This is a genomic window from Maribellus luteus (genome assembly GCF_003576475.1).
GTDB classification, from domain to species: domain Bacteria; phylum Bacteroidota; class Bacteroidia; order Bacteroidales; family Prolixibacteraceae; genus Draconibacterium; species Draconibacterium luteum.
Genome location: NZ_QWGR01000002.1, coordinates 403,701 through 461,371, shown reverse-complemented (window position 1 = coordinate 461,371; position 57,671 = coordinate 403,701). Strand labels below are relative to the sequence as shown.

Annotated in this window: 39 protein-coding genes (2 of these 39 cut by a window edge); 26 read left to right on the top strand and 13 right to left on the bottom strand. The window is 42.7% G+C overall.

The window, feature by feature from the left end:
• A protein-coding gene (sufB, locus tag D1614_RS04575) for a Fe-S cluster assembly protein SufB (RefSeq protein WP_119436714.1) crosses the window boundary here: on the bottom strand, positions 1–14 show its start. Its footprint begins 1,432 nt before the window's first position; the window shows 14 of its 1,446 coding nt (coding positions 1–14); its start codon is at positions 12–14; its stop codon lies off the left edge, out of view.
• Between the two features lie 128 nt (positions 15–142).
• Between sufB and thiL the strand changes: the two genes are divergently transcribed.
• Positions 143–1,180 (top strand): thiamine-phosphate kinase, encoded by a 1,038-nt coding sequence (gene thiL, locus D1614_RS04570; RefSeq protein ID WP_119436713.1) that lies wholly within the window; start codon positions 143–145, stop codon positions 1,178–1,180.
• A gap of 221 nt (positions 1,181–1,401) precedes the next feature.
• Here the strand turns inward: thiL and lpxA are convergent, their stop codons facing one another.
• Genes lpxA through D1614_RS04550 form a run of 4 tightly spaced genes read right to left on the bottom strand, consistent with a single transcriptional unit; the run spans position 1,402 to position 5,935 of the window.
• The gene (gene lpxA, locus D1614_RS04565) at positions 1,402–2,184 is read right to left on the bottom strand and encodes an acyl-ACP--UDP-N-acetylglucosamine O-acyltransferase (protein ID WP_119436712.1); all 783 of its coding nucleotides are present in this window, start codon (positions 2,182–2,184) and stop codon (positions 1,402–1,404) included.
• 17 nt (positions 2,185–2,201) lie between these two features.
• Positions 2,202–3,587 (bottom strand): bifunctional UDP-3-O-[3-hydroxymyristoyl] N-acetylglucosamine deacetylase/3-hydroxyacyl-ACP dehydratase, encoded by a 1,386-nt coding sequence (locus D1614_RS04560; RefSeq protein ID WP_119436711.1) that lies wholly within the window; start codon positions 3,585–3,587, stop codon positions 2,202–2,204.
• 17 nt (positions 3,588–3,604) lie between these two features.
• Entirely contained in the window at positions 3,605–4,642 is a 1,038-nt protein-coding gene (gene lpxD / locus D1614_RS04555; RefSeq protein ID WP_119436710.1) for a UDP-3-O-(3-hydroxymyristoyl)glucosamine N-acyltransferase, read from the bottom strand.
• Positions 4,643–4,678: 36 nt separating this feature from the next.
• On the bottom strand, positions 4,679–5,935 hold the full coding sequence (locus D1614_RS04550) for an HD domain-containing protein (RefSeq protein WP_119436709.1): 1,257 nt from the start codon (positions 5,933–5,935) through the stop codon (positions 4,679–4,681).
• A gap of 268 nt (positions 5,936–6,203) precedes the next feature.
• Here D1614_RS04550 and rimP point away from each other — a divergent pair, with 268 nt between their 5' ends.
• The 6 genes from rimP to D1614_RS04520 all read left to right on the top strand — a co-directional run bounded on the left by rimP (position 6,204) and on the right by D1614_RS04520 (position 16,337).
• Positions 6,204–6,668, top strand: a complete 465-nt coding sequence (rimP, locus tag D1614_RS04545) for a ribosome assembly cofactor RimP (protein ID WP_119436708.1) — start codon at positions 6,204–6,206, stop codon at positions 6,666–6,668.
• Between the two features lie 8 nt (positions 6,669–6,676).
• A complete protein-coding gene (gene nusA, locus D1614_RS04540) occupies positions 6,677–7,912 on the top strand; it encodes a transcription termination factor NusA (RefSeq protein ID WP_119436707.1) in 1,236 nt (411 codons plus the stop codon).
• A 57-nt stretch (positions 7,913–7,969) separates the two neighbouring features.
• Positions 7,970–10,921 (top strand): translation initiation factor IF-2, encoded by a 2,952-nt coding sequence (infB, locus tag D1614_RS04535; RefSeq protein ID WP_119436706.1) that lies wholly within the window; start codon positions 7,970–7,972, stop codon positions 10,919–10,921.
• Positions 10,922–11,176: 255 nt separating this feature from the next.
• Positions 11,177–13,960: a PQQ-binding-like beta-propeller repeat protein gene (locus D1614_RS04530; protein ID WP_119436705.1), complete on the top strand. Its 2,784-nt coding sequence runs from the start codon at positions 11,177–11,179 to the stop codon at positions 13,958–13,960.
• A gap of 531 nt (positions 13,961–14,491) precedes the next feature.
• Positions 14,492–14,920, top strand: coding sequence for a DUF1801 domain-containing protein (locus tag D1614_RS04525; protein ID WP_119436704.1), 429 nt, complete (start codon positions 14,492–14,494; stop codon positions 14,918–14,920).
• 412 nt (positions 14,921–15,332) lie between these two features.
• The gene (locus D1614_RS04520) at positions 15,333–16,337 is read left to right on the top strand and encodes a fibrobacter succinogenes major paralogous domain-containing protein (protein ID WP_162304415.1); all 1,005 of its coding nucleotides are present in this window, start codon (positions 15,333–15,335) and stop codon (positions 16,335–16,337) included.
• Positions 16,338–16,521: 184 nt separating this feature from the next.
• On the opposite strand, the gene D1614_RS04515 is transcribed toward D1614_RS04520, so the two are convergent.
• The 5 genes from D1614_RS04515 to D1614_RS04495 all read right to left on the bottom strand — a co-directional run bounded on the left by D1614_RS04515 (position 16,522) and on the right by D1614_RS04495 (position 22,967).
• Positions 16,522–17,205 (bottom strand): DUF4494 domain-containing protein, encoded by a 684-nt coding sequence (locus D1614_RS04515; protein ID WP_119436702.1) that lies wholly within the window; start codon positions 17,203–17,205, stop codon positions 16,522–16,524.
• Positions 17,206–18,031: 826 nt separating this feature from the next.
• Positions 18,032–19,264 (bottom strand): ammonium transporter, encoded by a 1,233-nt coding sequence (locus D1614_RS04510; RefSeq protein WP_241558078.1) that lies wholly within the window; start codon positions 19,262–19,264, stop codon positions 18,032–18,034.
• 23 nt (positions 19,265–19,287) lie between these two features.
• The gene (locus D1614_RS04505) at positions 19,288–19,644 is read right to left on the bottom strand and encodes a P-II family nitrogen regulator (protein ID WP_119436700.1); all 357 of its coding nucleotides are present in this window, start codon (positions 19,642–19,644) and stop codon (positions 19,288–19,290) included.
• 55 nt (positions 19,645–19,699) lie between these two features.
• Entirely contained in the window at positions 19,700–20,389 is a 690-nt protein-coding gene (locus D1614_RS04500; RefSeq protein ID WP_119436699.1) for a TorF family putative porin, read from the bottom strand.
• Between the two features lie 940 nt (positions 20,390–21,329).
• Positions 21,330–22,967: an ArnT family glycosyltransferase gene (locus tag D1614_RS04495; protein ID WP_162304414.1), complete on the bottom strand. Its 1,638-nt coding sequence runs from the start codon at positions 22,965–22,967 to the stop codon at positions 21,330–21,332.
• 193 nt (positions 22,968–23,160) lie between these two features.
• Between D1614_RS04495 and D1614_RS04490 the strand changes: the two genes are divergently transcribed.
• Positions 23,161–23,850, top strand: coding sequence for a hypothetical protein (locus D1614_RS04490; protein ID WP_119436697.1), 690 nt, complete (start codon positions 23,161–23,163; stop codon positions 23,848–23,850).
• 202 nt (positions 23,851–24,052) lie between these two features.
• On the opposite strand, the gene D1614_RS04485 is transcribed toward D1614_RS04490, so the two are convergent.
• Both D1614_RS04485 and D1614_RS04480 read right to left on the bottom strand, forming a co-directional pair.
• Positions 24,053–25,693 carry a hypothetical protein gene (locus D1614_RS04485; protein WP_119436696.1) on the bottom strand — a complete coding sequence of 547 codons (1,641 nt, stop codon included), beginning with the start codon at positions 25,691–25,693 and terminating at the stop codon, positions 24,053–24,055.
• Positions 25,694–25,882: 189 nt separating this feature from the next.
• On the bottom strand, positions 25,883–26,539 hold the full coding sequence (locus D1614_RS04480) for a hypothetical protein (RefSeq protein ID WP_119436695.1): 657 nt from the start codon (positions 26,537–26,539) through the stop codon (positions 25,883–25,885).
• 522 nt (positions 26,540–27,061) lie between these two features.
• On the opposite strand from D1614_RS04480, the gene argH reads away from it, so the two are divergent.
• The 3 genes from argH to D1614_RS04465 all read left to right on the top strand — a co-directional run bounded on the left by argH (position 27,062) and on the right by D1614_RS04465 (position 34,656).
• Positions 27,062–28,396, top strand: coding sequence for an argininosuccinate lyase (argH, locus tag D1614_RS04475; RefSeq protein WP_119436694.1), 1,335 nt, complete (start codon positions 27,062–27,064; stop codon positions 28,394–28,396).
• A gap of 270 nt (positions 28,397–28,666) precedes the next feature.
• Complete coding sequence (gene gltB, locus D1614_RS04470; protein WP_241558077.1) at positions 28,667–33,190, top strand: glutamate synthase large subunit; 4,524 nt, start codon at positions 28,667–28,669, stop codon at positions 33,188–33,190.
• Between the two features lie 44 nt (positions 33,191–33,234).
• On the top strand, positions 33,235–34,656 hold the full coding sequence (locus D1614_RS04465; RefSeq protein ID WP_119436693.1) for a glutamate synthase subunit beta: 1,422 nt from the start codon (positions 33,235–33,237) through the stop codon (positions 34,654–34,656).
• Between the two features lie 260 nt (positions 34,657–34,916).
• Here D1614_RS04465 and D1614_RS04460 read toward each other — a convergent pair whose 3' ends face one another.
• Complete coding sequence (locus D1614_RS04460; protein WP_119436692.1) at positions 34,917–35,852, bottom strand: lysophospholipid acyltransferase family protein; 936 nt, start codon at positions 35,850–35,852, stop codon at positions 34,917–34,919.
• Positions 35,853–35,978: 126 nt separating this feature from the next.
• Between D1614_RS04460 and D1614_RS04455 the strand changes: the two genes are divergently transcribed.
• The 15 genes from D1614_RS04455 to D1614_RS04380 all read left to right on the top strand — a co-directional run.
• On the top strand, positions 35,979–36,758 hold the full coding sequence (locus D1614_RS04455; RefSeq protein ID WP_119436691.1) for a glycerophosphodiester phosphodiesterase: 780 nt from the start codon (positions 35,979–35,981) through the stop codon (positions 36,756–36,758).
• Between the two features lie 506 nt (positions 36,759–37,264).
• The gene (locus D1614_RS04450) at positions 37,265–37,813 is read left to right on the top strand and encodes an RNA polymerase sigma-70 factor (protein WP_162304413.1); all 549 of its coding nucleotides are present in this window, start codon (positions 37,265–37,267) and stop codon (positions 37,811–37,813) included.
• 650 nt (positions 37,814–38,463) lie between these two features.
• Positions 38,464–39,564 carry a FecR family protein gene (locus D1614_RS04445; RefSeq protein WP_119436689.1) on the top strand — a complete coding sequence of 367 codons (1,101 nt, stop codon included), beginning with the start codon at positions 38,464–38,466 and terminating at the stop codon, positions 39,562–39,564.
• 217 nt (positions 39,565–39,781) lie between these two features.
• Positions 39,782–43,021, top strand: coding sequence for a TonB-dependent receptor (locus D1614_RS04440; protein WP_206609923.1), 3,240 nt, complete (start codon positions 39,782–39,784; stop codon positions 43,019–43,021).
• A 36-nt stretch (positions 43,022–43,057) separates the two neighbouring features.
• Complete coding sequence (locus D1614_RS04435; protein ID WP_119436687.1) at positions 43,058–44,620, top strand: RagB/SusD family nutrient uptake outer membrane protein; 1,563 nt, start codon at positions 43,058–43,060, stop codon at positions 44,618–44,620.
• Positions 44,621–44,837: 217 nt separating this feature from the next.
• The gene (locus tag D1614_RS04430) at positions 44,838–46,505 is read left to right on the top strand and encodes a right-handed parallel beta-helix repeat-containing protein (RefSeq protein ID WP_119436686.1); all 1,668 of its coding nucleotides are present in this window, start codon (positions 44,838–44,840) and stop codon (positions 46,503–46,505) included.
• A 161-nt stretch (positions 46,506–46,666) separates the two neighbouring features.
• Complete coding sequence (locus D1614_RS04425; protein ID WP_119436685.1) at positions 46,667–47,695, top strand: carbon-nitrogen hydrolase family protein; 1,029 nt, start codon at positions 46,667–46,669, stop codon at positions 47,693–47,695.
• A gap of 78 nt (positions 47,696–47,773) precedes the next feature.
• Complete coding sequence (locus D1614_RS04420) at positions 47,774–49,450, top strand: FAD-dependent oxidoreductase (protein WP_119436684.1); 1,677 nt, start codon at positions 47,774–47,776, stop codon at positions 49,448–49,450.
• A 76-nt stretch (positions 49,451–49,526) separates the two neighbouring features.
• Positions 49,527–50,591 (top strand): amidohydrolase family protein, encoded by a 1,065-nt coding sequence (locus tag D1614_RS04415; RefSeq protein ID WP_119436683.1) that lies wholly within the window; start codon positions 49,527–49,529, stop codon positions 50,589–50,591.
• 19 nt (positions 50,592–50,610) lie between these two features.
• Entirely contained in the window at positions 50,611–51,882 is a 1,272-nt protein-coding gene (locus D1614_RS04410) for a M14 family zinc carboxypeptidase (protein WP_119436682.1), read from the top strand.
• Between the two features lie 68 nt (positions 51,883–51,950).
• The gene (locus D1614_RS04405; protein ID WP_119436681.1) at positions 51,951–52,898 is read left to right on the top strand and encodes a sugar phosphate isomerase/epimerase family protein; all 948 of its coding nucleotides are present in this window, start codon (positions 51,951–51,953) and stop codon (positions 52,896–52,898) included.
• Positions 52,899–52,910: 12 nt separating this feature from the next.
• A complete protein-coding gene (locus D1614_RS04400; protein ID WP_119436680.1) occupies positions 52,911–54,446 on the top strand; it encodes a Gfo/Idh/MocA family protein in 1,536 nt (511 codons plus the stop codon).
• An 11-nt stretch (positions 54,447–54,457) separates the two neighbouring features.
• Positions 54,458–54,943: a DoxX family membrane protein gene (locus tag D1614_RS04395; protein WP_119436679.1), complete on the top strand. Its 486-nt coding sequence runs from the start codon at positions 54,458–54,460 to the stop codon at positions 54,941–54,943.
• Positions 54,944–55,137: 194 nt separating this feature from the next.
• Positions 55,138–56,220 (top strand): CehA/McbA family metallohydrolase, encoded by a 1,083-nt coding sequence (locus tag D1614_RS04390; protein ID WP_162304412.1) that lies wholly within the window; start codon positions 55,138–55,140, stop codon positions 56,218–56,220.
• Positions 56,221–56,494: 274 nt separating this feature from the next.
• On the top strand, positions 56,495–57,671 hold the 5' portion of the coding sequence (locus D1614_RS04380) for a DUF4832 domain-containing protein (protein WP_119436676.1). 260 nt of this gene lie beyond the right edge of the window; the window shows 1,177 of its 1,437 coding nt (coding positions 1–1,177); the start codon lies at positions 56,495–56,497; its stop codon lies off the right edge, out of view.

The window sequence follows — 57,671 nt, the reverse complement described above, 5'->3', positions numbered from 1 at the left end:
TCCTGATCTTCCATTCTTCTAGTTTTCTACCCTTATAACAATGTTGAAATAAGAGTGTTTAAATAAATTGCAAAGATATAAAACTATGGGTATTTTTGCTCCCTGAATAGTACAATTAATACTTCTTTGTCTGTATTTAATAATGAGTAAAGAAACAAAACATACCAGCATTTCGACTCTGGGCGAATTTGGCCTGATTGATCGGTTGACAAAAAATATTCAGTTAAAAAACGACAGCTCTGTTTTGGGTGTTGGCGACGACGCTGCCATTCTTGACTACCGCAACAAACAGATTGTGGTTACCAGCGATTTGCTGACTGAAGGCATCCATTTCAACCTGATGTATGTACCATTGAAACACCTTGGATACAAGTCGGTAGCAGTGAATCTTTCGGACATTTATGCCATGAATGCCACGCCGAAACAGATCACCATCAGCATTGCCATTTCCAGCAAATTTTCGGTGGAGGCTATGGATGAGCTGTACGAAGGCATTTACCTCGCCTGCGAAAGATACGGGGTTGACCTGGTGGGAGGCGATACTACCAGTTCTTTGACTGGATTGACCATCAGCATTACAGCCATTGGGGAAGTGGAAAAAGACGACATTGTAAAACGAAGTGGCGCCCGGGCCAACGACCTGCTTTGTGTTTCAGGCGATTTGGGCGGAGCCTACATGGGACTGCAACTACTCGAACGTGAGAACGAAGTTTTCAAGGTGAACGAGAACATGAAGCCTCAGCTAAGCGGATACGACTATATACTGGAACGCCAGCTTAAGCCCGAGCCGCGCGCCGATATTATTGCAGCCTTCAAAAAAATGGGTATTAAACCCTCGTCAATGATTGATATTTCCGACGGACTTTCTTCCGAAATTATGCATTTGTGCAAAAACTCGGGAGTTGGATGCAGCTTGTTTGAAGACAAAGTGCCCATGGATCTCCAAACCAAACAAATGGCAGAAGAACTCAACATCAACCCGCTGGTGGCAGCACTTAACGGAGGGGAAGACTACGAGCTGCTGTTTACGCTTCCGCTGGATGATTACGAGAAGATCAAGAATGATCCTGACTTTACGATCATTGGTCACATGACGGAAGCTTCTGAAGGCATTAACCTGGTTACAACCGTAGGTTCTGCTATTCCTTTACAGGCACAGGGATGGAATCACGGGAAATAAACCACGACACATAGATTTAGGTTGAAGACAGAAGGGTGAAAACACCAGCTTGCCAGTAGCAGGGAAGAAAAAGGATATACACAACTTCTGTCTTCAAGCAAAAAATACAACCCCAAAAGACAAAAGTCGCAACAATAGATTTTCAGGGGCTTAACCATTCGCCTAAAACAAAAAATGCCATCCCGTTTCCGGAATGGCATTTAGTTCGTTATTATCACAACTTAATCGGGGAAGTACCCACGAATTACTCCACGTTTCGAGTCTTTTACAAACAAAAGGACTTCATCGCGTTCGGGTGTTGCGGGCATTTCTGCCTCAATAATTTCTACCGCCTGCGCTACATTCAAACCTTTCTGGTAAATGTAACGGTAAATGTCCTGCACTTCGCGGATTTTATCATTATTGAAATTTCGTCTGCGTAAACCAATCGAGTTAATACCTACATACGACAACGGCTCGCGACCGGCTTTAATAAACGGAGGAACGTCTTTACGAACCAAAGAACCTCCGGAGATCATTACATGCGAACCGATTCTGCAGAATTGATGAATGGCAGTCATCCCTCCGATGATCGCCCAGTCGTCAATACAAACTTCACCAGCCAATTGTGTACTGTTCACCAAAATGACATTATTACCCACCACACAGTCGTGTGCAATGTGTACATAAGCCATAATCAGGTTATTGTTTCCCACCACGGTTTTCCCTTTGGCAGTAGTTCCCCGGTTAATAGTTACAAATTCGCGGATGGTATTGTTATCTCCGATTTCAACAGTTGAGTACTCACCCTTGAATTTCAGATCCTGCGGAACAGCGCCAATTACAGCACCCGGAAAAATTTTGCAGTTTTTACCAATCCTGGTTCCAGGTAAAATGGTAACGCTTGAACCGATCCTTGTTCCTTCTCCAATTACAACATCGTGATCGATAGAAACGAAAGGCTCAATAACAACGTTATCAGCTATTTTCGCATCCGGATGAACGTAAGCTAGTGGTTGTTTCATTCTATAATATTAATTATTTAATCTGTTTTGAGAACTATTTGTGCCATAAACTCACCTTCGGCTACAATTTTGTCTCCTACATAAGTGAGCCCCTTCATGTTGGCTATTCCTCTTCTGATCGGCGAAGTTAATTTTAATTTAAAAATCAACGTATCGCCGGGCACAACTTTCTGTCTGAATTTAACATTATCTACCCGAATAAAATAGGTAGAATACTTCTCCTTTTTCTGACTAAGCACCAGCAAACCACCGCATTGAGCCATTGCTTCAATTAGCATTACTCCGGGCATTACCGGCTCCTCAGGAAAGTGTCCCTGGAAGAACGGCTCGTTTACGGTTACGTTCTTTACACCAACAATCTCGTCCTCGTTTATGCACACAATTTTATCCACCATCAAAAAAGGATAACGATGTGGCAACAGATCCCTGATTTTATTGATGTCCATCAAAGGTTTGTCATTCGGATTGCATTTGGGCGCACTTTCTTTTTCTTTTAGCCACTGACGTTTCAGCTCTTTGGCAAAAATCGTATTGGGGCCGTGTCCCGGTTTTGATGCAATTACCCGTCCTTTGATTCGCTTCCCGCACAGGGCAAGGTCACCAATCACATCCAGCAGTTTGTGCCGGGCACATTCGTTGTCGAAATGCAGGTCGAGGTTGTTCAGGATTCCCTGAGGTTTTACCTCCACTCTCGGATGATTGGTTAAATCGGCCAGCCGATCAAGCGCTTCCTGAGAAATTTCCTGATCGATGATCACAATGGCATTGTTCAGATCGCCACCCTTGATCAGGTTATGATTGAGTAAGAATTCTATCTCTCTTACAAATACAAAAGTTCGGCACTCAGCCACTTCCGTTCTGAAATCCTGGATTGAATCGAGCGTGGCGTACTGATTACTCAATACGGCCGACGGGAAAGAGATCATCACGTTCAGGCGATAATCGTCGTCGGGCAGGGCCACAATGTGCGATCCCGACTTTTCGTCATATATTTCAACCTTTTCCGTAATCTCAAAATACTCACGATCGGCTTCCTGCTCCACTACTCCGGCCTTTTCGATGGCTCCCACGAAATATTTTGAGCTACCATCCATGATGGGGGCTTCTTCGTTGTTCACCTCAATCAGCACATTGTCGAGGTCCATCCCGATAAGTGCAGCCAGTGCATGTTCAATCGTGCCAATCCGGGCACCCTCTTTTTCCAGTAAAGTTCCTCTCGAGGTATCGACTACCAAATCCACATCAGCATCAATAATTGGCTGATGCTCCAAATCTACTCTTTTGAATTTAAATCCGTGATTTACCGGCGCCGGCAAAAAGTTCATGGTTACCATTACACCAGTGTGCAATCCTTTGCCCTCGATCTTAAATGGGTTCGCCAGCGTTTTTTGTTTTTCAAGCATGTAATATGAAATTCGTTCTATTTGTTTTTAAGGGCGGCCATCTCCTTTTTCAGCCGGGCCAGATCAGTGCGCATCTCCGGCAGATACCGAAGTGCCACATAGGCTTTCATGGCTTGTTTTATCTCAATGGCCGGAGAACCGAACAATACCTGGTTGCTTTTCACACTCTGACCAACACCAGACTGTGCCCCCAAGGTAACATGGTCTCCAACAGTAATATGCCCTCCCAGTCCTACCTGACCGGCAAATTTGTTATAATTTCCAACTTTGGTTGATCCGGAAATTCCTACCTGGCCGGCAAAAACATTGTGTTCGCCAATGTCGCAATTGTGTGCGATCTGCACCAGGTTATCAATTTTGGTACCTTTACGAATAATGGTATGCCCCATTGTTCCGCAATCGATGGCGGTATTGGCTCCAATTTCCACATCGCTTTCCAAAATAACATTTCCAATCTGTGGTATCTTTTTATAGGTACCATCTTCTTGCGGGGCAAATCCAAACCCGTCGGAGCCAATTACGGCTCCCGAATGAACGATGCAACGGTCTCCGATCACCGTATCCGCATAAATTTTGGCGCCGGCATAAATAATACTGCCATCGCCAACACTCACATTTTCACCAATGTGCACCTGCGGGTGAATCTGAACATTGTTGCCAATTTTTGATCCCTGCCCAACATAGGCAAAAGCTCCCACATAAATATCTTCTCCCAGCGCAACACCTTCAGCGATGAAACTAGGCTGTTCGATGCCTGTTTTTAGCTTTGCAGTAGCCTGCACGTAAAGATCCAGCAACGAAGCAAATGCTTTGTATGCATCGTCTACTTTAATAAGTGTAGTATTGATTTCTTTCCGGGGAACAAATGATTTATTCACCAAAACAATGGATGCCTTGGTTTCATATATATAATGTTCATATTTTGGATTTGCAAGGAAAGCCAGAGTTCCTTCTTTCCCTTCTTCGATTTTCGAAACATTCGAAACCTTTACATCGCTATCCCCAACGATCTCTCCATTGAGAAATGACGCAATGTCCGTAGCTTTAAACTCCATTATCCGTTTTTTTTGCGATGCAAATATAACTTTTAACTAATAAATGTCCAATTCTTTAGGATAACACACAAAATACTTGCGTACAGCCTTCGATAACACTGACAAATTTATGTCGGAAGCTTCGTTCAATTCTTTTATGGTGTGATCTTTATAAAGGACAAATATATTTTCGTCATGTTTATTGTAGGCGCTGTTAGTTATAACATCGGCCATCAAAAAATATTTTGCATCCTCCGGATTTGCAATAATCTTCTCCCTGATTAAGGCAAGCAGGCTTTCTTCTTTTTTCTTTGAAAGTGGTTTGTCCAGCATCCGGATCCGGAATAATTTGCGATTGGTAAGACACTGGGCCAGCTTCGATAAAACCGGGTCGGAATGGTGCTGCCATTCTTTCATCGAAATAAAAATATCGTTGTCGTCCAGAAGTGTGTACCAGTTCAGAACCGACCGCCCCTCTATTTCTATGTTCCGGCAAAAATCTTCCGATAAAAATGCGTTCTCCAGAAAAATTTTAAGCGTAGGCGTAGCATATAGTTTTTCTCCGGCATGAATAAGCTGGCGCGCACGTTTTAACACATTCAGCAACATAAACTCGGCAGCTACAACGGTTTTATGCAGGTACACCTGCCAGTACATCAAGCGCCTCGAAATCAGGAATTTTTCGATGGAATAAATCCCCTTTACATCCACAACCAGCTGATCGTCGTAAACATTCAGCATCTTAATAATACGATCAATACCGATTGTGCCTTCCGCCACGCCGGTAAAAAAGCTGTCGCGGCTTAGGTAATCGAGCCGGTCCATATCCAGCTGGCTGGCCACCAGCTGATGCAAAAACTGCTTTTTGTATTCGTTCCGGAAGATTTTGATCGCCAGGTCGAGTTGCCCGCCAAACTCGCGGTTTAACTCCTGCATGAGCAAAAGTGAAATCTCTTCGTGCGAACAATTAACCAGTGTATTTTCCAACACGTGCGAGAAAGGCGCGTGGCCAATGTCGTGCAACAAAATGGCAATGGTAACAGCTTCGGCTTCTTCCTCGGTAATCTTGTGCCCTTTTAAACGTAGGGTTGAAATGGCCTGCCGCATCAGATGCGTAGCTCCCAGCGCATGTTCAAAGCGGCTGTGGTTGGCTCCCGGAAATACCATAAACGAAAGGCCCAGCTGTTTGATTCTTCGCAGCCGCTGAAAAAACGGATGTTCCAGCAGATCGAAAACAGTTTCGGACTGAAGATTGATAAACCCAAAGACGGGATCGTTTATGATCTTTTTTTTATTTACCTGCTTTCGCTTCACTTGTTTGCCTAATTCAAAACGCCTAAAAGTACAAAACTTTCACGAATCGCAATACCCATCTGATTCTGTGAGTCATATCCGCTTGCCGCCGGAAAAATACGGTTGCAAAACCGCCGCCCTGCAAAAGATTTTTATCGTTTAAAATCAATTATTTAAGCTTTCCGTTCATATTTGTCAATGTTCAGGATTTTTTCTATTTTTGCGGAGAATTTTCTAAAAAGTATTTTTAGGGGACCTCGGGTTCCCTATTTTGTTGGAAGTAACAGCGATGATTGCTAAGGAAATAATAGAAAAACTGGTCAGGGAAAAACTGGACGAACGCATGTTTATCGTCGAAATAAACGTTAGCAGCACTAACGTAATCCATGTTTTTGTGGACAGTTACGATGGAATGACGATCGAACAGTGTATTGCGATCAGTAGAAACGTTGAACACAATCTCGACCGCGAAGAAGAAGATTTTGCACTGGAAGTTTCTTCACCCGGGCTTACCGAAAGCTTTAGGGTAAAGGAACAGTACATTAAATATACCGGCAAGGCAATCAAAGTAGTAACTGCTGATGACCAGAAATTGGAAGGCCTCTTAAAATCGACTTCCGACGAGGGAATTGTTTTGGAAACCTCCGGAAAAGAGAAAGTGGAAGGTCAGAAGAAGAAACAATTGGTGGTAAAAGAGTATAACTTAAAATACGACGATATTAAAAGTGCGAAAGCGGTAATTTCATTTAAATAAAGTTGACAATGGAAAATATAAACCTGATAGATACTTTTGCTGAATTCAAAGAGCTGAAGAACATTGATAGGGTAACAATGATGAGTGTACTGGAAGAAGTGTTCCGCAGTGTGCTTATCCGTCAGTACGGCACCGATGAGAATTTCGATGTGATTATTAACATCGACAAGGGCGACTTTGAAATCTGGAGAAGACGTGAGGTGGTAGCCGACGAAGATCTGGAAGACCCGTATCTTCAGATTTCGCTTACCGATGCACATAAAATCGACGAAGACTTTGAAGAAGGCGAAGAAGTAACCGACGAGGTAAAACTTGCCGACTTTGGAAGAAGGGCCATTCTGAATTTGCGTCAGAACCTGGCCAGCAAAATTTTGGAACTGGAAAAAGACCATATTTACGGTAAATACAAAAATAAAATCGGTGATATAATTACCGGAGAAGTATACCAGGTTTGGAAAAAGGAAATCCTGATTCTGGACGACGAAGGCAACGAACTGATTCTTCCGAAATCAGAGCAAATTCCTTCTGACTATTTCCGCAAGGGAGACAACGTTCGCGCCATTGTTTACAAAGTAGAATTGCGCAACAACAACCCGCTGATCATTTTATCGAGAACGGCTCCGGTCTTCCTCGAAAGACTGTTCGAGCTGGAAATCCCTGAAATTTTTGACGGGCTGATCACCATTAAAAAGATTGTTCGCGTACCCGGAGAAAGGGCAAAAGTTGCCGTTGAATCGTACGATGAACGAATCGACCCGGTGGGAGCTTGTGTTGGGATGAAAGGATCGCGTATTCACGGCATTGTTCGGGAATTGAAAAACGAAAACATTGACGTGATCAACTACTCGGCCAATTTGCAACTCTATATTAAGAGAGCATTAAATCCGGCAAAGATTAACTCGATCAAAATTATTGAAGCCCAGAAAAAAGCGGAAGTTTACCTAAGACCCGAAGAAGTTTCACTCGCCATCGGTAAAGGAGGGCTGAACATCCGTTTGGCCAGCCAGCTAACAGGCTACGAGATCGATGTTTACCGTGAAATGGAAGAAGACGAAGAAGACGTTAATTTGGATGAATTCGCAGATGAAATTGAAGGATGGGTAATCGATGCATTGAAAGCCATCGGTTGCGATACGGCTAAAAACGTATTGAACATCCCACGCGAAGACCTGATTAAACGTACCGACCTTGAAGACGAGACCATTGACGACGTTCTCAAGGTATTGAAATCAGAGTTTGAATAAAATGCCGGTTGTATCCTCTTGGAAACGGGCATTATAATGAATAGAAAATAAAAATTTATGGCAGGTACAGTTAGGCTCAGTAAACTTGCAAGAGAATGTAATGTGGGGATTCACACGATTGTGGAATACCTGCATAAAAAGGGATATGATATTGATTCGAATCCAAACACAAAAGTGGATACGGAAGCCGTGAAACTGCTTGAGCAGGAATACAAGGTGGATATTTCACTGAAAAAGGAATCGGAAAAGATCAGTCTGAAAAGTCAGCGCCCTAAAAAAGAGGTGCTTACCATCGATGGCGAGGAAGAAGTTGCCGAACCTGTAACCAAGGCAGAAGCACCTGCACCAGCGCCAACTCCGGCGCCTGCACCAAAGCCAGCTCCGGCTCCGGAAAAGCCGAAGCCAGAGGAGATCAAAATTGAAAGGCCTGCCGCCGAAGCTCCCAAGATCCTGGGCAAGATCGATCTTGACGAGCATAACAAACCCAAGAAAAAAGCAGAAGAGCCGGTAAAAGAAGAGCCTAAAGCAGCCGAGGTAAAACCCGAAGTTGTAAAAGAAACTCCTGCTCCGGAGGCCCCAGTAGCTTCTAAAAAAGAGGAAATTAAAGAAGAACCAAAAATGCAACCGGTAGTGGAGAAAGCAGAACCAGAGATGGTTGAAACCGAGATCCCCAAAGTAGAGGAAGTAAAAGTTGTCGGGAGGATCAACCTTGACGACATCAATCAAAAAACCCGTCCCGACAAAAAGACAAGGGAAGAAAAAGAGCGGGAACGTCAGGAAAGAAACCGTCAGCGTGCAGCAGAGCATTCAGCCGCCAATCAGCAAAAAGAAGCCAAACCCGACGACGACAATATGATCCGTACCAGGGTTCAAAAGTTGAATGGCCCAACCGTTCTTGGCAAAATTGAATTACCGCAGAAAAAAGAATCTTCTGACTCGGATCAGAATTCACGGAATAAAAAACGCCGGAAGAGAATACCCAAAGACGCTGTTGGTGGTCGTGTGAACGTTGATCGTCCGCAATCGCCCAACCAGCCAAAAGGTAAGTTCCAGGTGAATAAAACCGGTGCCGCCGGTGGTAAGAAAAAACGTTTACTCAAAAAAGAAGTAAACGAGGAAGATGTACAAAAGCAGATTAAAGATACACTGGCCCGTTTAACTACCAAGGGAAAATCCAAGGGGTCGAAACACCGCCGCGACAAGCGTGCTGCCGCTACCGAAAGGATGCACGCCGACATGGAAAAACAAATGCTGGAGCAGAACATTCTGAAGGTAACCGAATTTGTTACAGTAGCAGAATTGGCGACCATGATGAATGTGGGCGTTAACCAGATCATTTCATCGTGTATGTCGCTGGGGCTCTTTGTTTCAATCAACCAGCGCCTCGATGCAGAAACACTTTCGGTAGTTGCCGAAGAATTTGACTACAAGGTAGAATTTGTAAGTGTGGAAATCCAGGAAGCGATCGAAGAAGAAGCAGATGCAGAAGAAGATCTGAAATCGCGCCCACCGATTGTTACCGTAATGGGACACGTTGACCACGGTAAAACATCACTGCTCGACTACGTGCGTAACGCCAACGTAATTGCGGGTGAGGCCGGAGGTATTACTCAGCACATCGGGGCCTACAACGTAAAACTCGAAGATGGCCGTGTGATCACTTTCCTTGATACACCGGGTCACGAAGCATTTACTGCGATGCGTGCACGTGGAGCACAGGTAACCGACATTGCCATTATTATTGTGGCGGCCGACGACAATGTGATGCCACAAACCGTGGAAGCGATCAACCATGCCGCTGCCGCGGGTGTACCGATCGTTTTCGCCATCAACAAAATTGATAAACCGGGTGCAAATCCTGAAAAGATAAAAGAAGAGCTGGCCAACATGAACTACCTGGTTGAAGAATGGGGTGGTAAATACCAGAGCCACGATATTTCAGCCAAAAACGGTATCGGTATCGAAGAACTTTTGGAGAAAGTATTGCTTGAAGCCGAAATGCTGGAACTAAGAGCCAACCCCGATAAAAAAGCTCATGGTACGATTATCGAATCGGAGCTCGACAAAGGGCGTGGTTATGTTTCAACCGTGCTGGTTCAAAACGGAACACTCCGTGTGGGTGACATCCTGATTGCCGGACAATATTTTGGACACGTAAAAGCAATGTTTAACGAGCGTAACCAGCGCATTACCGAGGTGGGACCCGCACAACCGGCCATTATTCTCGGGTTGAACGGAGCACCGCAGGCCGGCGATAAATTCAACGTAATGGACAGCGAGCGCGATGCCCGTAACATTACCAACAAACGTGAGCAGCTGGCTCGTGAGCAAGGGCTCAGAACTCAAAAACATATTACGCTGGATGAAATCGGCCGCCGAATTGCGATCGGAAACTTCCAGGAGCTGAACCTGATTGTAAAAGGTGACGTGGACGGATCGATCGAGGCATTGTCTGACTCGCTGATCAAACTGTCGACCGAAGAAATCCAGGTGAACATCAAACACAAAGCCGTTGGACAGATTACCGAATCCGATATTCTTTTGGCCGCTGCATCAGAAGCCATTGTAATAGGATTCCAGGTTCGTCCGTCGCTGAATGCACGTAAACTGGCCGAGAAAGAACAGATCGACATTCGTCTGTACTCGATCATCTACGATGCCATCAACGAGATCAAAGCGGCAATGGAAGGTATGTTGGCTCCGGAAATCAAGGAAGAGATTCTGGGTACCGTGGAAGTGATGGAAACATTCAAAATTACCAAAGTGGGTACTGTGGCAGGTTGTCTCGTTCGCGATGGTAAAATCATCCGTAACGCCAAAGCCCGCGTAATTCGTGACGGTATTGTTATCTACTCCGGCACGCTCGGATCGCTGAAACGTTTCAAGGAAGATGTAAAAGAAGTGAAAAATGGCTACGAATGTGGTTTGAACATTGATAACTTCAACGACATTAAAGTGGGCGACCACATTGAAGCATTCCACGAAATAGAAGTTGCAAAACAATTGTAAAACACGAATAAAGTATTGAGAAAGGCCGGGATTCAGTTCCGGCCTTTTTCATGCCCGTCAACTTGCTATTGTCTGTTCTAAAAAGGGATCGGCGAATTGCATTCGCCGAAAAATTGCAGACACGATTGAAAACTGCATCCCCTTTCTGAAAACCAAAAATCATAATTATCAACACCCTTCTTTTCATACTATAAACGAAAAAGCTGTTAGTTAGCGTTTTCTAATTTGTACTTTTGATTGAATAATTCTGTCCAGATGAAAAAGTATCTTATTATTATATCTGTTGTTATAATTGGCGGGCTTGCAGCTTACTTTTTTTGGAATAAAAACGAGGCCGTATTTGCCCGGGAAACCTCCTTTTACAAAGCAGTACCTGTTTCCTCCCCTTTCTTCCTCGAACTCAGTTCGCTGCACACACTTCCGGTGGAGAATGAAATACTGGAAGGACTCTCGGCCATTGAAGGCATTCACTGGCTCACAAGCACCAGTCAGCAAATCGACACACTGATCAGAAACAACCGCGACATACAAAACTCGCTGAGCAAACGTCCGTTTGTGGTAGCTTTCGATTTTGTGGGAGAAAACAAACTGCAACCGCTTATCATTTCGCAAATGAAAAGCTCGCACGAACTGAATTCGCTCGAGGTGCTGATTTCCGGCCTTCTCCATACACCCGCTTCTTCGTTTACCTCCAAAAAATACAACGGCCACAAAATAACGCAGGTCGCCAACAGCCGCCGACCGGGAAGCATCAGTTTTGCAGCGCTCGACGGACTCGTCTTGATCAGTCCCGAGGTGATTTTAGTGGAGAAAGGAATCCGGCAATTGAGCGCCGGCAACCTGCTCGACAACCACGATTTTGTAAAAGTCAACAAATCGGTTACCTCGCAAACCAAAATTGCCTGGTACATCAACCACAGCCGTTTCCCCGAGCTAAGCACCCGTCTTTTAAATGGAAAAAGAACCACCGTCAGCAACGAGTTTGGCGAGTCGTATACCGTAAGTCCGCAGCGGGCTGTGCGCGACATGGCAAACTTTGCAGGGTGGAGCGAACTCGATGTTTCGCTTGATAAAAAAAGTATAAAAGCCAACGGCATAACCACTGCCTCCGACTCGCTCAACAACTTCCTGTCGGTATTTGCGGGGCAGGAGCCCGTTGCCGGGGAAGCCAAAAGAGTGCTGCCCGAAAACACGGCCTGGTACATCAGTTTTTCGTTTTCGGACCGGAAAAAATTCTTTGAGCGGCTCGAACAATACTTCAGACGAACCAACGATTTTTACCAGCGTGAGGAAAAAATCAAGAAGATGGAGCGGGCACTGTCGGTTGATTTTAAAACCACTTTTGAAGGGATGATCCACAACCAGGCAATCGGCGCGGTTACTTCTTTTAGTGAAGGGAAACCTGCCGGCAGCCTGTTTATCTTTAACCTGAATTCGCGGAAAGATGCGCAAGCAGCCATGGAGAATATGATACGCAGCTATGCCGGAAGAAACAAACTGGAGCCCGGAAAACTTATTTCTGACTACAGCAATGCCAATGGCGACAAACACCAAATCTACCAGTTTCCCTTCCCTTCCCTTCCGTCCGTTTGGCTAAGCGATGCCTTTGTGTCGGCACAGGCATCTTATGCGGCCTTTTACGGCGGTTACCTGGTGTTTGCCAGCTCTGAAAAAACACTTCAGAACTGCCTCGACAACCTGGGCTCGGGAAACACGCTGGGAGACGCGCCGCTTTACAACTCCTACTCGCAAAACATGGAAAGCCGCTCGAACGTGGAGCTTTACACCGATATCAACCGAAGTTACGAGTGGAACCAGGCGTTGCTGAGCGAATCGATGAAGGGCGCTTTTAAAACCCACGAAGAATCGCTACGGAAGTTCGACGCTTTCAGCTGGCAGATCATTTGCGAAAAAGACCTGTTTTTTAATGCCGCCTGCCTGAGTTTCGACAGCCGCCCCAAAACTTCGGGCCGTGCTGCCTGGCAAATCAACCTGGGCGGAGCCATCGAAATGAAACCCCAGATAGTAGCCAACTACAACAACAAAGCCACACAGGACGTGCTGGTTCAGGACAAAGACAACCAATTGCACTTGGTCTCTGAAAGCGGCACCAAAATCTGGAGCATCCCGATCAGCGGGAAGATATTGGGCGAAGTTTTCCAGATCGACTTTTTCCGCAACGGCAAACTTCAGTTCCTGTTTAATACCCGCGAGAAGTTATACCTCATCGATCGCAACGGCAACAATGTAAGCGGATTCCCGGTGGCATTTTCATCGCCGGCAACCAACGGGGTAAGTGTTTTCGACTACGACAACAACCGCAAGTACCGCTATTTTGTGGCTTGCGAAAACCGAAAAGTGATCGCCTACGACCACAATGGCAAGATTGTTTCAGGATGGAATTTTGATAAAACTACGGGCGAAGTAAACACGCCGGTGCAACATTTCAGGGTGGCCGGCAAAGACTACATCGTTTTTAAAGACAACGCCCGGGTTTACATACAGGACCGCCGTGGCGCCACCCGTGTTAAAACCGCCGCATCGTTCGAGAACTCAGCCAACCCGCTGATACTAAACCTCGACGGAACACCCAAAATGGTAGCAACCGACAAAGACGGCGTAGTGTATTACCTGTATTTCGACGGACGCTATGTTCAGAAAAACGCCGGGAAATACAGCAGCAAACACCTGTTTAACATGAGCGACCTGAACGGCAACGGCATTCCTGACTTTATTTTTGTGGACGGAAACAAACTGGAAGTGATCGACGAAAACGGCAAAAAACAGTATTCCGAAAAGTTTGACAACACCATCACCGAATATCCCAATGTGTACACTTTTTCGGCCAACCAGAAAATGGTGGGCGTGTCGGATGCACGAGCCGAAAAGATCTACCTGTTTAAACCCGACGGAAAGCAGTACGATGGCTTCCCGATGCGCGGCAGCAGTGCCTTTAGCATTGGCCCGCTCACACAAGGGCAACTGAGCGTGGTGGTTGGCAGCAGCAATGGCAAACTGTACAGTTACGGAGTGAAATGAGCTGAGGGCTTCGAGCTGCGGGCAAAATACGGCAACACGGCACATCCCCTTCTGATTGCTTCTCCGTCCGTCGGCTGACGGACGAATCGCAATGACGTCCGTTTTTTGTTTTCGTTTGGCAGCGGACATAGGGTGTGGTAACTGGAAATTGTCCGCTGCTGTCCGCTGCCCAAACACCTTCACGTTGGTGTCATGGCGAGGGATCCGTCCGTCCACGGACGGACAAGCGGAGACCGAAGCCAACCTTTCAAGAATCATTGTTAAATTGTAAAGAGCATGGAGTAAAGAGCATGGAACTTCGAGCAACGAGCTCGACTCTGAACTCTAAATACTGCGACAGCAGCACCCCCTCCGTCATTCCGTCGTCACAGCCTCTGGAATTCCTCGTCCCCCTGAAAAATGGGGATAAATTAAAAGCTGCGGGCACGAGCTTCGAGCATCGGAAATCCATTATCCAGTTGCAATGCCTGCTTAAAGTGAAACAATGTGACCTTTCCTGCAATAGCTTACAAATATTTATATATTTAACGAATGGGTAAATTGAAATTGAAAACAAATCCTCAGGTAGAAGCAGTTTTTGCGAATTATCCCGACTTTGTCCGGGATAAAATGCAATTTCTGCGGAAATTGGTAATTGAAACAGCGGAAGAGACAGAAGGAGTAACAGATTTGGAAGAAACGCTGAAATGGGGAGAACCAAGTTTTGTAACCAAAAACGGCAGCACCTTGCGAATGGATTGGAAAGAAAAAACACCTGAACAATATGCAATGTATTTCCAATGTACGAGTAGGCTGGTAGATACTTTCAGATTAGTTTTTGACCATAAATTTAAATACGAAGGGAAAAGAGCAATCGTTTTTCAATTGAACCAGAAAGTTCCTGAATTGGAATTAAAAGAATGCATAAAAGCATCTTTAAGATACCATAATGTGAAAGACCAAATAACCCTGGGAATATGAGAACCGAATCTCGTCCCAACCTCCGTTTCCGCCGGACAATCCCGAGTACTCGGGACCGCCACTTCCTCATACCAACCGTTAATCTTGCAATTATTATAAATCCAGCAACAGAACACAGCCCACTACCCTCGTTTACAGACCTGATGCAGACATAGAAACCTCCCCCAAACGCGTTTAATCCATTTACGCAATTCTAAAACATGTTCTTTATCAGAAGCACCTGTACTTTTTATGTTTACTTTTATGAAAACTAAAAGCCATTGAATACGCACCCATACATAAAATTTCAAAAATCCGGTTTACTTCTTTACCCGTAGGATCACCCGTATTTTAGTACCGGAAAACACCCTTAAAACCAAGAGCATCCGACAGTGAATTACCCAACAACAGATATAAGTTAAAACCAATGATCATGAAAACAATTAAATCCCTTTTGAATGTATGTATCCTCGGCTTCCTTGTTTTGAGTTGCGAAAAAGAAGACAAGACAGAAACGTATATAAATACGATTGAAGTGCAGAATATTACCAGCTATTCGGCTGAATGTACAAGCGAAATATCGGGAGACGAAAGCTTTCCAATAGTTGCGCGCGGTGTATGTTGGGGAAAAAACGAACAACCAACACTGGGCAATTCATTCTCGGTTGATGACGGCGGCTTTGGTGCCTCGTCCAGCAAAATTACCGGTCTGAATGCCAACTCGCTCTATTACCTCCGGGCTTATTACCGAAGCGAAACAGACACTGTTTACGGAAATCAGATCGAATTCAGCACACCCGACTATATTCTGTTTAATCCGGAACTAACTTATGGCACGGTAACCGACATCGATGGGAATGAATACAAAACCATTCAGATTGGCGACCAAACCTGGATCGCAGAAAATTTAAAAACAACGCGGTACCAGAATGGAGATGCAATTACTCACGAAACCGATTTATACAAATGGGGACATTTTCAGATTCAGACAGGAGCCTACATTTTCTACGACAACAATGAGTCAAATAAGGACGTTCACGGCGCCCTTTACAATTGGTATGCTGCCTCCGACAGCCGCAACATTGCACCGGAGGGCTGGCGTGTTCCTACCGTGGAAGACTGGAAAAAACTGAGCGATTATATCTCCCCGTTTCAAAACGGATATTACGGATATAAACTTCGTGAAACAACTTCTGCCCACTGGAGCTTTTATGATCCAATGAGATTGGCTTCGACCAACAGTACCGGATTTACAGCCATACCGTCGGGGAAAGCAGTTTCGGGCAAATTTATGGACCTGGGTGCCCAATATGCCTACTACTGGACCGGCACCGGCACACAAGATGGCTCAAGCTGCATATACCTGGGTGAAGACATTGCAATAGATTTTATGCAGCCCAATGCCAGAGGATTCAGCATCCGGTGTATCAAAAACTAAAATTTCCCTGCTGTAACAGAGGTTTTCTTTCAAATACAAAAGAAGCAGAACAGGAACAGCGAGGGAGTCCAAAAGTCTGTTAGCAGAATTAAACTCTTTCATATTGAAAGGTTCCAGTTCTTCCTCGTTTAGCCATCGGGGGAAGGAAACCCTGCTGTCAGTCGCCGGAGAGGCAGAAAGAAGCCTATTCCTCCTCTTCCTCTTCGGTTTCCGGTTCGTTTGTTTCCGGCTCTTCAAGCTCCGGGTCATCTGTATCCGGCACCTCGGCAGCTCCCCTAAAATCGTCGCCTGCGAAAGTATCTTCCGCCACCGGCTCTTCCACTGTTTCTTCCTCCTCTGTATCGTCTTCAAACGGATTTACACCGTTGGTAAAGATCGGGTTGGACGCCGGTTTTTTCTCTACGGGCACATAGCCTTGGGGCACCGCTGATTCGGATGGTTCGTAAGGGAAAACATCCACAATGGTACTAACGGCCATCGAAGAAACAACGTAAGGAATTACGAGGTAATTCAGGCTTTCATCCAAACGATCGAGCGACTCACGAATGTCGTCGGCCATGATCAGGTAGTAAGTGCGCAACTTTTTCTCTTTCCCGGCTTCCTCGTCAACAGTCACCAGGTTAATGGTTGCCTTAAACCACCACTCACCGGTTTCGAAAGGAAACACTTCTGCAATCCTGGATTTCTTGATATCAACAATCGTAAACTCGCCACCGCGCACCATTTCCTGCATTTTACGGATAATACGTGTTTCGGCATCGGTATACGAAACTGCATCCAGCAGGAAGTTTTCGGTTACCATCTGTTCGGTTCCGCTTTCAGAAACCTTCATGTATTTTACTTTGCTTTCGAACCAGGTCTGCATCATGATCTTTCAGATTTTTTGAGTCAGCAAAAATAACGATCGGGCAGCTTTACCCACCAGAAACTTATTTTATTTATCAACAAATCGAGGGAATTAAATCGCTTCTAACCTGAAGTAGTGATGCGACCTGGAAAGAAAGCCTTGAGCATTGAGCCATCAGCTTCGAACTATTGCCAAACTGTAAAACGGTTAAATTGCAGAATGAGCTTTGAGCTACGAGCAAAATACAGCAACACGGCATAACCTCTTCAGATTGCCTCTCCGTCCGTCGTTTGACAGACAAGCGGAGACCGAAGCCAACCTTTCATGAATCATTCATAAGCTATCAAAAAGCATGGAACTTTGAGCTAACTCTGAACACTGAACATTGAACTCTGAACTATCTCACCCCCTCCGTCATTCCGTCGTCAGAGCCTCCGGAATTCCTCGTCCCCCTGAATGGGGACAAAGAAGAAGCGCTACGAGCAAAATACAGCAACACGGCATAACAGCAACACCGAACCACAAGCTATTACTAAACTACAAAATTGAAATCTGCCATCTAAAATCGTTAATCATCATTCGACATTTCCTTACCCGTAACTTCCGCTTGTGACTCAAAGATCCAGCAGACATACAATGCATTCAGCAAAAAAACCGGCTGCCTTGCGACAACCGGTTCATCCTCCTTTTAATCTAACTAAACTAACTCCCCTTGACCTTAATTGAATATGAAAAAATATAATAATTGTTAGGTTATGTTTATTCTCTTTTGTGATAGCTTGGGGAAAGGCCCCACCCGCTGGCGGGGCCATAAACAGACAGCTACAGACTTAAAAGCTGAAGAAGATTAGTTGTAGGCACTCTCACCATGCTCGTATACATCGAGGCCCTCTTCTTCAATGCGCTTAGAAACGCGCAAGATATTTGCTTTCTTCAGGACGAAGAACAGAATCAATCCCATACCAAATGCCCACACAAAAAAGGTAAGCACTCCTATTGCCTGAACACCCAGCAATTTTGCTCCGTGCCCGTAGAACAAACCTTCGGAAGTGGAAAACAATCCAACAGCCAGGGTACCAAAAGCACCGCAAACGCCGTGTACCGAAACGGCCCCCACAGGATCGTCGACCCTTATTATTTTATCGAAGAATTCTACGACAAAAGGTAAACTAAAACCGGCAATAACACCGATCATTACAGCTCCCTCCGGGTTAACGGCATCGCAACCGGCGGTAATTGCCACCAGGCCTGCCAAAGCGCCGTTCAGTGAAAGCGACAAGGTAGGACGCTTGTAACGAAACCAGGCCACAATCATGGCGGTAACCGCCCCGGCAGCAGCTGCCAGGTTGGTAGTAACAGCAATATGGCCAATGGCTACGGCATTCTCGGTACCGGCGGCAGCCAGTTGCGAACCCGGGTTAAACCCGAACCAGCCAAACCAAAGAATAAATACCCCGAGCGCCCCCAAAGTGAGGTTGTGCCCCGGAATGGCGTTTACTTTTCCATCTTTTCCGTACTTCCCAATACGCGGGCCGATCATGGCCGCTCCGGCCAATCCAATCCAGCCCCCTACCGAGTGCACAATCGAAGACCCCGCAAAATCGTGAAAACCAAGCTGACTCAACCAGCCGCCACCCCAGGTCCAGTGTCCCGAAACGGGGTAAATAAGTACCGAAACCACGATGGTAAAAATCAGGTACGATTTAAATTCGGTGCGTTCGGCCATAGCTCCCGACACGATGGTTGCGGCCGTGGCACAAAATACGGTCTGGAAAAACAGATCGGAATAATCGGCGTAATTGTCGCCAAAACCATCGCTCATAAAAAACAGGTCGGGCATGCCCACAAAACCACCGATTGAATCGCCATACATCAATGTAAAACCGATAATCCAGTACAACAGGGACCCAATTGAAAAGTCCATTAAGTTTTTCATCAGAATGTTTGCGGTGTTTTTCGAGCGGGTAAAACCAGCCTCCACCATTGCAAAACCGGGTTGCATAAACATCACCAGAAATCCGGCAATCAATAACCACATATTGTCGAGACCTATCTGCAGGCCTTGTAAAGTTTCTTCCATGATCATCTAATTTTTTTCAGTTATTACTCCTCTTTTCCTTTGATGTAAAGCGACTCGTCGCCCTCTTCACCGGTTCTGATCCGGTACGATTCTTCGATGGGCAGAATAAAAATCTTCCCGTCGCCAATTTCACCGGTCCTGGCGGCACTCAGAATGGCGGAAATGGTTTTATCCACATTCTTGTCGCGCACGATAATCTCCAGCTTGGTGCGTTCTATTGTACTGGTGTCGTACACAACACCGCGGTAAACCCGGCCTTCGCGGGCCTGGCCAATACCTCTTACATCCCAGAAAGAGAAGAACCCGATACCCGCCTCATACAGCGCATCTTTTACTTCTTCGAATTTTGTTTTGCGTATAATCGCTTCAATTTTTTTCATCGTTTTTTATTTTAGTTTGAACCGCAAGTCACAATCATTTCAGAGTCGCTGATCCTTACAGAGAGATACCAACAACAATGTGAAAGGACTCATACGAAGGATTTAAAATGACGGCTCCCGAAAGCGGAAGAGAGAAACTGTCGGTGATTTTAATTTCTTTCGAGGTTGAAACACTGATGTTACAGATATCAAAACCCGCATCATCTTTCATCGAGTATTGTCCGGTTCCGCCGCCCAGTGCGAGATCAACAGGACCGGCAGTTACGCCTGCCTCGAGGTAAAGATCGCCCGAAGCATCTCCGTTTTTCCCGGCATCGTCGTAAAACATGTAGGCAGCAGTTAAGCTTACAGGGCCCAAACCAAGGCCAACCATGGGTTCAAAATAATGATTGTCGCCATCTGTCCACGAAGTTGGATCACTGGTTGTCCCCGGAAAATAGTAGTCGGTAATGGTTAAACTCAGCGAAGCGTTTTCTCCCAGATCAAATCCGTAGCTTGCATACAAATCGGCTTCGGCAGCTTCATTATCCGAAACACAATAAGAACCCCAGGCCCCCAGGGCAAAACCGGCTACACTGAATTCAACATAGGGCTGAAAAGCTGCGCCTTCGCCAAATTTAATCCCCCTCCAAACGTAGCTGCTGTAAATATCCAAACCGGCATCAACCTCCTGGGCTTTTAGAGCCGGCGCCGTAAAGGCAAAAAGCAATAACATACTTACAGCAATGAGTAGTGTCTTTTTCATAGTGGTAAAAATTAAAAGTTAAACTTATTGTCAATATTTTTATCAAAAAACAGAAATACCCCTACTTTCAAAAAGGAATCTATTCTATTTTTTATCTTTTATTAGCATCGACCCCCTCTATTTTTAGTCTACACTTCAAAAGAATACATTTTTCCAAGCACACACCCCTATTCGAAATAAAACAAGCGCATCACTTAACAAATTATTAACGATAAGACCGATTTGATTTCTTTTTGATACGCAAATGAAATATGAAATAACTTTTTGACACCAATGCACACTTCTACCGACATTAAGTACAATAAAGCCGACCTGTAAAACAGCAGAAACAAAAAGAAAGCCAGCCAGAAAAGCCTGCCTGCCACAAAAAATCGACGAGAGAAATATGCGTAAATCCTGATTAAAGGGTTATCGAAAAAAGCCAGCTACCTGGGGCATAAATTGCAACAGCTGTGCAAAAAGTTATTTTGCGCCTGCTAAAAACTCCGCTCTGCAAGTCAGATGGAATTTTTTAGTTCATCATTCCCAAACAAAACTTCAGGAGCCAGGATAAAAAGAGGAAAGCCATCTTCCATCAGAGAATGATTCTACCTCGCCCGAAAGCGACTATCTGATAAAAGATGAGAGCGATCTTACAAAAGATTATGTCTCCACCCTGCCCGACGGCCTTTCTCTTGTATAAGAGGAAGACCATCTTCCATCAGAGAATCGTTCTACCCTACCCGATGGCGGCTATCTGATAAAAGAGGAGGTCTCTCTTACAAAAGATATCGGTTCTACCCCGTCAGCGAGACGTTCTCTGGCATAAGATAAGGACCATCTTATAGCAGATGATGATTTTACCCTTCACGTAAAATAGCAGGGTTAGAAAAAAAAGTGGATTGAAACGACTCGCCACAACGACCGGGGACGAGCCAATAAAAGCATATATTTCAAGAAACTACCTCAAAATAACCAGGTACATTTTTTGAAACCTGGAGGCCCGCTTGTTGGGATTTAGAAAATTAATCGACTGGCTGGTTACTTTTCGATGCTCAGTGAATTCGTGAGCCACTTCCATGTCCAACCCCATTTCCTGTAGCTCCTTGTAGCCCGACTCAGAAGTATAGAGCCACGCTCCCGGATGTGGCAAAAAGTCATCCAGCATTTGCCTGGTCTGCAAAAATCCGCCATACGAGTCAGAATACAGCAACAACTCCCACAAACGCGCTTCCTGACCATAGATATTCAGCGTTGCCCCGGGTTCTGCCATTTTATTAAAAATCTCAGCGGCTTCCATCGAAGTATCGTACTTACACATATTCGGGAGCATGTTGTAGTTAATGGTAAACAAAAGAGCCGAAGAGGCCAAAAGCAATACCTGCAGCTGCTTTTTCAGGTCTGCCCTGCGAAATACAAGATAAACAACCAACGCAAAAAGAGTGACCACTATTACCCAGTAAATGATCCTTGTTTCCGGGAAGAAGAATGCGGACATAAACGGAATCAACGTAAAAAACAGAAGCGCTATTACTTTATTAATAACCGAAATTACTTTTGCTTTTTTGGAAAACTGCTCTTCCCCGAAAATACGTACGGTCCACTTCGCCGTTATGATAAAAAGGAACGGAATCGCACTCAACATGTAATGCGGATTTTTTTGCCGGGCCACACTCAGTATCCCCAAAAAGAAAACCACTGCTGCAATGTTTGCCACCTCAACCGCATTTATATCGGCCTTTTTCAGCCGCACCAGACTTTTAATTTCATTAAACATGGCTACAATCATAAACACAGTCCACGGCAACAACATGTACATGGAAGTATGAATGTAAAAAGAGTAGTCGGTGTTCGTGCCCTGGTAAGAACCGGTTACGCGCCCCATGTTATTGGTCCAGAAATAAAACTTGATTCCCTCGAGCCCAAACTGACGAAACAAACCCAGCAGTGCAGGAATAATAATAATTGCAACAATTACCGCCGCAACAACCCACCTAAGGTTAAAAACATCGCGCCATTGCCTGTGCACCACCAAACTGGCCCCCACGGCAAAAGCAGGAATGAGCATACCAACGGGCCCTTTGGTTAGCATCGATAAACCAACACCCACGGCCCCCAATACAAACTGGTGCCATTTTCGCTCTTTGAAGTAGGCCATAAACTGCCATACCGAGAAAACCACAAACGACACCAACATCGTATCGGTATGAACATCGTTGTGAAAATGAAGATAGCCAAGCGATGTCATCCAGAAAAGCGCCGCCAGAAAACCGGTTTCTTTGCCGTAAAACAAGCGCCCCAGGCGAAAAGTAGAATAAACACCAATCAGCGAAACCAACAGAACCGAAATTTTGTAGGCCGAAACCGACAAACCGAAAATACTGAAAGTAGTGGCTGCCACCCAAAACAACATCGGTGGTTTCTGATCGTAAGGCGCCCCGCCAATCGTCAGGTTGATCCAGTCTCCGTTTACCAGAATCTCGCGCCCCACTTGTGCATACTTAGCAGCATTCACCAGCAAGGGCACCGGCAGCGAAGAGACAATAACCAAAAGAACCAAAACTGCGATGGTAAGGATAAAATAACGATCTTTTGTCATATTGGTAATTTCAAATAGCTTCCGAATAATAAAAATCTTAATTTTGGCGCAATTTACAATTAAACGCTGAAATGAAACGGGCATGCTATTTTTTTTGATACATACAAATGCCAACAAATCATGCAGGTTTCCATTCTGCCTTCGGAAAGCGGCACAACGGACAGCGCACACTTAATTACAAAAATTCAACAAAATGAAGAAAAAGATATCTGGTTTTTTAATCACCGACATTATTGTTTTGGGAATCATCGTTTGGTTTATCGCTTATGCCAAAATAAAAGCAATGGAAGGCGGCTTTGAGGCCTTTCTCTATGTAGTTCGCGAAGACGGCTGGGTGGAATACCTGACAGCTCTTTTCCTGATACTTTGCGCCATTCTGCTTGGCATAAATGCAGTAAAAGCCTTAAAACGAGCCGACAAAAAGCAGGTTCTCTTTTACACACTGGCTTGCCTGGTGTTTATTTTCGGTTGCGGCGAAGAGATTTCGTGGGGACAACGGATTTTTGGCATCCAATCGGGCGAATATTTTATGGCCAACAACTACCAGGGCGAAACCAACCTGCACAACCTTAAAATCGACGGTGTAGATCTGAACATCCTTATTTTTTCAAAGCTGATGTTTGTGGCGCTGGTTTCTTACTTTGTTCTCCTCCCGCTACTTGCCTGGAAAACAAAATCCATCCGAAAACTTGTGGTTGACTTTGGAGTTCCAATTCCGAGACTTCACCACATTATGATGTTTTTTGTGACCAACATAGCCGTCCTTACATTGATTCAGATGAAAAAAGAAAGTGAGCTGCACGAATTGGCACTTACCGGTGTTTTATTCCTGATATTCCTGAATCCGGCCAAAAGAATCAAAGAGGTTGTAGTCAGGAAATAAATGACTAAGGTTTAAAATTGAAATAGAATTCAAACGACGGATCAGATGTGAGTAATGAGTAACGAGATAAAACAGTAGAATTAAAATTTCAGATACTCAATACTCATATCTCTCTCCTCAAATCTGTTTTGGAATTTTCGGCCACCAAAGTAGCCACAACAAGTCTTCCCTTATTTTCTGTCAACCCGAAAATCAAAGGAAATCAACTCAAAGCAGCCGCCTGCTTTCTTCTGATCTTCATCAGCTTTCTCTTTTTAAAGGCTTTTCGGTTTCGAATAACCACATCCGGAAGATGATTAAAGAAATGTTCCGTAAGCGTATCCTTTCCGCCCCAAATTGGAATCTTGGCGCCAATACGCGTACTGATATCGTACATTAAAAATTCGGACAATTCCAGGCTCTTTGAACTGGCGGCATACACCATCTGCGTTGGGTAAGCAAGGTTTCCGAACGTCGGGATCATCCCAACAAAAAGCGCAATCCAGCGCGGATGACGCTTATCAGCCGGCAACACCAAGCGTTCGTAGATCATTCGGCCCAATGTATAAAGCGTTCGGTATATGATTCCTCCCAAAGCAACGCCCAACACCAACACAGCTTCGTTGATCAGGCCGGCGGCAAACAATGCAGGCAACACAAACAACTCCACCACGTTCATCAGCGGCTTTAAGCCAATCAATATAATAAAGTCAGATAAATACGGACTTGCCAGTTCCCGGTCGGCCTGTTCCCGCAAAAAGTCGGCACTTTTCCGGCTCAGTTGCCCCCGCTTTTCCCAATCCGTAATGCGTTGCTTCAGCAAGGCATCTACACTTTGTTTCCGGTAATCGCCGTTAAAAAGAAAACGTACAGAATCTTTTATCAATTTCAGGTACCGAACAGAACGCAGCCACCCGTAAAGTTTGGCGGGCAACTTAACAAACAACTTTACGAAAGCACGTTTGCCCAACCGCAGCAATTCTTTCTTTATCCATTGAAATTTATGCTCCGAGTAGAACTCGGCCTCTTCCCGCGTAATCTTTTCTTTAATCAGCTGATAATTGATACTTTTCTGAACACGCCCCAAGGCTTTCCATGCTTTCTGGTGTTTATCCAGCTTTTTGATACGCTCCAGCAGCAAAATAAAGCCATCTTCCGACAACAGCCCGACAAGATCTTCCCGTCGCTCTACCACATACGACCTGAGCTTTGGAACATCAACATCATCAAAAAGAGCCCGTTTGTAACGAAAAGACTTGGGCAGATAATACCCCAGCAACGACAGCGGATTCAATGGGAACAACGCCGGAACCCCCGATTCGGCATCAATCCAAATCCAGGTTTTATCTTCTCCCAAAAGGAAATTATTCAACGCGATGGGATTTCCTTTTCCGGCCTGCCAAACCAAGCCATCAAAACCCGAATCAGCCAGCCTTTGCTGCAAGGGTTTCATTACATTCCGGGTGAGATCTCCCAACTCCCAGTCGCACTTTCCGGAAAAGGGATGATGCAATTTTGCGGGCCTCCCTGTTACAAACTCGGTGGATATCTTAAAGGATTTCTCCGGTTCGTGCCAGGCATCGCCAAACGACTTTGCAATTCTGACTTTTGAACCAAACCAGTAGAACAGAAGCTGTTCCAGTATTTGGCGTCTTAAATGCGCACATTTTACCGCGTCTTCGCTCCAGCCGTAAGCATTGGGCGCACCGGTAAGAACATAGTTTACCAAATCAGTAAGGCCGTCTACACCCGAGAAAACCTTTACCGCCAGGTCATTGCCGTCTTCATGAATCCGGTAAACCTTACCCGACCGGCCCTGACCAATCAGTACACCTTCATTCTCTTGTTTCAAATTTGTCTTCATTGCTTAAGAGCGCAAAAATACTAACTTAACTCTAACAAACCTAAATACATAGCTCAGGTTATCTATACATTAACAACCCGGCAGGCATTTTGTCAGACAAAATCTTGAAAATCCGATCGAAATAACTGATTACCAATAAAGATTAGCTAAAAACGGATCTCACAGAACCGCTTCGCGCACCAAAGAATGCTACTTTTTTAAAAGCCCCTCTTTTTCGTTCCAGGGATCAATAAAAACCAGCAATAGAATTGTTACAAAAATGGCTTCCCACAACTCCCATATTCTTCTGTCGGGAACAAGTAAAATGGGCAAAGTACATGCAAGCAGCATCACTGAATATTTAAAGCGCGGCAACTGAACACCAAACAGATCGACCAGTTTTTTAAACCCATTCCATTTCCGGTAAAGGATAAGGGAAAGGACAAAGTAGGTACCAAAAACAATCACCAGGCCTTGCGAAAAGATAAGCTTGTTGATATTCACGCCGCCAATTTCCAGGTTATGAAGATTGGTTTCTCCCTGCAGGTTGTTTTGCATAAAATAGTCGCCGGCCTGAATGCCAAAAATCCGCTGCCCCCACGAAATTTCTTCGCCAAAACCAAAGAACGCTCCCAAAACGATCAGCACATTCAGAAACATCCAGAACTTGTTTCTCTCTCCACGCTGCCTGACCAGACGCAGCAACGACAAAATAGAAATCGTTAGTAAACCAAGCGCGGTAATATTTTCAAAAAGCCCGTCTTCGGCTACCATTTTGTGGTAAAAAGGTTCTGCAAAATAAAACGAAGAAATCGCCAGCAACGAACCTGCAATAACGATGTACAATAAAATCTTCAATGTTTTCATCAGCTTACTATTGTTTATTTTGGAGCAAGAGATCAAATCTGCCTACACACCAAAAATCATCCGGAACAAATCACAACCACAGCCCGGCCTGCTTGCCTCTTCAATGAGGGATACGGCCAGCTCTGTTTTCTTAATTTTATTATCCGCACAAATGTAGCAATATTCCCCAAACAGCACTTGTTGAAAAACACTCCTAAATGCACAGAATAAGACTATCTTCTCTTACCTAAAACACCCGGAAATCGCATTCCCTGGAAATCAGTCCCTCGTAACCCCCCCATCAAATTGACCAGAAAAACAACCATACGGTAACATTTGGCTCTTTTACCCCCAAGAAACAAACACGAAATTTTATCTTTGCAACGCAAGTCATTCCGTAATTAACTGAAATATTAAGCTGCTGTTTTACACACAAAACTGGCACAAATCCACCCGATTGGCGGATTACACAAAAGAGAATGACTGCAACGCAAGTTCCATCCGTCGGCTGACGGACCGTTGAAACTAAATAATTTTAATCACATGAAACTTTGGGATAAAGGAACACCGGTAAACAAAGCCATCGAAGAATTTACTGTAGGAAAAGACCGCGAACTCGATCTTTATCTTTCTACGCACGACATACTCGGGTCCATGGCGCATGTAACCATGCTTGAATCAGTTGGCCTGATTGAAAAAGATGAACTACCCACCTTGCTCAGCGAACTCAAAAAACTATACAAGGAAGCAGCTGCAGGTAATTTCACCATCGAAGAAGGTGTAGAGGATGTCCATTCGCAAGTGGAATTTCTGCTTACTCAAAAACTGGGCGATCTGGGGAAAAAGATACACAGCGGACGCTCCAGAAACGACCAGGTTTTACTCGACCTGAAACTCTTTACGCGCGAGGCAATCAAGGAAATTGTTGAAAGCACCAGTGCACTGATTGATGTTCTGCTGAAGAAAGCAGACACAACAAAAGACATTCTGATGCCGGGCTACACCCACCTCCAGGTGGCCATGCCTTCGTCTTTTGGTTTGTGGTTCAGCGCCTACGCCGAAAGCCTTACCGACGACCTGGAATTGTTGGCCTCAGCTTTCAGAATCACCAATCAAAACCCGCTGGGCTCGGCAGCCGGTTATGGCTCTTCATTCCCCTTAAACCGACAGATGACGACCGATTTACTCGGATTCAGCAACATGAACTACAACGTAGTTTACGCCCAAATGGGACGCGGAAAAGTTGAAAAGATCGTTTCGTTTGCCTTGGGCAACCTGGCTTCAACGCTCTCAAAACTTGCCTACGATGTTTGCCTGTTTATGAGCCAAAATTTCAATTTTGTAAGCCTTCCTGCCGAGTTCACCACCGGGTCGAGCATTATGCCGCACAAAAAAAATCCGGATGTATTTGAACTTACCAGGGCACGCTGCAACAAACTCCAGGGAGTTCCGGGGCAGATCAGCATGATTGTCAACAACCTGCCAAGTGGCTATTTCCGCGATCTTCAGATGGTAAAAGAAGTTTTCCTGCCTTCATTCAAGGAAATGAACGACTGCCTGAACATCGTAACTCTTGCAGTAGAAAACATGAGCGTCAACAAGGAGATTCTGAACGATTCGAAATACGATTATCTGTTTAGCGTGGAAGAAGTCAACAAGCTTGTCTTAAACGGAGTTCCATTCCGCGAAGCCTACAAACAAGTGGGGGCACAAATTGAAGAAGGCCGGTTTCATCCTGAAAGATCGGTAGAACACACCCACGAAGGCAGTATTGGCAACCTTTGCCTGAACGAAATTGGTGAAAAAATGACAACGGTGCTACAAGGCTTTCATTTCGAAAGAATTGGAGAAGCGAAAAACAAACTACTGAACGGGTAGCCTCCAAGGCCCGAAAAACCTTAGAAATAGTACAACCCCCAAACATTCGCACCCCACCTATACTCAATTCAATCAGAAAAAGCAAAGTTAATTGTATGTTATTAAACAATCTATTTGGGCTTCATGATTGTAATTCTTCTTGCCTTTCATTATTTTTGGTTTCACTCCGTAAGTAAAACTTAATTTTATCTTACAATTTGGCAGTGCTTGATTTTTCAGACAGCGGTTAAGCACTGCACTATAAGGGAACTTTAAAAACAGAAAGGAATAATGATGCAGAAGAGACTACCTGTAGCACAGGGACTATATAGCCCTGCGAATGAGCATGATAACTGTGGAATTGGATTTGTGGCACACATCAAGGGAAAACCTTCACACGATATAATTAACCGCGGACTGGAAGTTCTGCGCAACATGGATCACCGCGGTGCTACCAGCGCCGATAATTCGACCGGAGATGGCGCAGGTTTGCTGATGCAGATCCCGCACGAATTTATCACCGAAGAGCTGAAACTGGATGTAGGAGCACAGGGGAAATACGGAACCGGACTGGTTTTTCTTCCAAAAGAAGAATTCGAAGCCAATATTTGTATTGAGATTCTCACAAAACACATCGAAGCCGAAGGGCTTACTTTGGTTGGCTACCGCGATGTACCGGTTGACCATTCGGCTCCGGGAGAGATTGCTAAAACTACCGAGCCGGCAGTTAAGCAGGTATTTGTTAAGGCCGATCTTGAAAGAGACGCGCTGGAGCGTAAATTGTACATTGTCCGCAAACTGGCTGAAAAGGAAATCAGGGATTCCAACCTGAAAAACAAAACCAGCTTTTACCAGCCAAGTTTGTCATCAAAAATAATGGTGTACAAGGGAATGTTTACTCCCGACCAGCTAAAAGCCTACTACCTCGATTTCAAAAACGAAAAATTCAAAAGTGCCATTGCACTGGTGCATTCGCGCTTTAGTACCAATACTTTCCCGACCTGGGATTTGGCGCAGCCTTTCAGAATTGTGGCGCACAACGGCGAGATCAACACAGTAAAAGGAAACCGCCTTTGGATGCAGGCCCGCGAAGCACTGATGAAATCCGAAGTATTTGGCGAAGACTTGCAAAAACTGCTTCCGGTTATCGAACCCGGAAAATCAGACTCGGCTTCGTTTGACAACGTACTTGAATTTTTGCACATGACAGGGCGCTCACTGCCTCATTCATTGTGTATGATGATACCGGAGTCTTTCAACCAGAAAAACCCGATCCCTGACAGTTTAAAAGCATTTTACGAATACCACTCCACCATCATGGAGCCATGGGATGGTCCGGCTTCAATGGTTTTCTCCGACGGACGCTACATTGGCGGAACACTCGACAGAAACGGTTTGCGCCCATCGCGCTATGTGATCACCAAAAACAACCTGATTGTAATGGGTTCTGAGGTAGGTGTTCAAACTTTTGCTCCGGAAGAAATCAAGGAAAAAGGACGTTTACGCCCCGGAAAAATTCTGTTGGTAGATACTCAACTCGGAATTATTATTCCCGACGAAGAAGTAAAAGATCAGCTAAGCAAAAGAAATCCTTATCAAATGTGGTTGAAAGAAAACCGCATGCAGATGAAAGATATTTCGGTAAAACAACGCGTGTCTTCTTCTATCGATAACTTTGAAACTTATTCCAAAGTGTTTGGTTACACCAAAGAAGACATGTACGAGATTATCAAGCCCATGAGTACCGGTGCGGCCGAGCCAACCAGTTCCATGGGGAATGATGCTCCTCCGGCTGTTTTTTCCGACAAGCCCAAACGTTTGTTTGATTATTTCAAGCAGATGTTTGCCCAGGTAACCAACCCGCCCATCGACCCGATCCGCGAAGGACTGGTAATGTCGTTAACCAATTACATTGGGGCGCTGCATTCCAATATTCTGGATGAAAGCCCGGAACACTGTAAGCTGGTTAAATTTGATGAGCCGCTGCTTACCAATACCGACCTTGGTAAAATCAAGGACCTGAAGGATGAGATGTTTACCCACAAAACCATCCCGATGCTGTTCCCGGTAAAAGACGGGGAAAAAGGCTTCCAAAAAGCCGTAAGCGACATGCTGGTTGCGGCCGAAAAAGCCGTAGACGACCACAAAAACTACATCATCCTTACCGACAGGGGCATCTCTGAAGAGATGGCACCGATTCCTTCATTGCTGGCAGTGTCGGCCGTTCACCATCACCTTATCCGCAGCAAAAAGAGGATGCAGATAGGTATTATCGTGGAAACCGCCGAGGCCCGCGAAGTAAACCATTTCGCCTTATTGCTCGGTTACGGAGCAAGTGTGATTAACCCCTACCTCGCATTTGCCGCCATCGACCACATGGTGAAAGAAGGCAAAATTGAAATGGATTATGTGGAAGCCCGCAAAAACTATATCAAAGCAGTTGGGAAAGGCCTTCTGAAGGTATTCTCCAAAATGGGGATTTCTACCCTGAGAAGTTACCACGGCGCACAAATTTTTGAAGCGATCGGGGTGAGTAACGAAGTGATCAACAATTACTTTACCGGAACCACCTCTAAAATTGGCGGTGTGGGCATGAAAGAAATCTGCACCGAAGCCAGCATGTTTCATGAGCAAGCTTACAAAGCTGACAATGCTCCGGAACCTTTCCGTTTTGAAAATTCGGGAAATTATGCCTGGCGGAAATACGGAGAGCACCATGCCTGGAACCCGGAAACAATCGGATTGCTGCAATGGGCAACCCGCACCAACGATTACAGCAAATACAAGGAATACAGTGCACTGGTTGATAAGCAAAACCGGAAACCGGCCTTTATTCGTGGCTGCATGAAATTCAAGAGTAACCCGATCCCGCTAGAAGAAGTAGAGCCAGCCGAAGAAATCATGAAACGCTTTGTTACCGGCGCCATGTCATACGGGTCGATCAGTAAAGAAGCACACGAAGCACTCGCCGTTACCATGAATACGATTGGCGGAAGAAGCAACACCGGAGAAGGTGGTGAAGACCCGGCCCGCTTTGGCACACTGAAAAACAGCAAAATCAAGCAGGTTGCTTCCGGACGTTTTGGGGTTACCAACAATTACCTGATAAACGCCGAAGAGCTGCAAATTAAAATAGCCCAGGGAGCAAAACCCGGCGAAGGCGGACAGTTACCTGGATTTAAGGTGAACAAGATCATTGCCAAAACCCGTAATTCAACTCCCGGCATTACGCTGATCTCGCCACCACCTCACCACGATATTTATTCGATCGAGGATTTGGCGCAATTGATTTACGACCTGAAGATCACCAACCCAAGAGCCAAGGTTTCGGTAAAACTGGTTTCGGAAGACGGAGTTGGAACGATTGCCGCAGGTGTTGCCAAAGCATTCTCTGATGTGATTATTATTGCCGGCGCCGACGGAGGAACCGGGGCAAGCCCGGCCAGCTCCATCAAACATGCCGGATTACCGGTTGAGCTAGGAATTGCTGAAACACAGCAAACACTGGTGCTTAACAACCTTCGTGGCAGGGTGAAACTACAGGTGGATGGTCAGTTAAAAACCGGCCGCGATGTAGTAACAATGGCCTGTATGGGCGGCGAAGAATTTGGATTCTCCACTTCAGCACTGATCGTTCTGGGTTGTATCATGATGCGCAAATGCCACATGAATACTTGCCCTGCGGGTATTGCAACGCAAGACAAACAATTAAGAAAACGCTTTATTGGCAAGGCAGAATATACGGTTAACTTCTTCCGTTTTATTGCGGAGGAAATACGTGAATACCTGGCAGAAATGGGCTTCCGCAAATTCAACGAAATTGTGGGACGTACCGACCTGCTGGAGGTAAACGATGAAGTTACCAACTGGAAGATGAAAACTGTTGACTTCTCGCGTCTTCTGTACGTACCCAAAGAAGCAAAAGACGTTGACATTCACAATACACGTCCCAACACGCAGGACACTTCCAGCCACATGGACTACACCCTGATTCGTGATGCGAAGAAAGCACTGAACGGTGCCGAAAAAGTATGGATGTCAAGAAACATTGTAAACGTTGACCGTACAATCGGTGCCATGTTATCGGGAGAAATCTCGAAACGCTACGGGGAAGCGGGTTTACCGCAGGATACAATCAACTGTACTTTCCACGGCACAGCCGGACAAAGTTTCGGAGCTTTCCTGGTAAAAGGTGTAACCTTCCGTTTGGAAGGCGATTGCAACGACTACATCGGGAAAGGACTATCGGGAGGTAAGATCATCGTGGTTCCGCCACTGGGATCGACCTTCAAACCCGAGGAAAACATTCTGATCGGAAACACCTCTCTTTACGGAGCAACCAGTGGCGAAGCTTACTTCCGTGGCGTAGCCGGAGAACGTTTCTGCGTGCGTAACTCGGGAGCAAAAGCGGTGATTGAAGGCACCGGCGACCACTGTTGTGAATACATGACCGGCGGACGTGTGGTTATCCTGGGGAAAACAGGACGAAACTTTGCCGCCGGTATGAGTGGCGGAATTGCCTACGTACTGGATGAGGCCGGAAACTTTGACTATTTCTGCAACAAAGGGTTGGTTGAACTTTCTCCGGTTGAAGACAAGGCAGACATCAAAGAGCTCCAGGATATGATCAGCAAACACCTGACTTACACGCAAAGTTCGGTGGCGGCCACAATCCTAACCAACTGGGAAGCCTATCTTCCGAAGTTTGTAAAAGTGATTCCGTTTGAATACAAAAAAGTATTGCAGGAGCAGAAGCTGAAAGAGTTACAGAAAAAACTACAGCTGACAGAAGACGATCCGTCACGTCACGAGTAGAGATTAGTTACAATTATCAAAATCGAAAAAAGAGGAACAAAGATATGGGAGACCCAAAAGGATTTATGACAGTTGGCCGCATCGAAGCAGGCTATCGTCCGAAGGAGGAAAGGATCTTCGACTATGGTGAAGTTGAACAAACACTGAACGAGAAAGACCGGAAACTACAAGCTTCGCGCTGCATGGATTGCGGTATTCCGTTTTGCCACTGGGGTTGCCCGGTGGGAAGCAAAATTCCGGAATGGCAGGACGCTGTTTACCGCGGAAACAAGGCTGAAGCTTATTATATATTGCATTCGACCAATAGCTTTCCGGAAATTACAGGAAGGATTTGCCCGGCACCCTGCGAGAAATCGTGTGTATTGGCTATTCACGACGAAGCGGTTACCATCCGCGAAAACGAATGCGCCACCGTAGAACAGGCCTTTGATGCAGGTATTGTGGTGGCCAACCCTCCGCTGACAAGAACCGGTAAAAAAGTAGCGGTTATTGGATCGGGGCCTGCCGGATTGTCGGCAGCCGACCTGCTAAACCGTGCCGGCCATTCTGTTACCGTATTTGAAAAAAATGATGCGATTGGCGGATTACTTCGCTACGGCATCCCGGATTTCAAACTCAACAAACGGATCATCGATCGCCGCCTGGCTTTGTTTGTTGACGAAGGCATTGATTTCAAAACCAATGCTAATGTAGGTGTCGACATCACCAAAGAACAATTGCTGAAAGACTTTGATGCGGTTGTTTTGGCCATCGGAGCCGAACAACCACGTAACCTGGAAGTAGAAGGCCGCGATTTAAAAGGCGTATATTATGCAATGGATTTCCTCACCCAGCAAAACAAAGTGGTGGCAGGTCAGGAGATCAAAGCCGAAGAAAGAATTCTGGCTGAAGGTAAAAATGTACTGGTTATCGGAGGTGGAGACACCGGGTCTGACTGCGTGGGAACTTCCATCAGACAAAAGGCAAGTTCTGTAACCCAGATCGAAATTTTACCCAAGCCTTCAGAAAAAAGAGACAACAACAATCCATGGCCCTACTGGCCCAACACGTTGCGCACTTCCAGTTCTCATTTGGAAGGATGCAACCGCCGCTGGAGCCTGAACACCAAACGCTTTATTGGTGAAGGTGGAGTATTGAAACAAGCAGAAATTGTTCAGGTAGAATGGACAAAAGACAATGCCGGCCGTTGGAAAATGACAGAAGTGGAAGGAACCACCGAAATTGTGAATGTTGATTTGGCTTTGCTTTCGATGGGTTTCACACAGCCTGTTCACAACGGTTTGCTTGACAGTTTGGGAGTTGAATACGATCCGCGCGGAAACGTAAAAGTGAATGAGCAAAAACAGACATCGGTCAACAAGGTATTTGCAGCAGGAGATATCGAACGTGGGGCAAGCCTTGTGGTACACGCTATTCAGGCCGGAAAAGTAGTGGCCGAAAACGTAGATGCTTTTCTTCGGAAATAATTAATACGATGGATTTGGATTAAGAATCATATAGTGCAGTTTTTTCAGGGGGAGCCGGGTAACAGGAAATTTCCTAACTAATCACTATTCCTTGACCAGAACGTGATAAAGCCGGGTTCCCCTTTTTTTAGGCAAAATTTTAATTCTTATAATGGTTTTTACCTGGGCCGGAGCAAAGGCCCCTGGAAGAAATTACGGAAAGAGGCTGGTTCAGGTAAACTGAAACGGCCTTTTTTGTTGTTACTCGCAAACCTGACGGGCTATATCTTCAAATCAACCCCTTCCGGCCGTTTGTGTTTCCAGCGCCGGTGGCTCCACAAATAATATTCGGGCGCCTCGCGTATAGCTTCTTCCATTTTGTGAATGTAGGCAAGCAAAATCTCATTCGGAGCGGTCTTGGCGGGCTCTTCCACCATCAGCGAGAATTCGTATTCGTACTTGCCCCGCCCCACTTTTCTTACTTTCTGAAAAAACACAGGCTGATTGGTTCTTCGCGCTATCTTCTCGGGGCCGGTAAAAAAAGCAGCTTCACGATTCAGAAACATGGCCCACGACCCCAATTCGGCCAATGCACTTTGATCGGCCACCAGCCACAACAAAGTAGGAACTCCTTTTTTAACTTCATCGAACGCAACTTTTGCTGCCCGCCCCATTTGCACGGCCCGACCGCCCCATTTCTCGCGCGAATGCAGCAAAAAATCATCCATCGGCTGGTTATCCCTCATTTTATTGTAAACCATCAGAATACGATGCTTTGACAACTTTTGGAGATAACTCCCCCATTCCCAGTTGTTATGATGATAAGCCAGTACAATCACTCCCTTCCCCAATTGTGCAAACCGGTTCATTTCCTCCACGCCCACAAAACGCACTCTTTTCTGCATCTGTGCAGGAGTCATATAATGAAGCTTCACCGATTCCATGAAAACATCCGCCAGATGTTTGTAGAAGCGGTTTCGCAATTGAAGAATTTCCACGTCTGTCTTATCCGGAAAGGCAACCCGAAGATTCTCCACGATCACAGCACTTCGGTACCTGATCATATTTTTTAGCAGCAGAAAAATCAGGTCCGACAACGAATACAAAACGCCAAAAGGCAAAAGTGCAATACCTTTCAAAAGCAAAACCACACATTTGTTCAATGCCTTGGCCAACCAACTGGTGGAATCCTGACTTCTTGTATTTGTCGTTGTCATTTAAAAACCGGGAGAAGCATTAATGCTGTTAAATACTTTTAAATTTGACGTAAAAGTGGTTTCAAAACTACATCTTTACGTTTACATTCGCTAAAATTATCCTTACATTCGACACAAAACAATAGCATGAAAACAATCATTTCTATCGTATTATTCGTTGTTCTTGGATACAACCTTATGGCACAAAGTACTTTTATTGCACACCGCGGGGCTTCGTACCTGGCTCCGGAGAATACACTGGCGGCAGTTAACCTGGCCTGGGAACTCGGTGCCGATGCGGTGGAAATTGACATTCATCTTGCGAAAGACAACCGTGTAATGGTAATTCACGACAAGGATACCAAACGGACCTGCAACGGAAAAAAGAACCTGGAAATAAAATCAACACCGTCTATCTTGCTTCGCGATCAGGATGCCGGGATTTGGAAAGGAGAAGAATTTAAAGGAGAAAAAATCCCGTATTTGTCAGAAGTCATCCAAACCATTCCATCAGGAAAAACACTGGTGGTGGAAATAAAATGCGGTGCCGAAGTTATTCCGGCACTGGAGCGCATTCTTGAAGAAAGTGGCAAACAGGATCAAATTGTATTTATTAGTTTTGACTGGGATGCGATTGTAAAAGCTCAAAAAGTATTTCCCGATAATAAATGCTACTGGCTAAGTTCGTCCAAAAAAGGATTAAGCAACAAGATGGAAGAAGCCGCCGCCAACAAACTGGCCGGCGTGAACCTGCAATATTCCATTATCGACAAAGATGTAATGGCAGTTGCAAAAAAACTAAACCTCGATGTATTAACCTGGACAGTAAATGATCCGGCAGAGGCCAAACGACTTGCTGACCTCGGCGTGAAAGGCATCACAACCAACCGTCCCAAATGGTTGAAAGAGGAAATGTCCAATTTATAGCGATACAAGAAAATTCAATGATATTTACAGAATCCGTGGAGGTGCGCCTCTGCGGATTTTTTGTTTACAAAGCGCTGCTTGTTCTTGTGAAAAGTGTGTAAATTAAAAAGCAGCTACGACACGTTTCATAGCGCGCTATTTTAAGTGAGCCCACCTGGCCTGAAGCAGAAACCATCGGATTATGAGCCAAATGCAATTTTTGTTTTACTTGACTCTGTTTAGCCACATACATCACCATATCAATCAAATAACACATTCCCACTTTGATGTAAATTCGTATTTACGTGCCACTCTCAGGTCATTTATTGTATCTATATTGTACCCAAAATAGATCTAAATAAGAGGCAAGGTTTAAAAATCCCGTTGAACCAATGCGTTATAACTGCTAAAATTATTATTACAGTTTAGAAAGTACCTGTGGTTATAATATTTAATAAAAGTTGTTAGTTTTATTTTTTGAATTGTTATCAGGATGAGAGGAGATAAAGAAACTAATTCTTAATCAATTGGGAAGTAACGTTTTATTAGAGCATGTGTTTAAGCAGTTGCACAAACCGCTTGTTTTTTACGCTTATAAATTTGTAGGCGATGAAGATATTGCAAAGGATCTTGTTCAGGATGCATTTTTAAATATTATAAGAATAGGTAATTATGAAGCGCTGGAAAACCTTAAAACATTTTTATACAAATGCGTTCGAAACAACTGCATTAACCACCTGAATCACAGAGCTGTTGAATCTGCGCATCATGAAAATGAGTCTAAAATAGTTACAAGGGAGATCGAATATTACAACGCGCACCAGGCAATTGTTGAGCGGGAATTAAAGGATAAGCTTTTAATCGCAATTGAAGGACTTCCTGATATTTACAAAACACCTCTTAAACTGAGCCGTTTTGAGAATCTGAAAAACACAGAAATCGCAGAAAATTTGAATTTACCTGTCCGCACTGTTGAAACAAGGATATATCGGGCGTTATCAATTCTCCGAGATAAACTGGATAAAAATATGTTTCAATTGTTCATGTTGTTACTTCCGAAGACTAATCCTAATTAAGCCATATTTACTAAGTACCGTCGGAATAGGAGTTTTATTATCTGTTAATGGGTAAAACCCTGCAAGTTCACTGAGCTATTTTCAGTTCTATAAATTTCTATTTTTTAATGCGATTGATGCGTAAAGTTGAGTTCTTCATTAAAGCGAATTTCATTCGCAAACGAAGCCTATGAATTTTCAACCCATAGTGGGTTCGTTTAATAAATTATTAATCCCTATTGTAAAAAGTGAATAGTTTTTGACGTAATTGTTGCAAGTTAGTTGTGATTACTAAAACAATAATAGTTGCTAAATACATCAATTTAGAAAATCGATAAACTTGTTGTTAAAACAAAGAAAGAAACACAGTTTGGACTTTAAAACAAAAGCAGTTTAAGAAGTTTTCAAGAAAGGGAAACTATCCAGAAGTTAGGAAATAAATACGATTTGTATCCAACCCAAATATCGAGTTGGAAGCAACCGCTTTTAAAGCAGGCCAACCGGAGCTTGATTAGTTAAAAGAGAACGTAAACACGATAGGCTTAATTTCCACATTATTGTTGGTCATTAAGATTATAATTATCGTGACAAATCATTCTTTTAAAAAAAAGACACATTTTTTGAAGTAGTTTTAGCAGGTTAACTGTGGTAATATAAAAGGGATAGATTAAATGGGTGTTTCAAATATATATATAAGCCTTGTTATAAAGTATCTTGGAGGAGAAATCGACGAAGTTCAAAAAAAGAAATTATTTGAATGGGTTTATGCTACTCCTGCAAATGAGAAACTATTTTACAACCTCAAGGACATATGGGAAACTGCTAGATATGAAAGCATCACCAGGAATACCCAAACAGATAAAGAATGGGATAAATTTATTAGCAAAGCGATTAAGGAAGAGACGAAAAGTTATAACCGAAGGCTGGTAACCATGCAAGTTGTTAAAAAGGTTTTACAAATTGCGGCAATAATTATTATAACATTTGGGATAGGATTCTATACTAAAAACCTAATCCCCCAGAGTCAAGAATATACCACACTCAATGTACCTTATGGAGCTAAAACACAGCTTGAATTGGCTGATGGAAGTAAAATTTGGGTAAACTCAGGGTCAAAACTTACATATCCAACTAAATTAAACGAGAAAGAGGTTAATATTTTTCTTGAAGGTGAAGCCTATTTTGATATTGTAAAGGATAAAAGCAGAAAACTGAATGTAAAAACTTCCACGATTAGCATTCAGGTGATCGGCACTGCTTTCAATGTTAAATCATATGAAAATGAAGACATTGTCGAAACAACATTAGTTAGAGGGGAAATTTCAATATTAGGCAAAGTCGGGAATAAATCAATCAACCATGCGGTTGTTCTTAAGCCCAACCAACAGGCAACATTGGTAAAAGGCAAGCAAAACATTCAGGTAAACGAAGTCCAAGATGAAGCTTCTAACGTAATACCTGATAAAGTTGACACGAAAATAAAACCCATTCAACCTGCATTAACCATAAATGAAGAAGTTGATGTTATTGATTTTACATCCTGGAAAAATAACAAACTTGTATTTAAAAGTGAGCGATTTGAGGATCTTGCCATTAAAATTGAAAGATGGTATAACGTTCGAGTGATCTGGAAAGATGAAGAGTTGAAAAACACCCTTTATACCGGTGTCTTTGAAAAAGAAACCATCGAACAGGCATTGCACGCTTTGAGTCTGAGTTCACCTTTTAAATATCAAATAACTAAAAATGAAATAACAATAACAAAGGACTAAAACACATCAACGAATAATACATCAACAAACTAATTTGCCTATGAAATAAACCGTCCAGGAGTTCTATGAAAAAACCGGGGAATGCCCTACATCCCCCGATTTCAGCTAATTGTTACAAATAAATTTGTATTATTTAACGCATAACAAAATTATGAAAAAAACTTATGAACATGTAGCTTTTTGTCGAAAAAAAAGCTTAATTAAAATCCTGACTACCATGAAATTTACATTTCTACTGTTTCTATTAAGTACTGCTCAGGCTTTCGGAACTGTTTATTCTCAAAACACAAAACTTTCATTAAATCTTCAAAATGTTTCAATAGTAGATGTTCTAAAAACAATTGAAAACCAGAGTGAATTTAGATTTCTATACAACGATGATCTGATTAGCAAAGGAAAGAACATAGACGTTGATATAACCAATAAAAAAATTGAAGATATTCTTGATTACATTTTTATTCAAACCGAAAACACGTATTCTATTTTAGAAAATAACTTAATTGTAATTAGACCAGGCTCAACTACTTTCCAACAGTCAAAAGAGATTAAGGGAACAGTTACATCAAAAAATGGTGAAACATTGGTTGGAGCAACCGTTACCGTAAAAGGAACATTGGAAGGAACAGTTACAGATATCGATGGGAACTACAAGCTGATTGTTTCTTCTGAAAATCCCGTTTTAGTTTTTTCTTTTATTGGATTTAAATCCCTGGAGATTCCCCTTAACGGGAAGTCTATTTTAGACATAAAACTGGATGCTGACTATGTTGGGCTTGATGAAGTTGTGGTTGTTGGATACGGAACCGTAAAAAAAAGTGACATTACGGGTTCTGTGGCATCAGTTACCTCTAAGGATTTAACTATCTACCCCACAGGAGATGCCATTCAGGCCTTACAGGGAATGGCTGCAGGGGTGCAAGTTCAATCAACGAATGGAGAACCTGGTTCAGGATACAACATTAGTATCCGGGGAAATACATCTATTAATGCAAGTAGCGAACCCTTGATTGTTGTCGATGGATTTCCAGGTGCCACAATGCCGCCTCCCGAAGATATTGAGTCCATGGAGATACTAAAAGATGCTTCGTCCACTGCGATCTATGGTTCGCGAGGTGCAAATGGAGTGGTATTGATTACAACCAAAAGTGGAAAAAAGGGAATATTAAAAATTGACATTAATACTTCGTACTCTTTTCAAAAAGAAATTGGGAGGAACGAGGTACTTAATGCGACTGATTTTGCTACTTACATAAATGAAATTGATCCCGACTTCTACAATACGCCTTCGAGTTATGGCTTGGGTACAAATTGGCAGGATGTAATTTACCGAAATGGTGCACTTCAGAATCATCAGTTATCAGTTTCCGGCGGGTCTGATGCCATAACCTACTATTTATCAGGATCCTACCAAGGCCACGAAGGTGTTATCATAGGATCTGAGCATAAACGATATTCTTTTACCAGCAATATACAAGCTCAGGTTTTGGATTGGGTAAATGTTGGAGTAAATATATTTGCGCGGCGTACTAATTTAGATGGTGTAAAATCGCAAACAGGTGGTTATTACTCGCCTAGTGTACCTGATTTAGCCTACAAGTTCTCACCAACATCGGGAATATATAATGAAGACGGGAGTTATACACTTACCGACCGTGGTGTTCCAGCAGACAACCCTTATGCTTTGGCAAAGGAAGTTAAACAAGAAAAAATTTCAGACTTGATTCAGGGAAACTTTTTTGCAGAACTGGATTTATGGAAAAATCTTAAATTCAAAACAACTTTTGGTGTTAACTCATCCAGCTCCCGAAATGGAGTGTTTTATCCAAGCACAACAGAAAGAGGAGGTTCTTCTAATGGAGAGGCATCACTTTCGTACTATAAGCATTTGGATTTGGCAAGTGAGAATTACTTTACTTATTCGGCTACATTTAACGACATTCATGATCTTTCAGTAATGGCCGGGTACTCTTACCAGTCCTATGCCAATGAAGGCATGTATATAGAAGGGGCAACGGGTTTTCCAACCGATGCTTTTTCATTTTGGAATCTTGGCGCAGCCACCGGTTCTCCAACGTACGATTCCTCATTGCGTGAATCTGAATTATCATCATTTTACGGCCGATTAAATTATGGTTTTAAAAGTAAATACCTTTTTACATTCAATGTGCGCTACGATGGATCTTCAGTATTTGCTAAGAATAACAAATATGCCTTTTTCCCGTCAGGAGCATTTGCCTGGGATGTGAAAGATGAAGAATTTATGTCGACCGTAAAGGATATCAGCCAGCTGAAATTACGGATTAGTTATGGGATAACCGGTAATCAGGCCATAGAGGCTTATCAGTCGTTAGCTACTTTAACTGATGTATATGCAAGCGATAGAGGTGGAGTGCTTTCTGCAATTAAGCCGGGAACAATATCCAACCCAAATCTGTCTTGGGAATCCACCGAACAAGTAAACTTCGGCCTTGATCTTGGACTTTTTGAGAGTCGGATAAATGTAACCGCAGATTACTATAAAATGATTACATCTGATTTATTATTTGATGTTCCTGTTCCAGCATTTAGTGGTTTTACTACTCAATTACAGAATATTGGGAAAGTACAGAATAGTGGATTTGAGTTTTCGGTTGGCGCAAAAATATTGACAAATAAATTGAAATGGAATTCCAGTGCGAATATCTCCGCCAATCGAAATAAAGTATTAAAACTGGTTGAAAACGAAACTGAAGGCAATGATATTTATTATAGCTCAGCTCCTTTAGAAGGTGCGAGTGGAATAAAAACACAGATTTTGAGAGAAGGTCTACCTGTAGGAAGTTTCTTTGGCTATTTGTATAATGGCGTTCAGCAAGCGGATGATCTTCTATTAGAAAATGCCGAAGGCGTTGGAGGAGAAATGTTTGTCGATTTAACTCCCGATGGTATCTTGAGCGACGATGACCGAACGATAATAGGAGATCCACATCCCGATTTTATTTGGGGCTGGAACAATAATCTGCAATACGGAAATTTCGAACTTAATCTTTTTATTCAGGGGTCATATGGGGCTGATATGCTAAATTATACAAGAATGGAATTGGGAATTTTGAATGGTCGGAATAATGCTTCATTAGATGCCCTGGATCGTTGGACACCTGCAAATACCGACACCAATATTCCAAGGGCGAATGCAAACCGTTCCTATGAATTTTCGGATCGTTGGGTTGAAGATGCATCCTATATCCGTTTGAAAAACATTTCACTGGGTTATAATTTTGATAAAAGTTTAATTCAGAAAATGAAATTTCGCTCAGCAAGGATTTATGTTAGTGCTCAAAATCTCTTAACACTTACCAAATATAAAGGCGTTGATCCTGAAGTGGCTTATAAAACGAGTAATACTAACCTGGGACTCGACTATGCAAGTTATCCAAATACTAAATCTATAACGGTAGGTTTGAATCTTGGATTTTAAGGATAACTAAATTGTTTAATCATTAAATAAAACGACATGAAGATATTTTCTAAATTCTATATTTTTATCTTAATTCTTGTTTTAGCGGGTAGCTGCACCGACTTGGTTGAAGAACCTGTAGGATATCTTTCACCGGAAGGATATTTTTTAAAAGAAGAAAATGTGCAATCAGCCATTAATGGATGTTATGGTTCCATGGCTTCATCCAACTATTATGGCTCAGGACTAACTACTCCTTTACAAATAATGAGCGACATGGTTGATCTAGGCTTTAATTTTTCGAATTATGCCGATTTAAATGATTTTAGCCATTCTACTACAAACACCTTTCCCTTGTCTATCTGGAAGTGTTCTTATGGAATCATCGGGATTGCAAACACTGCTTTATATGGTGTTACCCAGATAGATGAATCACAGGAAGTAAAAAACAAGTTAGAAGCAGAATCAAGATTTGTAAGAGCTTTTGTTTATTACCACCTTGTGCGTTTGTTTGGAGAAATACCTTATATCGATAATGCTGACACAGAAATTAGCTCAGTTACAAAAGCCTCTGTTGCAGATGTATACATAAACATTATCAAAGATTTGGAATATGCTAAAGAACATTTGCCGATGGAACATCCCGACGGGGATGTCCGGACCAGGCCATCAAAAGGTTCGGCTGCTACTGTATTGGCTTCAGTCAATCTCACATTAGGGAATTGGCAGGAAGCTTATGAACAGGCAAAATGGGTAATTGATAATGCAGGCTCGCTTAATTACGCCCTGGAAACTGATTTTCAGGATCTGTTTAGAGCCGAAACACAGGATAACTCCAAAGAGTATATTTTCGCTGTAGACTTTCTTGCGAATCAAACGGGTGATAATGATGTAAACTCCTTTACGTTGGAAAATGACCAAACGATTGGTGCATTTAATAGTGTTGATGGAGCAGATAAACCATGGAGAGGCTGGAGTATGCTTGTTCCGAGCCTCAAAGTTTACGAAACATGGGATGCAAAAGATTACAGAAAAAGAGTAAGCCTTACCGATTCGATTATAATGCGTGACGGAACCGGCATCGTTAGGCCTTATACCGAGTTTAACGTTACAAGGCCTCATGCAGCAAAACTGGAACGCTTCTCCGGTGAAGTAAAAAGCAGTACCGCAGGTTGGAGGTCTGATATGAACTATATTGCTTTCAGATATGGAGAGGTACTTCTAATTGCGGCTGAGGCAGGAAATGAAATTGGAAAAACAACAGAAGCTGTTGGTTACGTGAATCAGATACGTGCCCGTGCCCGTTTAGGTGGGAATGTCAACTGGGGAGGAGCTGGTTATGGCTCTTATGGTCCAAGTACTTCTCCTGCTGATGTGCCAGCAGGAATCAATCAGGATGATTTCAGAACCTTGGTTCTGGAAGAAAGAAGACTCGAATTAGCTTTTGAGTTCAAAAGATGGTATGATATTGTAAGACGTGATATGGGAGACCAGGTGTTTGGGGCCAACGGATTGGAACCCCAACCCAATTTTAATAAAACAAAACACTACCTGCTTCCAATTCCACAAACAGAAATTGATATCCATCCCAAACTGGAACCTCAAAATCCAGGTTATTAATAGTATTTGAAACAACTGATTTAAACAAATCTGAAAATATTATAATCGTTAGTTTAGTTAGGTATTTGAATCAATTCCCCTGTTGTAATTATACAGGGGAATCTGATTCAGGTATACCGGTTTTGATCGGATTAAAATTAACGTATCCCCTATTAATACTTGGGCTGTAATCCAAAGCTAATTCGTATTTTTTTCTGAAACGATTATCATTCAAGCTATGAAAAATCCATATCTTCTGCTACTGCTTTTTTTTATGCTGAACAGTTTTCAATCGCATGCACAGGTAATTTATGTCGACCCACAACTAGCTGCTGATTGCGAAGGGAATTATTCTGTTTCGAACCGCAACTGCAGCGGCTCTGATGGAGATGCTTATAAAGCATTACAATCGGCTGCAAATGCTGCAATTGCAGGAACTCAGGTATTGATTAGGGGTGGTATATACAATGAGCCACTTAGCCCTAAAAACTCCGGCGAAGAAAAGAATTACATAACTTTTAAAAATTTCGATGGTGAAGTAGTTGAATTTACCGGAGATTTACTCGCCCCTGCCATATGGATTGACCAAAAAGACTACATTGTAATTAAAGGTTTAAAGTTCCTGGATTGTCCTCAATTCATGTCGATTAAATCATCGTCCCACATTACCGTTGAAAATTGCGACTTTGAGAACAGTACCATGTTTGAATCCTGTCAGTTAAAAACCATGGGTGACTATTTTCACTTCAAGAATAACATAGTGAAAAATGGAACCGACCTGCTTTCTATTCAGGGTGGGAGCAATCATTTGGTTGAGGGCAATACCTTTCACACCGCATCTCATACCTGCCTGGTTTTTATGGGTGTCCATAATTCAGCCATTCGAAACAATACATTGATCAATCCGATTCAAAAGCTCCTCGAGATATTTGCAACCCGCGACAGAGAGTGGACTGGCCCCTACCGAAAGAGCGAACACATACTCATTGAAAATAACCTGTTTGGGCCGAATTCACAACGAGAAGGGCTTTACAATGGCAAGGAAGCTCCGGCAAGTTGGGGCATTCAATTTGCTGGAGTAAAGTGCATTATGCGAAATAACATATTTGCCGGCTGCGAAGGAGGCATGGATATTTGCGGATATGGCAAGATTGGAGGAGATGGTGACTCTCCCGAAGCTGTATTCAATTTTAGTAACCGGATTTATAATAACACGGTTTATTCCAACGGAGAGAAAGGTCGTTATGGCAGTGGGCCGGGAGTTAAATTTTCACACAATTCAGATTCTGAGTTTTATGACAATATCTTCATAAACAATATATTCTATGCAAACAGGATATTCAAGGATGCTCATACAAAAAGGGATGTGCCAAGTGTTCAAATCGCTTTTCGTTCCCCAGCCAATCCTTCAGAAACCCGATTCTACAACAATAACATCACAGCACAGAGTGATAAGGATGAAGATGTAGTTTTAATGGGGAAAGAAGACAAAGGCTATACCCTGGATGCCTTTGAAAAAACCTATCCCGATTATTGCAGGAACAATATTCAGGGAAATCCCCGGTTCATAGCCGACTCACCCAATCTGAAAAATCTTGACCGAGGCGAATATGAATTAACAAAAGGTAGTCTCTGTGTAGATGCGGGGAAATTTCTGACGTATGCAATTGGTACAGCTCAGAATAATGTTTTGAAAGTTGAGGACCCTTATTTCTTTACCGATGGATTTAATATTGTTGAAGGGGATATGATCCGTGTTGGGGATGAAGAAGTTCAAGTAATAAGTGTTGATTACGATACCAGGTACTTGGTTCTAAGTAAAAAGATACAATGGCAAGACAAAGCTCCTGTAAGTTTGATTTATAAAGGAAATGCACCTGATATCGGAGCAGTAGAAAGTTACTAGCCGCTGTGCCGATAGGTACGGCATGCTTTTCTATTGAAAAAATGAGAAGAAAATACATATGTTTTTTAATTCGATCTGGATAAAAAAAATAGGTGTTTGCAGTAATTTAAAAACTCCCCGTATAAGGATTTTACACTTTAAATAACTTCATAAACTAGAATATGGAACGACGTAAATTTATCAGAAATTCAGCACTTGGTCTTGGGGCTGGGGTTTCATTAACTTCAGCAACAATGTCCTCTAAACGATTAAATGAAGAGTTCGAAGTTGGGAAGTTACCACGGGAAGTATGGATTGCGACTCTAACATTAACCAAAATTGACGCAGTTAATCATCAGGAGATGATAGAGAAAGTGTTAGGCCATATGGAAGATATTGTAAACTATAAGCCCGATATAATTTGTCTTCCTGAGGTTTTTCCTTTTTTCCATATATCAGAGAAAATATCGATAAAAGATGTTGCCGAGAAACCTTTAGGGAAAATAACCAGGCGCTTGGCTGAGTTCGCTAAAAAGCATAGAACCTATATTATCTGTCCACTCTATACAGTAGAAGATGGCAAATATTACAATGCCGCAGTGGTTATCGACAGAGCAGGGAAGGTATTGGGCGAATACCGGAAAATTTATACAACGGAGGGAGAAATGGGTAAAGGAGTTTCTCCGGGGCCACTTGATCCACCAGTATTTAAAACTGATTTTGGCACAATTGGAGTACAAATTTGTTTCGATCTTGAGTGGAACGATGGTTGGGATAAATTGAAGGAAAAGGGGGCAGATATTGTTTTCTTTTGTTCAGCATATTCTGGTGGAAAAGCCGTAAATACCAGAGCATGGCAAAACAAATTTTGCGTGGTTTCAAGCACAATTAGTGGCACAGCAAAAATTTGTGATATCACCGGTGAAGAAGTTGCAAAAACAGGAAGGTGGGAAAGATATTGGGCTATTGCACCGATAAACCTTGAGAAAGCATTCCTTCATACCTGGCCCTTTTGCCAACGGTTTAAAGAGATCAATGCAAAGTACGGACGAAAAGTAAAGATTACCAATTTCGATGAAGAAGAATGGTCAATTATTGAAAGCCTTTCGCCTGATGTTAAGGTTGCCGATATACTTAAAGAATTTGGTATGAAGACCCATGAAGAGTATATAAAATGTGCAACCGATATGCAAAAAAAGCTTAGAGGTTAAACGACCTCTAAGTTAATGCATTACGATAATTATCCATGCAAGAAAACTCAGTACATATTTATTTAAACATCAAGTAAGATGAAATTAGTTCAAACATTAACAATCCTTACTTTATTTATTCTAATTGCCCTTACATCATGTAAGAATACAAATAGAGAAGGACAATTCTCAGCAGATGTTGTTATTTACGGAGGTACTTCTGCTGGTATTTCTGCAGCAATTCAAACTGAGAGATCGGGGAAGTCAGTTATATTAATAGAACCAACGAACCGTCTGGGTGGACTTACCACCGGAGGTCTTGGACAGACCGATATTGGCAATAAACAGGTAATAGGAGGTATCGCCCGAGAATTTTATCAAAACATTAAGACGCATTATGAAGATTCTTCAAGTTGGATTTGGCAGATGAAATGTGAATATCGGGATGGAGGACAAACTCGAACCAACAAAAACGAAGACGCGATGTGGACTTTCGAGCCTTCTGCAGCTCTTAACGTTTACCATAATATGATCAAGGGACTCGACATTCACATCGTTTACAATCAGCAACTCAATAGGTCAACAGGAGTATTAAAAACCGGCAACACCATAGAATCCATAACCATGGAGTCGGGTGAAACATATCTCGGCAAAGTATTTATTGATGCCACGTATGAAGGTGATTTGATGGCTTCAGCGGGTGTAAGTTATGCTGTTGGCAGAGAGTCTAATTCTAAATATGGAGAGTCTTTAAATGGTGTGCAGAGCAGCGATACAAGTCGCACATTTACGGGTGTTTTATCAATAAATGCAAGAAATCACAACCTTGTTAAGGGAGTCGATCCATACATTATTCCCGGAGATGCTTCCTCAGGCTTGCTTCCCGGAATTAATCCAAGCATTGAAAACGACGGAAACGGTGATCGGAAGGTACAAGCCTATTGTTTTCGAATGTGTCTTACGGATCACCCTGAGAACCGTATTCCGTTTATTAAGCCAGCAGACTACAATGAACAAGCTTACGAACTACTTTTTCGGAACTATGAGGCAGGCTTTAATCGTATGCCCTGGATCAATAGTTCAATGCCAAATCGCAAAACAGATACGAACAATAAACATGGAGTATCTACTGATTTTATCGGCGGCAACTACAGCTATCCGGATGCTTCCTATTCAGAAAGAAAAGAAATAGTTGCGGCTCACAAGAGTTATCAGCAAGGTTTAATGTGGACCTTAGCTTATCATCCCCGAATCCCAAAGGATATTCGAGATCATATTTCTCAGTTTGGAACCTGCAAGGATGAATTTGAGAACAAAGATGGCTGGCAGCAGCAATTATACATTCGAGAGGCAAGACGCATGGTTGGAGAATTGATGATGACCCAAAAACATTGTGAAGGAATTCAGACAGTTTCTGATGGGATTGGTATGGCAGCGTATGGCATGGATTCTCACAATACGCAACGATATGTGACCCCAGAGGGATTTGTATCCAACGAAGGAAACGTCGAAGCTCATGTAAAAGCTCCATTTCCGATAAGTTATCGTTCCGTGATTCCAAAAAAAGAAGAATGCTCTAATTTGCTTGTTCCGGTTTGTCTGAGTGCTACACATATCGCTTTTGGTTCTATTCGAATGGAACCCGTATTTATGGTTCTTGGCCAAAGCACCGCCGTAATTGCCTCTCTGGCAATTGATAATAACAAAGGAGTTCAGAAAGTAGAGTATAACGAGATAAAAAATAAGTTGATCAAATTAGGGCAGGTTCTGGATTAAAATGCATTGGAAAGATTTTTAGTAGAACAAACGGGAATACAATATTTCTTATTTGATAGCAACCTAAAACGATAACATGATAAGCAAACTAAAATTTACCCAATTAATAGGACTTATATGGATTGTGTGCTCTTGTTCCGTAAATGAAACAATACCTCGATATGAAGACTTTCCGAAGATTGATGCACATGTGCATATTCGGACAGCAGATTCGGAAATAATGCAGTTCGCCAAAAAGGAAAACTTTAAGTTGATTACACTCTGCACAAGTTCAGGGAGTAGTGAGTTTATTAAACAACAACTTGATTTTGCTACAACGCAAAGGAATAAATTTCCACAAACAATAGCCTATATCACTACTTTTTCGATGGAAAGATTTAAAGAGCCCGGATGGCAGGATGAGGTGATAAAAAAACTGGAAAAAGATTTTGAAGATGGCGCCATAGGGGTAAAAGTTTGGAAAGACATTGGGATGACTTTCCGTGATAGCCTTGGTAATTTTATCATGATTGATGATCAACGCTTCGATTCGATATTTAATTTTATTAAAAAGGAAGGGAAGGTTGTTGTTGCCCATATTGGTGAACCTAAAAATTGTTGGCTGCCCATTGATTCGATGACTGTAAACAACGATAAATCATATTTTGCTGCCAATCCTCAATATCATATGTACCAACATCCCGATTACCCATCCTATGATGACCAGATAAATGCACGAGACAGATGGTTAGCAAAAAATACGGATTTAAGGGTTGTTGGGGCACATTTGGGAAGCCTTGAGTGGAGCGTCGATGAGCTGGCCAAAAGACTTGATAGATATCCGAATTTTGCTGTTGATATGGCTGCCCGAATTTGCCATTTTCAAGTTCAGAATTCAAAAAAAGTACGTGATTTTATAGTCAAATATCAGGATCGGTTAATCTATTCCACTGACATTATTTCAGACAATAGTAATTCTAAAGAAGTTATTGCCGAATTGAATCAGGAATGGCGGGCCGATTGGAGGTATTTTACAACTGAAGATGAGATGAGTACCCCAAAGTTAGATTCTCCTTTTATGGGTTTAGGACTTGATGTGAAGGTGTTACGAAAAATTTACCACGATAATGTAATACAGTGGTATCCTGGAGTATTTCAATAAAACTAAATAATAGTATTAGATGTCTGAAAATAAACAAATATACAATTTACATATCTCTGGATTGAGGATCGCTGTGCTGGTTTTGTTCTGTGTAATAGGGTTAAACATTGCTTCGATAGGCAATGAAAAGACTACAAAAAAACAAAATGCTAAATCAGGTTTAACCTATATAAATCAGTTTATCGAAAATGGTTCGAATTTGAATTGGGAGTTGGCTGATAATAATACCGTAAATATTTATTTAGGATATGACTACGAGCGAAACTCACTGAACCGGGCATACGATCATTGGCATTTTTTGCTTGAAGCTGAAAAGGGAAATGATGTCACCCTTATCTTTCATAATTTCAGTGAAATTTACAATGGGAAACAAATGCCTTTTGAGACCTGGATTATGGATTGCATTAGCTCGCCAGATGACCGAAACTGGCAACATGTTCCCGTGGAATGGATAGATGATGATCGGATGAAAGTTAAAATCCACATGGAATCAGATTCCCTTTATATTGCCAGGGTTGAACCTTACCGGGTTAGTGACCTTCAAAATTTGTTGTCAGAGATAAAAGAAGATGAGCAGGTTAAAATTACCCCAATTGGAAATACTGTTGAAGGAAGGGAACTTCAGGTAATTCAGGTAGGAAGCAACAATTCGCCACACAAAATATTTATTCGTGCACGGGCTCATGCCTGGGAAACAGGCGGCAATTGGGTGGTTGAAGGGATTATCAAAAAACTGCTTGACAATTCGAGAGAATCCAAGGGATATTTAGCTAATTACACGGTTTACATTCTACCCATGGCAAACATGGATGGTGTAGCAAGAGGAGTTTCCCGGTTTAACCTGAATGGCATGGATTTAAATCGGAACCTTACAGAACCAGCAAATCCTGTCCTTTCTCCTGAAAATGCGGCAATGGAAGGTTGGTTGGAAGGAATGATTGCCAAAGGACTTAAACCCGAATTAGCGATTGATTTCCACAATGATTCGAATGGCCCTTTGTTCTTTTCAGGCAAAGGGAAAGATAATAAGAGATATGTAGGGAATATGAGATTGTTGGAGAAGTTACTACGCGAAAAGACATGGTTTAGCGAAAGTACCTCTTTTTACGGGACAACTTCGTTCGAAGAAGGGTTGATGTCGAGGTATGGTATCGATGCATTGGTCTACGAACTCAATGCACACTGGATAAAGAGCCTGGAAAAGAAACCACTTTCAGAAGACTGGATACTTCTCGGCGGTCAATTATGCACTGTCTTTGACATCTATTGTAACGAGATAAAAGAAGATTAAATTTTATTATAGTTGATATAAGGGAGTTTGGGTAAGCAAGGCAATCTCGTCAACCTTAAATATTCAAAATGAATTTTACCAGAAGGAATTTTATAAAAGCAACTTCAGTTTCAACTGCGGGAGTAGCGATTGCCCCGGAATTAGCAGCTAAACTAATTTCATCACACAAAACAAACAAAGTGTGCGTGTTTTCTAAATGCCTTCAATTTCTCAATTACGAAGAGTTAGGTAAAACAATCGCAAAATTAGGATTCGATGGAGCAGATTTGACAGTGAGAAAAGGGGGACATGTTTTACCCGAAAATGTAATAGTCGATTTGCCAAAGGCTGTTAAAGCAATTCGAAAGGCGGGGGCAGATGTTCATATGATTGTGACAGATATTAATGATCCTGATGATAAGCATACCGAAAATATATTGAGTACAGCCGCTGACTTAGGTATTAAATACTACCGGATGGGATATTTTAAATACAATTCCAACGATACAGTATTTGATAGTCTTGACAACAATAAACGTCAATTGGAAGGTCTGCTAAAGTTGAACAGGAAGTACAATGTTAAGAGTGGCTACCAAAACCATTCAGGACCATGGGGAATGGTGGGTGCTGCGGTTTGGGATTTGCATTATCTGCTAAGAGATTTTGACCCTAAATACATCGGAGTTCAGTACGACATTATGCATGCAGTGGCCGAAGGAGGTTTCTCTTGGGAAGTGGCGCTAAAAGTAATTGCCCCATGGATAAATAGTTTAGCGATAAAAGATTTTGTGTGGAAAAAAGGAGGAAAAAGATGGGAAACAAAATGGGTTCCGCTAGGCGAAGGAATGGTCAATTTTAAAAAATATTTGAATGAAATTGATGCAAAACTTTCTTCGGTACCGATAACACTACATTATGAATATGATCTGGGCGGCGCAGAGTTAGGGAATAAAAATCCATCGATGTTACCAGAAGATATATACAAGCATCTGACGCGTGACCTTCATTATTTTAAAAATACATTATTAGGAAGCTAAAAATTGAAAAGTATGGAAGAGAAAAAATCAAATAAAATATCCCGCAGAGATACATTAAAAGCTTTGGTAACATTACCTGTGTTGGGCTACTTTGCAAATAGGTTTTATGTGAAATATGAAAATGATTTAAGTAGTTCAGATTTCACGCGAATGAAATTGGAGGTTGCCGATACTTCCATTCAAATACCCGCAGCCGGATATTCTTCCAAAGGAAAGCAAATACGTCTTGGGATTGTAGGCAATGGCTTTCGGGGGCCTCAGGTGTTGAGATCGCTGGGCTTTGCAGAAAAAGAGTGGTCTGAAGATAAAATTAAAAACGGAGTACCTGGTCCAAGGTTGCAGAGCTTTTTAGACCAGGAAGATTTAAATATTGTGATTACAGGCGTTTGCGATACTTTTTCGCAACGGGCTGAAGAAGCTGCTGATATTGTGTCAAGCCCATTTCGGTCGGGAGGGGCAAAACAATTGAACCGCCCCAAGATTTACGCAAATTACAGGGAAATGCTTGCCGATGATAATCTGGATGCAGTTGTTATTTTAACTCCCGACCATTGGCACGCAAAAATGGCTATAGATGCAGCACGGGCAGGAAAACATGTTTACCTCGAAAAACCAATGTGCCAGACAGCCGAAGAGGCGAAGCTACTGCGAGATGTTACTTTGGAAACCGGAATAATACTTCAGGTTGGTCACCAGAACAGGCAACAGGCAAGCTATATCATGGCAAAAGAGATTATCGATAAAGGGGTAATCGGGCCTGTGTCATTAGTAGAAACTTATACCAACAGAAACAATGATCATGGAGCCTGGATACGGGGAATCCCTAAAAATGCGAATGCGTCGAATATAAATTGGAAGGAGTTTCTTGGCGATAAAGCCTGGAGGGAGATGGATTTAGACCGATATTTTAATTGGCAAAAATGGTTCGAATATGGCACAGGGCCCGCGGGTAATCAGTTTACGCACGAATTTGACTGTGTAAACCAAGTGATGGATTTGGGTATCCCAAAACGTGTTATTGCATCCGGTGGTAACTATTATTTTAACGATCCGCGCGATATCCCAGATGTGTTTAATGCAATTTTTGAATACCCCGATAGAGGGATGTCGTTAACCTATGATTGTACGCTGCGAAACAGCAGGTTACGCGACAAAACCTTTCTTGGCAAAGATGCTTCAATGGAAGTTAATGTTGGGGTTGCTGTATTTCCTGATTCACAATCGGAGAAGTATAAGAAATATGAACTCGAATCAGATACCCCGTTATATACCTATCATCCAAAATCGGATGCTGTTGATGCAGTAACTTCAGCAACTGCAAAATATTACCACGATCGGGGATTTGGATATACTTACCATAACGGAAAAAAGCTGGATGCAACATATTTACATGTAAAAGAGTGGTTGTACTGTATTCGACAAGGGATACAACCCAGTTGTAATGTAAATCGCGGATTTGAAGAAACGACAACCTTCTATATGTCGAATCTTGCTTATCTGGAAAAGAGGGTAGTAGAGTGGGATGCTGAAAATGAAAAGATTATTTAAAAATTAAGAACATGAAAAATGTAAATTATACAAGTTGGCAAATAGCTGCTTTAGTAATACTGAGAGTGCTTATTGGGTGGCATTTTTTATATGAAGGATTAGTTAAAGTTATTAACCCTGCCTGGTCGGCAGCATCGTTTCTAAATGCAGCACAAGGCCCTTTTGCTAATTTATTTAAAAGCATGGCTTCAAATGCAGCAACCTTGGACGTTATTAATTTCTGCAATCAGTGGGGGCTGGTTTTGGTTGGGCTAAGTTTAATTGTTGGGCTATTGAGTCGCTGGGCTTGTATAGGTGGAATGGCTTTGTTGTTTATGTACTATATAAGCAACCCGCCTTTTATTGGGTTAGATGCTATTGCCGTAGCCGAAGGAAGTTACCTCATAGTGAATAAAAACCTGATTGAATTATTCACTCTTTTTGTATTATTCCTGTTTCCAACAGGTGAAATTATTGGATTAGACAGATTGCTTGCCTTTGCTAAATTGGCAAAGTAACTCTTCTGTCTAAAAAGGACGTTCGCTGAACTTTATCGATGACAAACAACTACTACGATAGTAAGCAAAATAAGAAATTTGAAACGAACATGATAAACTCTTTTTACGCAGCTTGTCACGAATTTTAATCGGGTGAAGCATGCTTATCAAGCGAGTTACTCATGATACCTTTAACTACAATCAACTTTAATCTTATGAAATACAGGCATTTAATTCTGATTATCTTACTTTCTGTTTCAGGCAGTTTAGGCAGTTATGCCCAAAAACGGGAATTTGATCATATCAAACGTCAAACAATAGGAGGGTACAATGTTTATTTCGGGACATTACACAACCACTCCAACGTTTCAGATGGTTTAGGTACACCCCATGATGTTTATTACTACGCATACCGTTTTAGTGATATGGATTTTTTTAGTTTGGCCGACCACGATCTCTGGATTGAACCTTCGGAATGGGATGCAATGAAAATTGCAGCTGATGAATTTAACAAAGATGGCGTATTTACAACATTTCGGGGATTTGAATGGTCGAGTGATGTGGGACATGTGGCAGTAATTAATTCTGAAGAATACTGTTCGTGTAAGGCTGAACCTGAAAACACTTTTACCGGTTTGCTGAATTGGGTGAATAAGACTGAGTGTGTTGCTTTCTTTAACCATCCTGGAAGGGAAGATGTGAATAATAATGAATTCAACCATTTTACAGATACCCCTTCCGATAAATTTGTTGGAATGGAGCTATGGAATGGTCGCAACGAATTTAGCAGGTACTATTATAACGATGGTTATTATCCGAATGATGACAAAAAATCATTTTACGATGAAGCTAATATGAGAGGATGGAAACTTGGTGCAACCGGTTCCGAAGATAACCACCGGGGAGATCATGGAAATTATACTCAAAAGCGGTTAGCCATTTTAGCTGACACATTAACCAGGAGTGCTCTTTACGAAGCCTTAAAATCCAGACGCTTTTATTCTACTCTTGATAAAACTTTAGCTCTCTCTTTTAAAGTTGGAGGGAATGAAATGGGAGCTATCATAAAAAGTGATACTTATAGTTTTATTGTTTCTGCATCAGATACTGAAAATGAAATTTTTACCATAGTGCAGATGTATAAAAACGGGAAGAGGCTAAATGAATGGAACATCATCGAACTTGATGTGACTATTACCGGAGAAATTGATACTTCGCCCGGTGATTATTATTATGTGAAAGTAACTCAGCAGGATGGAAATGAAGCAATTTCTTCACCGGTTTTTATAGAGAACTAATTTTGATCATTAAGAGCAATGGCTTAAAATATAAAACGATTGTGCCCTACCTGCTTTAGAATAACAATAAAGAGTCCAAATACCACCAAGACCATTTTATGAACAACTGAAAAACCAATCTTCGAAGATTTATCCAAAAGCATCGAAAGGAACAGAACGAATGCTGACATATAAAAGAATTCGACATTGATAGATTTAGAGTAAAAAATAAATTGGTTGTAGAGATGTATAAAACACACTGCATTCATACTTAATCACGACAAATAAACATAAAATGAATAAGCTAAAAAATTACCTGTTTTTGCTTTGTGCAATTTTAGCAGTAGCCAATCATTCAACTGCACAACAATTAATAAGAGTCCGACCAGTCGAAATAGATGATGTTTTAACAAATCCCGGTAAGGGATTCATGACCTTTCAACGTTTTAATGGCGACAGCTTAAATTCAGGCAATAGCTGGACTGAAGGATTTCCGATTGAATACCAGGAATTTGACGGGGATTTAACCAATGAGGATCACCCCGCTACAACAATTGCATATTTTCGTATTTATTGGAAATATATTGAACCCGAAGAGGGGAATTACAATTGGGATTTGCTTGACCGGGCATTGCAAAGCGCCACGAGTAGAGGACAGACTTTAATGATTCGGATTGCCCCCTATGGAACCTATGATAATGAAGATGTTCCTGATTGGTACAGGAAAATGGTAGATCCCAAACGTGAGTGGAAAAGTCCGGTTCCAAAATGGGCTGTAGATCCTGAAGATCCAAGGTATGCCCAATATTTTGGAAGAATGATACGAGCGATGGGTGCAAGGTACGATGGACATCCTGACGTTGAAGGAATCGACTTGGCGATTGTTGGTGCGTGGGGAGAAGGAGAAAGTTCTCAATTACTTTCCAAAAATACTATGCAGCTGCTAGTGGAAGCATATACCGAATCGTTTACAAAAACACCCTTAATTGCCTTGTTAATGGATGAAAAAACCAATAAGTATGCTGATTCCTTTGGGGATATGGGCTGGCGGGTTGATTGTATTGGCGATCTTGATTTTTGGGCAGCCGAAGAAAATGGCTTTGCGCACATGTACGACCTTTATCCACAAAGAATAATTAATTGCGGGGTGAAAGACGCATGGGAAAGTGCGCCATTAAGTTTTGAAATATGTGGAACATTTCTTCGATGGAAAGAAGAACAAGGATATAACCGACAAGATGTTGAGTATATTTTTAATGAATCTTTGAAATGGCATATCTCATCTTTTAATGCTAAATCATCGCCGGTGCCTGAAGAATGGAAAGATTTGGTAGATGAGTGGCTTAAGAAAATGGGGTATCGTTTTGTGCTTCGCACTATTTCTTATCCCGAATATGTTGCTCCCGGAGAGATGTTTCGATTTAAATCGTGGTGGGAAAACAAGGGTGTTGCTCCAATTTATAAAGATTTTC

Coding starts and splice junctions, on each gene's coding strand:
- thiL (WP_119436713.1), top strand. CDS start 143: ATGAGTAAAGAAACAAAACATACCAGCATTTCGACTCTGGGCGAATTT.
- lpxA (WP_119436712.1), bottom strand. CDS start 2,184: ATGAAACAACCACTAGCTTACGTTCATCCGGATGCGAAAATAGCTGAT.
- D1614_RS04560 (WP_119436711.1), bottom strand. CDS start 3,587: ATGCTTGAAAAACAAAAAACGCTGGCGAACCCATTTAAGATCGAGGGC.
- lpxD (WP_119436710.1), bottom strand. CDS start 4,642: ATGGAGTTTAAAGCTACGGACATTGCGTCATTTCTCAATGGAGAGATC.
- rimP (WP_119436708.1), top strand. CDS start 6,204: ATGATTGCTAAGGAAATAATAGAAAAACTGGTCAGGGAAAAACTGGAC.
- nusA (WP_119436707.1), top strand. CDS start 6,677: ATGGAAAATATAAACCTGATAGATACTTTTGCTGAATTCAAAGAGCTG.
- infB (WP_119436706.1), top strand. CDS start 7,970: ATGGCAGGTACAGTTAGGCTCAGTAAACTTGCAAGAGAATGTAATGTG.
- D1614_RS04530 (WP_119436705.1), top strand. CDS start 11,177: ATGAAAAAGTATCTTATTATTATATCTGTTGTTATAATTGGCGGGCTT.
- D1614_RS04525 (WP_119436704.1), top strand. CDS start 14,492: ATGGGTAAATTGAAATTGAAAACAAATCCTCAGGTAGAAGCAGTTTTT.
- D1614_RS04520 (WP_162304415.1), top strand. CDS start 15,333: ATGAAAACAATTAAATCCCTTTTGAATGTATGTATCCTCGGCTTCCTT.
- D1614_RS04515 (WP_119436702.1), bottom strand. CDS start 17,205: ATGATGCAGACCTGGTTCGAAAGCAAAGTAAAATACATGAAGGTTTCT.
- D1614_RS04510 (WP_241558078.1), bottom strand. CDS start 19,264: ATGGAAGAAACTTTACAAGGCCTGCAGATAGGTCTCGACAATATGTGG.
- D1614_RS04505 (WP_119436700.1), bottom strand. CDS start 19,644: ATGAAAAAAATTGAAGCGATTATACGCAAAACAAAATTCGAAGAAGTA.
- D1614_RS04500 (WP_119436699.1), bottom strand. CDS start 20,389: ATGAAAAAGACACTACTCATTGCTGTAAGTATGTTATTGCTTTTTGCC.
- D1614_RS04495 (WP_162304414.1), bottom strand. CDS start 22,967: ATGACAAAAGATCGTTATTTTATCCTTACCATCGCAGTTTTGGTTCTT.
- D1614_RS04490 (WP_119436697.1), top strand. CDS start 23,161: ATGAAGAAAAAGATATCTGGTTTTTTAATCACCGACATTATTGTTTTG.
- D1614_RS04485 (WP_119436696.1), bottom strand. CDS start 25,693: ATGAAGACAAATTTGAAACAAGAGAATGAAGGTGTACTGATTGGTCAG.
- D1614_RS04480 (WP_119436695.1), bottom strand. CDS start 26,539: ATGAAAACATTGAAGATTTTATTGTACATCGTTATTGCAGGTTCGTTG.
- argH (WP_119436694.1), top strand. CDS start 27,062: ATGAAACTTTGGGATAAAGGAACACCGGTAAACAAAGCCATCGAAGAA.
- gltB (WP_241558077.1), top strand. CDS start 28,667: ATGATGCAGAAGAGACTACCTGTAGCACAGGGACTATATAGCCCTGCG.
- D1614_RS04465 (WP_119436693.1), top strand. CDS start 33,235: ATGGGAGACCCAAAAGGATTTATGACAGTTGGCCGCATCGAAGCAGGC.
- D1614_RS04460 (WP_119436692.1), bottom strand. CDS start 35,852: ATGACAACGACAAATACAAGAAGTCAGGATTCCACCAGTTGGTTGGCC.
- D1614_RS04455 (WP_119436691.1), top strand. CDS start 35,979: ATGAAAACAATCATTTCTATCGTATTATTCGTTGTTCTTGGATACAAC.
- D1614_RS04445 (WP_119436689.1), top strand. CDS start 38,464: ATGGGTGTTTCAAATATATATATAAGCCTTGTTATAAAGTATCTTGGA.
- D1614_RS04440 (WP_206609923.1), top strand. CDS start 39,782: ATGAAATTTACATTTCTACTGTTTCTATTAAGTACTGCTCAGGCTTTC.
- D1614_RS04435 (WP_119436687.1), top strand. CDS start 43,058: ATGAAGATATTTTCTAAATTCTATATTTTTATCTTAATTCTTGTTTTA.
- D1614_RS04430 (WP_119436686.1), top strand. CDS start 44,838: ATGAAAAATCCATATCTTCTGCTACTGCTTTTTTTTATGCTGAACAGT.
- D1614_RS04425 (WP_119436685.1), top strand. CDS start 46,667: ATGGAACGACGTAAATTTATCAGAAATTCAGCACTTGGTCTTGGGGCT.
- D1614_RS04420 (WP_119436684.1), top strand. CDS start 47,774: ATGAAATTAGTTCAAACATTAACAATCCTTACTTTATTTATTCTAATT.
- D1614_RS04415 (WP_119436683.1), top strand. CDS start 49,527: ATGATAAGCAAACTAAAATTTACCCAATTAATAGGACTTATATGGATT.
- D1614_RS04410 (WP_119436682.1), top strand. CDS start 50,611: ATGTCTGAAAATAAACAAATATACAATTTACATATCTCTGGATTGAGG.
- D1614_RS04405 (WP_119436681.1), top strand. CDS start 51,951: ATGAATTTTACCAGAAGGAATTTTATAAAAGCAACTTCAGTTTCAACT.
- D1614_RS04400 (WP_119436680.1), top strand. CDS start 52,911: ATGGAAGAGAAAAAATCAAATAAAATATCCCGCAGAGATACATTAAAA.
- D1614_RS04395 (WP_119436679.1), top strand. CDS start 54,458: ATGAAAAATGTAAATTATACAAGTTGGCAAATAGCTGCTTTAGTAATA.
- D1614_RS04390 (WP_162304412.1), top strand. CDS start 55,138: ATGAAATACAGGCATTTAATTCTGATTATCTTACTTTCTGTTTCAGGC.